The organism is Pseudoalteromonas sp. CnMc7-15, assembly GCF_022347925.1.
GTDB classification, from domain to species: Bacteria; Pseudomonadota; Gammaproteobacteria; order Enterobacterales; family Alteromonadaceae; genus Pseudoalteromonas; species Pseudoalteromonas ruthenica.
Window position 1 is genome coordinate 576715 of record NZ_JAKRFT010000001.1, and the last position, 57671, is coordinate 634385.

53 protein-coding genes, 6 tRNA genes and 1 pseudogene (2 of these 60 only partly in view) are annotated in these 57671 nt (G+C 47.4%); 18 read left to right on the forward strand and 42 right to left on the reverse strand.

The features are described from left to right. The 9 genes from mltG to yceD form a co-directional block, all read right to left on the reverse strand. Positions 1 to 265 carry the 5' portion of an endolytic transglycosylase MltG gene (mltG, locus tag MHM95_RS02595; RefSeq protein WP_239384140.1) on the reverse strand. 725 nt of this gene lie to the left of the window's left edge, so 265 of the gene's 990 nt are visible here — the first part of the coding sequence; the start codon lies at positions 263 to 265; its stop codon lies off the left edge, out of view. Beyond that, positions 265 to 1077 carry an aminodeoxychorismate lyase gene (pabC, locus tag MHM95_RS02600; RefSeq protein ID WP_239384141.1) on the reverse strand — a complete coding sequence of 271 codons (813 nt, stop codon included), beginning with the start codon at positions 1075 to 1077 and terminating at the stop codon, positions 265 to 267. Before pabC ends, mltG begins: the two co-directional genes overlap by 1 nt. Before the next feature lie 79 nt (positions 1078 to 1156). Further along, positions 1157 to 2395, reverse strand: coding sequence for a beta-ketoacyl-ACP synthase II (fabF, locus tag MHM95_RS02605; RefSeq protein ID WP_045978427.1), 1239 nt, complete (start codon positions 2393 to 2395; stop codon positions 1157 to 1159). Between the two features lie 85 nt (positions 2396 to 2480). Beyond that, positions 2481 to 2717, reverse strand: coding sequence for an acyl carrier protein (gene acpP / locus MHM95_RS02610; RefSeq protein ID WP_022945956.1), 237 nt, complete (start codon positions 2715 to 2717; stop codon positions 2481 to 2483). Positions 2718 to 2959: 242 nt separating this feature from the next. After that, a complete protein-coding gene (fabG, locus tag MHM95_RS02615; protein ID WP_022945957.1) occupies positions 2960 to 3706 on the reverse strand; it encodes a 3-oxoacyl-ACP reductase FabG in 747 nt (248 codons plus the stop codon). A 12-nt stretch (positions 3707 to 3718) separates the two neighbouring features. Further along, positions 3719 to 4648, reverse strand: a complete 930-nt coding sequence (fabD, locus tag MHM95_RS02620; RefSeq protein ID WP_151172576.1) for an ACP S-malonyltransferase — start codon at positions 4646 to 4648, stop codon at positions 3719 to 3721. 79 nt (positions 4649 to 4727) lie between these two features. After that, positions 4728 to 5762 carry a phosphate acyltransferase PlsX gene (plsX, locus tag MHM95_RS02625; protein ID WP_022945959.1) on the reverse strand — a complete coding sequence of 345 codons (1035 nt, stop codon included), beginning with the start codon at positions 5760 to 5762 and terminating at the stop codon, positions 4728 to 4730. Positions 5763 to 5773: 11 nt separating this feature from the next. Then, positions 5774 to 5944 carry a 50S ribosomal protein L32 gene (gene rpmF, locus MHM95_RS02630; RefSeq protein ID WP_045978428.1) on the reverse strand — a complete coding sequence of 57 codons (171 nt, stop codon included), beginning with the start codon at positions 5942 to 5944 and terminating at the stop codon, positions 5774 to 5776. A 10-nt stretch (positions 5945 to 5954) separates the two neighbouring features. Continuing rightward, positions 5955 to 6479, reverse strand: a complete 525-nt coding sequence (gene yceD / locus MHM95_RS02635; RefSeq protein ID WP_022945961.1) for a 23S rRNA accumulation protein YceD — start codon at positions 6477 to 6479, stop codon at positions 5955 to 5957. A gap of 120 nt (positions 6480 to 6599) precedes the next feature. Between yceD and MHM95_RS02640 the strand changes: the two genes are divergently transcribed. Continuing rightward, positions 6600 to 7187 (forward strand): Maf family protein, encoded by a 588-nt coding sequence (locus MHM95_RS02640; protein WP_045978429.1) that lies wholly within the window; start codon positions 6600 to 6602, stop codon positions 7185 to 7187. Here the strand turns inward: MHM95_RS02640 and MHM95_RS02645 are convergent. Together MHM95_RS02645 and rluC are read right to left on the reverse strand one after the other, a co-directional pair. Beyond that, on the reverse strand, positions 7176 to 7826 hold the full coding sequence (locus tag MHM95_RS02645) for an HAD-IA family hydrolase (protein WP_022945963.1): 651 nt from the start codon (positions 7824 to 7826) through the stop codon (positions 7176 to 7178). The two genes, MHM95_RS02640 and MHM95_RS02645, sit on opposite strands and share 12 nt — an antisense overlap. Beyond that, positions 7819 to 8775, reverse strand: a complete 957-nt coding sequence (gene rluC / locus MHM95_RS02650; RefSeq protein ID WP_045978430.1) for a 23S rRNA pseudouridine(955/2504/2580) synthase RluC — start codon at positions 8773 to 8775, stop codon at positions 7819 to 7821. Before rluC ends, MHM95_RS02645 begins: the two co-directional genes overlap by 8 nt. A gap of 637 nt (positions 8776 to 9412) precedes the next feature. On the opposite strand from rluC, the gene rne reads away from it, so the two are divergent. Further along, the gene (gene rne / locus MHM95_RS02655) at positions 9413 to 12637 is read left to right on the forward strand and encodes a ribonuclease E (protein WP_239384143.1); all 3225 of its coding nucleotides are present in this window, start codon (positions 9413 to 9415) and stop codon (positions 12635 to 12637) included. 101 nt (positions 12638 to 12738) lie between these two features. Here rne and yejK read toward each other — a convergent pair whose 3' ends face one another. Beyond that, on the reverse strand, positions 12739 to 13749 hold the full coding sequence (gene yejK, locus MHM95_RS02660) for a nucleoid-associated protein YejK (protein ID WP_022945967.1): 1011 nt from the start codon (positions 13747 to 13749) through the stop codon (positions 12739 to 12741). Positions 13750 to 13811: 62 nt separating this feature from the next. Here yejK and MHM95_RS02665 point away from each other — a divergent pair, with 62 nt between their 5' ends. From MHM95_RS02665 to MHM95_RS02690, 6 genes are all read left to right on the forward strand, one after another. Then, a complete protein-coding gene (locus tag MHM95_RS02665; RefSeq protein ID WP_022945968.1) occupies positions 13812 to 14024 on the forward strand; it encodes a DUF1414 domain-containing protein in 213 nt (70 codons plus the stop codon). A gap of 4 nt (positions 14025 to 14028) precedes the next feature. Continuing rightward, positions 14029 to 15519: a DUF3413 domain-containing protein gene (locus MHM95_RS02670; RefSeq protein WP_022945969.1), complete on the forward strand. Its 1491-nt coding sequence runs from the start codon at positions 14029 to 14031 to the stop codon at positions 15517 to 15519. Positions 15520 to 15634: 115 nt separating this feature from the next. Next, complete coding sequence (locus MHM95_RS02675; protein ID WP_239384145.1) at positions 15635 to 16117, forward strand: DUF4124 domain-containing protein; 483 nt, start codon at positions 15635 to 15637, stop codon at positions 16115 to 16117. Positions 16118 to 16182: 65 nt separating this feature from the next. Then, entirely contained in the window at positions 16183 to 17889 is a 1707-nt protein-coding gene (aceK, locus tag MHM95_RS02680) for a bifunctional isocitrate dehydrogenase kinase/phosphatase (RefSeq protein ID WP_235418874.1), read from the forward strand. Between the two features lie 61 nt (positions 17890 to 17950). After that, positions 17951 to 18889, forward strand: coding sequence for a LysR family transcriptional regulator (locus MHM95_RS02685; protein WP_022945972.1), 939 nt, complete (start codon positions 17951 to 17953; stop codon positions 18887 to 18889). 14 nt (positions 18890 to 18903) lie between these two features. Continuing rightward, positions 18904 to 19188, forward strand: coding sequence for a hypothetical protein (locus tag MHM95_RS02690; RefSeq protein ID WP_235418873.1), 285 nt, complete (start codon positions 18904 to 18906; stop codon positions 19186 to 19188). A 1008-nt stretch (positions 19189 to 20196) separates the two neighbouring features. Here the strand turns inward: MHM95_RS02690 and MHM95_RS02695 are convergent. The 17 genes from MHM95_RS02695 to aspS all read right to left on the reverse strand — a co-directional run bounded on the left by MHM95_RS02695 (position 20197) and on the right by aspS (position 32183). Further along, positions 20197 to 20287: transfer RNA gene (locus MHM95_RS02695), tRNA-Ser, on the reverse strand. 102 nt (positions 20288 to 20389) lie between these two features. Next, positions 20390 to 21433 (reverse strand): quinolinate synthase NadA, encoded by a 1044-nt coding sequence (nadA, locus tag MHM95_RS02700; RefSeq protein WP_235419144.1) that lies wholly within the window; start codon positions 21431 to 21433, stop codon positions 20390 to 20392. Between the two features lie 142 nt (positions 21434 to 21575). Next, positions 21576 to 21651, reverse strand: a tRNA-Lys gene (locus tag MHM95_RS02705). Positions 21652 to 21834: 183 nt separating this feature from the next. After that, positions 21835 to 21910 (reverse strand) — tRNA-Lys (locus tag MHM95_RS02710). Positions 21911 to 21952: 42 nt separating this feature from the next. Then, positions 21953 to 22028 (reverse strand) — tRNA-Lys (locus tag MHM95_RS02715). 42 nt (positions 22029 to 22070) lie between these two features. After that, positions 22071 to 22146, reverse strand: a tRNA-Lys gene (locus tag MHM95_RS02720). 48 nt (positions 22147 to 22194) lie between these two features. Beyond that, positions 22195 to 22270, reverse strand: a tRNA-Lys gene (locus MHM95_RS02725). 186 nt (positions 22271 to 22456) lie between these two features. After that, positions 22457 to 23242 (reverse strand): tol-pal system protein YbgF, encoded by a 786-nt coding sequence (gene ybgF / locus MHM95_RS02730; RefSeq protein WP_239384146.1) that lies wholly within the window; start codon positions 23240 to 23242, stop codon positions 22457 to 22459. Positions 23243 to 23259: 17 nt separating this feature from the next. Beyond that, a complete protein-coding gene (pal, locus tag MHM95_RS02735) occupies positions 23260 to 23793 on the reverse strand; it encodes a peptidoglycan-associated lipoprotein Pal (RefSeq protein ID WP_022945134.1) in 534 nt (177 codons plus the stop codon). Between the two features lie 122 nt (positions 23794 to 23915). Further along, positions 23916 to 25271, reverse strand: a complete 1356-nt coding sequence (gene tolB / locus MHM95_RS02740) for a Tol-Pal system beta propeller repeat protein TolB (RefSeq protein WP_045978438.1) — start codon at positions 25269 to 25271, stop codon at positions 23916 to 23918. A gap of 9 nt (positions 25272 to 25280) precedes the next feature. Continuing rightward, complete coding sequence (gene tolA, locus MHM95_RS02745; protein WP_239384147.1) at positions 25281 to 26213, reverse strand: cell envelope integrity protein TolA; 933 nt, start codon at positions 26211 to 26213, stop codon at positions 25281 to 25283. Between the two features lies 1 nt (position 26214). Next, positions 26215 to 26640 carry a protein TolR gene (gene tolR / locus MHM95_RS02750; RefSeq protein ID WP_022945137.1) on the reverse strand — a complete coding sequence of 142 codons (426 nt, stop codon included), beginning with the start codon at positions 26638 to 26640 and terminating at the stop codon, positions 26215 to 26217. Then, complete coding sequence (gene tolQ, locus MHM95_RS02755; RefSeq protein WP_022945138.1) at positions 26627 to 27328, reverse strand: protein TolQ; 702 nt, start codon at positions 27326 to 27328, stop codon at positions 26627 to 26629. The genes tolR and tolQ overlap by 14 nt, the downstream gene beginning before the upstream one ends. 799 nt (positions 27329 to 28127) lie before the next feature. Beyond that, the gene (gene ruvB, locus MHM95_RS02760) at positions 28128 to 29135 is read right to left on the reverse strand and encodes a Holliday junction branch migration DNA helicase RuvB (RefSeq protein WP_022945140.1); all 1008 of its coding nucleotides are present in this window, start codon (positions 29133 to 29135) and stop codon (positions 28128 to 28130) included. A 13-nt stretch (positions 29136 to 29148) separates the two neighbouring features. After that, a complete protein-coding gene (gene ruvA, locus MHM95_RS02765) occupies positions 29149 to 29769 on the reverse strand; it encodes a Holliday junction branch migration protein RuvA (protein ID WP_239384148.1) in 621 nt (206 codons plus the stop codon). Positions 29770 to 29771: 2 nt separating this feature from the next. After that, the gene (gene ruvC, locus MHM95_RS02770) at positions 29772 to 30293 is read right to left on the reverse strand and encodes a crossover junction endodeoxyribonuclease RuvC (protein WP_022945142.1); all 522 of its coding nucleotides are present in this window, start codon (positions 30291 to 30293) and stop codon (positions 29772 to 29774) included. Between the two features lie 111 nt (positions 30294 to 30404). Beyond that, entirely contained in the window at positions 30405 to 32183 is a 1779-nt protein-coding gene (gene aspS / locus MHM95_RS02775; protein ID WP_045978441.1) for an aspartate--tRNA ligase, read from the reverse strand. A gap of 186 nt (positions 32184 to 32369) precedes the next feature. Here aspS and MHM95_RS02780 point away from each other — a divergent pair, with 186 nt between their 5' ends. Continuing rightward, positions 32370 to 33227 (forward strand): DUF72 domain-containing protein, encoded by an 858-nt coding sequence (locus MHM95_RS02780; protein ID WP_151173693.1) that lies wholly within the window; start codon positions 32370 to 32372, stop codon positions 33225 to 33227. Positions 33228 to 33312: 85 nt separating this feature from the next. On the opposite strand, the gene MHM95_RS02785 is transcribed toward MHM95_RS02780, so the two are convergent. After that, complete coding sequence (locus MHM95_RS02785; protein ID WP_022945145.1) at positions 33313 to 34002, reverse strand: DUF3334 family protein; 690 nt, start codon at positions 34000 to 34002, stop codon at positions 33313 to 33315. A 223-nt stretch (positions 34003 to 34225) separates the two neighbouring features. Here MHM95_RS02785 and cmoA point away from each other — a divergent pair, with 223 nt between their 5' ends. The 5 genes from cmoA (at position 34226) to MHM95_RS02810 (ending at position 38471) form a co-directional block, all read left to right on the forward strand. Further along, the gene (cmoA, locus tag MHM95_RS02790) at positions 34226 to 34951 is read left to right on the forward strand and encodes a carboxy-S-adenosyl-L-methionine synthase CmoA (RefSeq protein WP_239384150.1); all 726 of its coding nucleotides are present in this window, start codon (positions 34226 to 34228) and stop codon (positions 34949 to 34951) included. Between the two features lie 11 nt (positions 34952 to 34962). After that, entirely contained in the window at positions 34963 to 35931 is a 969-nt protein-coding gene (gene cmoB, locus MHM95_RS02795; RefSeq protein ID WP_239384151.1) for a tRNA 5-methoxyuridine(34)/uridine 5-oxyacetic acid(34) synthase CmoB, read from the forward strand. 98 nt (positions 35932 to 36029) lie between these two features. After that, entirely contained in the window at positions 36030 to 37082 is a 1053-nt protein-coding gene (gene purM / locus MHM95_RS02800; RefSeq protein ID WP_022945148.1) for a phosphoribosylformylglycinamidine cyclo-ligase, read from the forward strand. Then, complete coding sequence (gene purN, locus MHM95_RS02805; RefSeq protein ID WP_152440894.1) at positions 37082 to 37741, forward strand: phosphoribosylglycinamide formyltransferase; 660 nt, start codon at positions 37082 to 37084, stop codon at positions 37739 to 37741. The genes purM and purN overlap by 1 nt, the downstream gene beginning before the upstream one ends. After that, positions 37674 to 38471: a DUF3108 domain-containing protein gene (locus tag MHM95_RS02810; protein ID WP_081604421.1), complete on the forward strand. Its 798-nt coding sequence runs from the start codon at positions 37674 to 37676 to the stop codon at positions 38469 to 38471. The genes purN and MHM95_RS02810 overlap by 68 nt, the downstream gene beginning before the upstream one ends. Before the next feature lie 37 nt (positions 38472 to 38508). Here MHM95_RS02810 and MHM95_RS02815 read toward each other — a convergent pair whose 3' ends face one another. The 4 genes from MHM95_RS02815 to MHM95_RS02830 all read right to left on the reverse strand — a co-directional run bounded on the left by MHM95_RS02815 (position 38509) and on the right by MHM95_RS02830 (position 40829). Next, positions 38509 to 39123, reverse strand: coding sequence for a hypothetical protein (locus MHM95_RS02815; RefSeq protein WP_239384153.1), 615 nt, complete (start codon positions 39121 to 39123; stop codon positions 38509 to 38511). Next, entirely contained in the window at positions 39116 to 39754 is a 639-nt protein-coding gene (locus MHM95_RS02820) for an RNA polymerase sigma factor (protein WP_239384155.1), read from the reverse strand. Before MHM95_RS02820 ends, MHM95_RS02815 begins: the two co-directional genes overlap by 8 nt. 41 nt (positions 39755 to 39795) lie before the next feature. Then, complete coding sequence (locus MHM95_RS02825; protein ID WP_239384157.1) at positions 39796 to 40431, reverse strand: energy transducer TonB; 636 nt, start codon at positions 40429 to 40431, stop codon at positions 39796 to 39798. Positions 40432 to 40508: 77 nt separating this feature from the next. Beyond that, complete coding sequence (locus MHM95_RS02830) at positions 40509 to 40829, reverse strand: cupin domain-containing protein (protein WP_138509006.1); 321 nt, start codon at positions 40827 to 40829, stop codon at positions 40509 to 40511. Between the two features lie 112 nt (positions 40830 to 40941). Between MHM95_RS02830 and MHM95_RS02835 the strand changes: the two are divergent. Continuing rightward, a pseudogene (locus MHM95_RS02835) lies at positions 40942 to 41100 on the forward strand (DUF6435 family protein); the annotation flags it as partial. A 392-nt stretch (positions 41101 to 41492) separates the two neighbouring features. On the opposite strand, the gene MHM95_RS02840 reads toward MHM95_RS02835, so the two are convergent. The 6 genes from MHM95_RS02840 to norR all read right to left on the reverse strand — a co-directional run bounded on the left by MHM95_RS02840 (position 41493) and on the right by norR (position 53499). Then, on the reverse strand, positions 41493 to 44969 hold the full coding sequence (locus tag MHM95_RS02840) for an ATP-binding protein (protein ID WP_239384158.1): 3477 nt from the start codon (positions 44967 to 44969) through the stop codon (positions 41493 to 41495). Between the two features lie 13 nt (positions 44970 to 44982). After that, a complete protein-coding gene (locus tag MHM95_RS18845; RefSeq protein WP_239384159.1) occupies positions 44983 to 47274 on the reverse strand; it encodes an ATP-binding protein in 2292 nt (763 codons plus the stop codon). A 9-nt stretch (positions 47275 to 47283) separates the two neighbouring features. Then, entirely contained in the window at positions 47284 to 48552 is a 1269-nt protein-coding gene (locus MHM95_RS02850) for an extracellular solute-binding protein (protein ID WP_239384160.1), read from the reverse strand. An 85-nt stretch (positions 48553 to 48637) separates the two neighbouring features. After that, positions 48638 to 49555 (reverse strand): diguanylate cyclase, encoded by a 918-nt coding sequence (locus MHM95_RS02855; RefSeq protein ID WP_239384161.1) that lies wholly within the window; start codon positions 49553 to 49555, stop codon positions 48638 to 48640. Then, positions 49546 to 51657, reverse strand: coding sequence for an EAL domain-containing protein (locus tag MHM95_RS02860; RefSeq protein WP_239384163.1), 2112 nt, complete (start codon positions 51655 to 51657; stop codon positions 49546 to 49548). Before MHM95_RS02860 ends, MHM95_RS02855 begins: the two co-directional genes overlap by 10 nt. A gap of 207 nt (positions 51658 to 51864) precedes the next feature. After that, the gene (gene norR, locus MHM95_RS02865; protein ID WP_239384164.1) at positions 51865 to 53499 is read right to left on the reverse strand and encodes a nitric oxide reductase transcriptional regulator NorR; all 1635 of its coding nucleotides are present in this window, start codon (positions 53497 to 53499) and stop codon (positions 51865 to 51867) included. 174 nt (positions 53500 to 53673) lie between these two features. On the opposite strand from norR, the gene MHM95_RS02870 reads away from it, so the two are divergent. Genes MHM95_RS02870 through hmpA form a run of 3 tightly spaced genes read left to right on the forward strand, consistent with a single transcriptional unit; the run spans position 53674 to position 56340 of the window. Next, complete coding sequence (locus tag MHM95_RS02870) at positions 53674 to 53946, forward strand: hypothetical protein (RefSeq protein ID WP_239384166.1); 273 nt, start codon at positions 53674 to 53676, stop codon at positions 53944 to 53946. Next, positions 53947 to 55143, forward strand: a complete 1197-nt coding sequence (locus MHM95_RS02875) for an NnrS family protein (protein ID WP_239384167.1) — start codon at positions 53947 to 53949, stop codon at positions 55141 to 55143. 15 nt (positions 55144 to 55158) lie between these two features. Further along, a complete protein-coding gene (hmpA, locus tag MHM95_RS02880) occupies positions 55159 to 56340 on the forward strand; it encodes an NO-inducible flavohemoprotein (RefSeq protein ID WP_239384168.1) in 1182 nt (393 codons plus the stop codon). Positions 56341 to 56758: 418 nt separating this feature from the next. Here the strand turns inward: hmpA and MHM95_RS02885 are convergent, their stop codons facing one another. Together MHM95_RS02885 and MHM95_RS02890 are read right to left on the reverse strand one after the other, a co-directional pair. Then, positions 56759 to 57445: a DUF4336 domain-containing protein gene (locus MHM95_RS02885; protein WP_235418859.1), complete on the reverse strand. Its 687-nt coding sequence runs from the start codon at positions 57443 to 57445 to the stop codon at positions 56759 to 56761. 117 nt (positions 57446 to 57562) lie between these two features. Next, positions 57563 to 57671, reverse strand: partial view of a hypothetical protein gene (locus tag MHM95_RS02890; RefSeq protein WP_053910757.1) — the 3' portion only. Its footprint extends 299 nt past the window's final position; only the last 109 of its 408 coding nucleotides appear in the window; the start codon falls outside the window, past its right edge; its stop codon occupies positions 57563 to 57565.

Sequence of the window (57671 nt, forward strand, 5' to 3'; positions counted from 1 at the left end):
CTGGATTGAGCTGATAAAGTCCAGCTTTAAGATCAGTTAACGTGGGGTCAAGCTTGGCTAATACTTGGAATCGCCAGCAGCTATCAAGCCATTGCTTTTGCTGCCACTGGCGGCACAGTTGATTGAACCCGGTGCCACTGTGTACCTCCACCAACTGAGATTCAGGTAAATGCAGTGGTGCCACCATAGCTTGTTTAATTTGATAGTAACCCGTTGCCGTCGCAACAATGGCTAACAACAACACCGATATGACCACCCGTAACATTAACCCAATCCCTTATTATTCAGTGCTTTGGTGAGCACGCTTTTACTAATATCTACATTGTAGTCGTGATGCGCCAAGCGCTTTATAGGGATCACTCCCATCAAACTATTGCAACAATACAAGGCATCCACACTGAAGAGTGTGGCCAAGTTTACACGTTGCTCGCACACAGCTAAATGTTGGCTTAAATGCGTTAAATACACCCCTTTTACTCCCGCTTGGTCGAGTTTTGGAGTAAACCACTGGCCTTGTTGATACAGCAACAAATTAGCGCTGGAAGTCTCAATAACATTATCGGTTGTATCAAGTACTAGCATATCATCACTGGGTGCTTTTGCGGCTTCTTGCTTCACCAATACTTGCTCCAAACGATTAAGCGTTTTCAACCCTGCTAACAGCGGTTGCTGTGCTAAACGGGTCTGCGCAATCGACAAGCTCAAGCCGGTCTCTGCCAATGTTTGATACTGAGTGGGGTACGGCATTAATCGCACAATACGCTGGATGTGGGCATCTGTTGGAGGAGCATAACCACGCCCGCCACTGCCGCGTGTGTACACTATTTTAAGAACATAATCATCGCTTGGAGCCATTGCTATTAAAGCATCTACGTCTCCTTCGAGCGCAGCTATGTCTAATTCAGGGAAACCTAAGCGAGTTGCACACTGTTGCAACCGAGCAATATGCAAAGGCCACAGTTCAACCTGACGCTGGCTGACTTTAGCGGTGGTAAAAAAACCATCACCATAATTCAACCCACGATCATTGATACTCAAAGAAGTGGCCACTTGGCCGTTTATTATTGTTTTATCCATATAAAAAAGCTCGGTCATAACCGAGCTTATAGTACCAGTATCGCCCTAGTGCGGTCTACGCCGTAACTAGGGATTCACTTTATACTTTTTTGAATAACAATGAACCGTTAGTACCACCAAAGCCAAACGAGTTACACAGCGCATAATCAAGTTTTGCATCTCGCGCAGTATGGGCAATGTAATCAAGATCACAGCCCTCGTCCGGGTTATCCAAATTAATGGTCGGTGACACCTGCTGGTCGCGCAGCGATAGGATAGTAATGATTGATTCAACAGAACCCGCCGCACCTAGAAGGTGCCCCATCATTGACTTTGAAGAGCCGACCATGACTTTATTGGCGGCATCCCCAAAGACATTTTTCACGGCTTGGGTCTCTGCCTTATCACCTGCAGGAGTCGACGTTCCGTGCGCATTGATATAACCCACTTGTTCTGGGTTCACGGCTGCATCTTTTATAGCATTGGCCATTGATAAACCGGCGCCGGCACCATCCGCTGGCGGCGAAGTCATATGGAAAGCGTCGCCGCTCATACCAAAACCGACGAGCTCAGCATAAATATTAGCGCCTCGCGCTTTAGCATGCTCATACTCTTCAAGCACAATCACACCTGCACCATCAGAGAGTACAAAACCATCGCGGTCTTTATCCCACGGACGTGACGCCGCTTGCGGGTCGTCGTTGCGAGTGGAGAGCGCTCGTGCGGCGCTAAAGCCGCCCATACCCATTGGCGTAGATGCTTTTTCAGCACCACCGGCAAGCATGGCATCGGCATCGCCATAGGCAATCATACGCGCTGCATGACCAATATTGTGCAAACCGGTCGTACAGGCAGTAACAATTGAGATATTCGGTCCACGCAGACCTTTCATAATTGAAAGATGGCCAGAGATCATATTAATAATGGTCGATGGCACATAAAAAGGCGACAGTTTACGTGGGCCTACATTTAGCAGCTTTTCGTGGTTTTCTTCAATCAGAGACAAGCCACCAATACCAGAACCTACAGCTACACCAACGCGATCAGCATTTTGTTCGGTGATTTCTAAGCCAGAATCGTCCAACGCCTGAAGGCCTGCAGCGATACCATATTGGATAAATAAATCCATTTTCTTGGTATCTTTTTTTGCCATGTAATCAGTGGCATCAAAATCTTTAATTAAACCGGCGAACTTGGTGCCAAAATCTGTTGTATCAAAATGGGTGATAGGGCCTATGCCACTTTGTCCATTTAATAAGCCTTGCCAGGTAGACGCTACATCGTTACCCAGCGGCGTTAGCATACCTAAGCCAGTCACTACGACTCGACGTTTAGCCACGGTGTCCTCCAAAAGGGAATATGTGATGGGAGTCTCAGATAGACTAAGGGCAGCTGAATGCTGCCCTTAAATAGAAATGCGTTGATTACTCAGCGTGAGCTGTAACGTAATCGATAGCTGCTTGAACTGTAGTGATCTTCTCAGCTTCTTCGTCTGGGATCTCAGTATCGAATTCTTCTTCTAGCGCCATTACTAGCTCAACAGTATCAAGAGAGTCCGCACCTAGATCGTCAACGAAAGACGCTTCAAGCTTTACTTCTTCTTCTTTAACACCTAGCTGCTCAACGATGATTTTCTTTACGCGTTCTTGGATGTCGCTCATTCTTCTTTCCTTTATTTAAACGCTATTGCGTTATTTTTCAGATTGCGGCGTAGTTTACGCAGCATATTTGTCTGATTCAAGGATTTGCCCAGAGTTTTTTGGCTGGTCAAACCTCTAAGATTCAAAAGTTGCCCTTTTATCGCCCATTTTCACAGCGATTTCAAGTATGTTTAAAGCAAGATCACAAAAACTTCAACGTTTTGAGCCGAGTTTTTGCGACCTTTTTACGGCTGTTTTAGCCTTTACACCATGTACATTGCGCCATTTACATGCAAAGTTTCACCAGAAACGTATGCGCCCGCATCAGAGGCTAAATAACAAACCGCAGCGGCAATCTCAGACGGGTGTCCCAAACGTCCTGCCGGTACATTGGCAAGCGTAGCCGCTTTTTGCTCATCAGTCAGCTCATCAGTCATATCTGTTTGAATAAAACCTGGAGCCACAACGTTTACGGTAATACCGCGCGAAGCCACTTCACGGGCCAAGGATTTTGAAAAACCGATAACACCCGCTTTGGCAGCGGCATAGTTTGCTTGCCCAGCATTACCCATGGTGCCAACAACCGAGCCGATGTTAATAATACGCCCTGACTTTTTCTTCATCATTGGCCGCAACACCGCTTTCGATAAACGATAAATAGCCGACAAGTTGGTGTCGATAATGTCCTGCCACTCATCGTCTTTCATGCGCATTAAGAGGTTATCGCGGGTGATACCGGCATTATTAACAAGCACATCAAGATCGCCGAAATCAGCTTTAATGGCCGCTAACGTGTCAGCAATAGAATCACTGTCCGTAACATTCAGCTTGTAGCCTTTACCGTTTTCACCTAAGTATGCAGAAATTTTCTCTGCACCGTTGTCGCTGGTCGCGGTGCCGGCAACCGTTGCGCCCTGCTCTACTAATAGTTCAGCGACCGCTTTACCGATACCTCGGCTGGCGCCCGTTACTAATACAACTTTGCCCTCTAAGGAAAATAAATTTGCCATCATTGTTCTCTTTTATTTCGCTGCATCAATGCTGGCGATGTCATTCACTGCACTGCATGCAACTGATTTATCAATTCGTTTCACCAGCCCTGTAAGTACTTTACCTGGGCCAAATTCATACGCTTGTGTCACGCCCTGCTTTGCAATAGCTTGCATGGTTTCAGTCCAACGTACAGGCGAATACAGTTGGCGGACCAAGGCATCTTTGATTGCTTCAATGTCTTGCTCGGCACTGACATCAACATTATTAATGACACTGTATTTAGGTGCCTGCAACGCCAACGCATCTAAATCAGCCTTTAATTGCTCTGCCGCTGGCTTCATCAACTCACAATGCGACGGCACACTCACAGCAAGTGGCAATGCACGTTTCGCTCCGGCCTCCTTACAGGCTTCACTGGCGCGCTCTACCGCCTCTTTGTTACCGGCAATCACCACTTGGCCTGGTGAGTTATAATTCACCGGTGCAACCACTTGACCTTGTGCGCTCTGGGCACACGCTTTGGCAATTGCATCATCATCTAAACCAATAATCGCAGCCATTGAGCCGACGCCAGCAGGAACCGCCTGCTGCATATATTGGCCGCGTTTTTCTACGAGTTTCACGCCATCGGCCAGGCTTAATACCCCAGCACACACCAGCGCTGAATACTCGCCTAGACTGTGCCCAGCAAGCACCAACTCGTGCCCTTGATCTGTTTGCTGTTGCCAATGGCGGAAAATAGCCACTGATGCACACAGTAGTGCTGGTTGCGTACGATGGGTTTCGTTTAGCTTGTCTTGTGGACCATTAAGTACCAAGTCAGCCAAATCATAGCCAAGGGCATCAGACGCTTCACGGAAGGTCTCTTGCACAGTGCTCGACTCAGCCAATAGCTCAGTTAACATACCAACGCTCTGGGAGCCTTGACCTGGAAATAAAATTGCGATTTTTTCAGACATATGCTGCTCTTTTCGTTTGTTTTAGCGATGTTCGCGAATATTGGCAGGCAGTTAATGAGGAGGGAGGTTGGCGCAGCGCTTAACTCGCGTCTTGCATGGGTTCATGCTCTGCAAAGGCCGTTTGTATCTTCTCTGGCAACTGTCGTTGCACTTCCCTTACAGCCTCATTAATTGCCGCAAGAAATGCACTCGCTGAGGCATTTCCGTGACTTTTAACCACTATACCGCGCAATCCTACCAAAGATGCACCGTTATACTGGTCGGGGTTCACCTTTTTATATATTTTTTTTATGACAGGCATAAGAATTAGCGCCAAACCGCGATAAAGCAAATGCTTTTTCAATGCACGCGTCATCTTGTGCATAATCAATTTAGCGATGCCCTCACAGGTTTTGAGTGCCACGTTACCGACAAAGCCCTCACACACGATCACATCTGACTTGCCGCTAAAAATATCACTGCCCTCGCTGTAACCAGTGTAATTAAGCGCGGGGTTCTTTTGCATCATCTGCGCCGCTTCTTTAATGCCTTCATGACCTTTAATATCTTCCGAACCGATATTAAGCAAGCTCACACGGGGGTGCTCGATATCTTGTGACTCGCGAGCAACCACCGATCCCATGATGCCAAATTGATACAAAGTATGGGCATCACAGTGAACGTTAGCGCCTAAATCAAGTAAATAAACCGGTTTTTTGGTCTCAGTGGGCACCGATGAGATCAGCGCTGGGCGTTTAATACCAGGCAGCATTTTCAGCACATAATGGGCCATAGCAAATAATGCGCCGGTATTCCCAGAACTAACACAAGCCTGCGCTTTACCTTGCTTGACTAAATCTAGGGCAATACGCATCGATGCGTCTTTTTTGTTACGCAGCGCAGAAGCTGGCTCGTCAGCATTGGTGACAATTTGCGTGCAGTGCTGAATTTTTAATCGTGGATGTTGCAGTGCATCGAGCTGAGAAAGTTGCTCTTGTAATAACTGCTCATTACCGCAGAGGATCAGGGTAAGTGTTGGATGTAGATGAACCGCTTCAACTGCGGCGGGGATAGATGAACGGGGGCCGTAATCGCCCCCCATCATATCTAACGCAATGGTTAGACTGCGTTGCATAAAGCAATCTCTTACTTAGAAACTACTTTAACGCCTTTGTAGTAGCCGTCTGCAGTGACGTGGTGACGACGGTGAGTTTCACCAGTCACTTTATCAACTGTTAGAGCTGGACCACTGATCGCATCGTGTGAACGACGCATACCACGTCTTGCACGAGACTTTTTGCTTTTTTGTACCGCCATTAGCCTTCTCCTAAGAATCTTTCTTAAGTTGTTTCAAAATTTCAAATGGATTTGGTTTTTCATCTTCTGCCTCGATCTCTCCAAAGCTTTTCGCTTCTTCAGAGTATCGACAAGATGCTTCGTCATGCATAGGCACGATAGGAATAGCCAATATCAACTCATCTTCCACTAATTTCCGAAGGTTGACTTCGCCGTTCTCATCTAGCTCCACGACATCATAGTAATCCGGAAGATCACCAGACTCTGCACCTATGCCAACTGGCGTATAAGCAAAGTGTTGATCCAAATCCAACCTAAACTCTTCATTGCAACGCTGACAGGTTAGTGTCACCGTGGTCTTAATCGACCCCGACAGCACCGTTAAACCTTGCTCGTCATGTTTGCAATGAACATGTACCGCTATCTCACCACTTGAGTCCAGCACAACTTGCTCGAATCGAGAAAGTTCTTCAAGCCGAATCACGCCGTCATATTCTAACTTGCGTGTTGCGGCCCTGCCCGGGTCAAGGGTGACGGGAATCTTCACCTTTTGCATAGGGGCTGCATCATATAGATAGTTGCTAGTAGAGTCAAAATAAAATTCGACTTTCCTTTTGTTTTTCGCCCGATTGCGCCGTATTCTAAGGCCGATGTTTAACAAATCGATGATCGGGCCATGAAATTAGCTTTTATCTTAGCCTCTAGTTCGCCATTTCGGCAGCAATTATTAAAAAAAATTATCCCTGAATTCACTCATTTTTCCCCAGATATTGATGAAACACCTGAACACAATGAAGCCCCTGAAGTATTAGTGCGTCGCCTCGCCCTCGCCAAAGCCAATGCCGCGCACCAACACTATAACAAAGGCATCGTAATAGGCTCTGATCAGGTCGCTGTGCATCAAGGTGACATTTTAGGAAAACCGCATACGGTTGCTCGAGCTCAGCAACAACTGGCGCGCTTTAGTGGCGATGAAGTCACCTTTTTAACTTCGCTGGCATTGCTTGATTTAGAAACGGATAAGACCCAGGTGGTTGTCGAACCTTTTACGGTGCAGTTTCGCACCCTAAGCGAGCAGCAAATTGCCAATTACATTGCTAAAGAGCAACCGCTCAATTGCGCAGGCAGCTTTAAAAGCGAAGGCTTAGGAGTTTGTTTATTTGCCCGCATGCAAGGTAATGACGCTAATAGCCTAATAGGGCTGCCGCTGTTGCAACTCAACACCATGCTACTGAATTGGCAAATTGACCCGCTAGCGCTGTAATAACGTACGCAACTCGCTGAAATGATCGACGGTTGCAACGGGGGAAAACTGTTGCAACTGCGCGGCATTATGCACCCCGAAGGTGACTCCCACGGCATCGACCTTGGCATTGGCCGCCAGTTGCATATCAATTTGCGTATCCCCAATCATCAGTGCTTTATCAGCACTGACATCACACATTGTTAAAATTTGCTCGAGCATATCGGGGTGTGGTTTTGAATGAGCCTCACAACTGGTGCGCGTATACTCAAAGTAATCAGTCAACTGAGACTCAGCGAGTAAACGGTCTAACCCCTTGCGGCTTTTACCCGTTGCCACTGCCAGCCGATAACCCTGGCTCTTAAGCGCTGCAAGGGTCGTTTCAACCTCAGCAAAAAGCGGCGTTGGCGTATTATCTTCATACACATAATGATGTTTGTAGCGCGCCACCAGGTCGGTGTGGAGTTGACTGTGCTCGGGAAATAACGTGGCAATCGCGGTTTCTAAGCTCAACCCGATAATATTCTTAGCGGCCTCATCGGTGGGTTCTGGCACGCTAAAATGACGCGCAGCGCCTTGCAGGGTGGCAACAATTTTGCCTACCGAGTCCATCACCGTGCCGTCCCAATCAAAAATAATAAGCTCTTTGCTATTAAGCACGACGTAACTTCTCCAAGCAATGCGTTAATGCCTTGTCTAACGGTGCTTCAAGTGCCAAAGTGGTTTCCGTTTTAGGATGAATAAAACGCAGCTCGCGAGCGTGCAAGAACAAGCGGTTCAGGCCTGATTCGCGCATCGCGGTATCGAATACTTGCTCGCCATATTTATCATCACAGGCAATGGGGTGGCCTTTGCACTGGGTGTGCACGCGGATTTGGTGAGTCCGCCCGGTCACTGGCGATGCCTGTACCAAGGAGCACTGTTCAAAACGCTCGAGCACGCGAAAACGAGTATGGGACGCTTTACCCCGTTCATGGTCAACCCGCACCACTCGCTCACCGGATTGCAGAGTGTTTTTATTGAGCGGCTCAGTCACATTGCGCACCTTAGCATCCCATTGTCCGGCAACCAGCGCCCAATAGTTTTTCTCCATGGTTTTTTCTCGCAGTTGCTCATGCAAGCCTTTTAACACCGCGCGTTTTTTAGCAATCAATAAACACCCGGAAGTGTCACGGTCTAAGCGGTGCACCAATTCCAGGCTCTTCTCCTGCGGTCGCAGCGCTCGTAACGCCTCTATCAAGCCAAAACTTAAGCCACTACCACCATGCACCGCCATACCTGCGGGTTTATTGATGACAATAAGGTACTTATCTTCGAATAAAATAGCGTCTTCAAGCTTGCTCACTTTATCAAGATTAGTAGGTACCTGCTGCTCTGGACGCTCGGCAATTTTTATCGGCGGAATGCGCACCGTATCGCCGCTTTGCAGCTTATACACCGGCTTCACCCGCTTTTTGTTCACCCGCACTTCGCCTTTGCGTAAAATACGGTATACCGCGCTTTTGGGCACCCCTTTTAGTTTGGTAATCAAAAAGTTGTCGATGCGCTGTCCGCTATAGTCTTCATCGACGGTTACAAAGCTTACCTGAGTGCCTATGGAGTCTTTCATTGCCTAATCACTGATTTGAGTCATAATTTAGTTGCTAACGCAGCGGTTTTAATGGGATAATCCAAGCACGTAAAACCACCGTTAAGCGGTAGTTGTTTACGTTGCCATTGGCTTAGGCCAAACTTGCGTGAAACACATTCTGGGAAAGCGATCATACAGATTCGAGCTCGTATTTCCACAGCTTTTATCACCCAGAACCCACGTGACGGCAGTAGCAAGCAATGCGCGTAATAGATTGCTTCGCTGGCTGCGACCGCAAGTGGCAAGCGCCCAAAAGGGCAAGCGGAAACGAACAATAAAACGATGGGTTTTTGCTTTGATTAAGCACATGCTTAGGGCAAATACCACTAATGTAGACAATGAACATAATGCTATCGACCACCGTGAAGGTGTATCGGTAAAAACGACACAGTCATCTTGTTGAAGATAAACTGCACTGCGTAAAGTCCACGCATTGAGCGTGGCAAATAAGGCCCTATTGGCTGCTATTTTTATCGCCAGTTGCAACACAAGGTGAAACTAGAACGTTAAGCTTTTGCGTTAAAAGCCCAGTCGTGAGACTGCACCGAAGACAAAAATAAGAGCGCCGAAAGACCTAAGTGGTCGGGCACTATGCACAGAATTTAAGAGTAACAATATGAAACGTATGCTAATCAATGCGACGCAGCAAGAAGAAATGCGCGTTGCACTGGTTGATGGCCAGCGCCTGTATGATTTAGATATCGAAAGCCCTGGACACGAACAAAAAAAAGCCAATATTTACAAGGGTAAAATTACCCGTATCGAACCTTCACTTGAAGCCGCTTTTGTTGATTATGGCGCCGAACGCCACGGTTTCTTACCTCTAAAAGAAATCGCTCGTACTTACTTCCCTAGCGGTTATACCTTCAACGGTCGCCCAAACATCAAAGACGTGATCAAAGAAGGTCAAGAAGTCATTGTTCAGGTTGATAAGGAAGAACGTGGTCAAAAAGGCGCGGCTCTGACTACCTTTATTAGTGTTGCTGGTAGCTACCTTGTACTGATGCCGAATAACCCTCGCGCCGGCGGTATTTCTCGTCGCATTGAAGGTGAAGAGCGTGCCGAATTAAAAGACGCACTTAGCCGCTTAGATTTGCCTAAAGGCATGGGGTTGATTGTCCGCACCGCTGGTGTTGGTAAATCATTCGAAGAGCTTGACTATGACCTTAAGGCCCTGCTGGTTCACTGGCAAGCAATCAAAGAAGCAGCCGATAGCGATAAAGCCCCTTTCTTGATTCACCAAGAAAGCAACGTGATTTTCCGCGCTATTCGTGATTACTTACGCCGTGATATTGGTGAAATCTTAATTGATAAGCCAAAGGTATTCGAAGAAGCCAAAGCGCATATTGAGCGCTTCCGCCCTGACTTCATGAGCCGTGTAAAGTTGTATCAAAACGATGTGCCTTTGTTCACTCATTACCAAATCGAAAGCCAAATTGAGTCAGCGTTCCAGCGTGAAGTACGCTTACCATCAGGTGGTTCAATCGTTATTGACCCAACTGAAGCCCTGACTTCTATTGATATCAACTCGTCAAAGGCAACCAAAGGCAGTGATATCGAAGAAACGGCCTTAAACACCAACTTAGAAGCGGCCGATGAAATCGCCCGTCAACTGCGCCTGCGTGATCTTGGTGGCCTGATCGTAATCGACTTTATCGATATGACTCCTCCACGTCACCAACGTGAAGTAGAAAACCGCTTAAAAGATGCTGCACGCCAAGACCGTGCCCGCGTGCAAATCGGTAAGATTTCACGTTTTGGTCTGTTGGAAATGTCGCGTCAACGTTTGCGCCCTTCTCTTGGTGAGGCGAGCCAAGGCACCTGCCCACGCTGCAGTGGCCAAGGCACAATCCGCTCAAACGAATCCATTGCGCTTTCAATTTTGCGCTTGATTGAAGAAGAAGCAATCAAAGACAACACCTCGCAAGTGAATGCCCAGGTCCCTGTAGCCGTCGGTGCTTACCTGTTAAATGAAAAACGCCGCAGCGTACAACGAATCGAAAAACGTCATAACTGTGATGTAGTGATCATTCCAAACCAACACATGGAAACACCTCACTATGAAGTAGTGCGTTTACGTAAAGATGAAACCTTAGAAGCGGCTAGCTACGAGCAGATTGCTGAGCCTGAGGCGGAAGCAGTCGAGTACTCACGCGCACCTGTCGCACCGAAGCGCGAAGAGCCTGTGCTTAAGGGTGTGGTTATGCCGAAGGACCCGGCGCCAGTGAGCGCCCCTAAAGCGCAATCCAAAGCCACAGAAGAGCCAGGTTTACTAAGCCGTATCGGGCAATGGTTGAAGAGCTTGTTTAGTGATGAGCAAGAGCAGCCAGAGCAAGATAAACAACGTAAACAACAGAGCAATAACGAGCGTCGTGGCGGTGGTGATCGTCGCCGCAACAACCAGCGTCGTCGTAATAACCAATCGCGCAATAAGCCAAAAGGTCCGCGCACGCAAAACGCCGAGGTTGCTGAGCAAGATAAAGATAAGGCTGAAGAAAGCAATAATCGAAACGAGCGCGGTGGTAATCGCAATAAGCGTCGTCGTGGCGGTCAAAACCGTCGTCGCGATAACCGTAACGACAACACCACCACCAACGAGCAAGAAAATAAAGATGTTGCGAACACTGCCAAGGACGCGCAAAGCGACGAGCAACAGCAAGCGAAGCCAAAGCAGCGTCGCCAACGCCGCAACCTGCGTAAAAAGGTACGGGTAGAAAACACTCAGAACAACACTGCTAGCGAAGAGAAGCCAGTAGCTGCTGTTGAAAACCCTGAGCAGCAAGCAGCTGTGGCTCAGCCAGAAAAGGCACTTGAGAAGGCGGATAAGCCAACCAAGCCAACACAAGGTAAAGAGCAAAAGCAGCAAAATACTGCGGACAAGCACAATGATGTGGCTGCAAAGAAAGCATCGCTTGACGAAGCACCGCAAACCATTGACGAACAAGCGCAGAGCAATGAGCAAGGTGAAGGTGAAAAAGAGGGTCGTACCCGTACTCGCCGCTCACCACGTCACTTACGCGCTGCGGGTCAACGCCGCCGTCGTGATAAGCAAGAAGGTGACAGTGATTCACCGGCATTTGTACCCGTCGCAGATCAAGCCATGGCTGAGCAGTCGCAACAACCAAGCGATGACACACCAGAGCAAGTGAACGACGATACAAAAACGACTGCAGCCACTGACAACGCAGCAGCAGAGACAGCGCCAACTAACGGTACGCAAGAGACCGCTGAGCAGGCCCCGGCTATAGAAGCTGAAGCAGCTCCGGTTGCGGCCGTGCAAGAAGAGACCGCTCCTGCCGCTGAGCAAATCATTGATACTGATGAGCCAGCAGCCGAGGGACAGCCTGAGCAAAGCGTTGCTGAGGTAGAATCTGGAGAACCTGCGCAGCAGCCTGAGACTGAAGTCGCTGAAGCATCCGCATCTAGCGAAGCGAAACAGCCTGAGAGCGAACCGCAAGCGTCATTAGAGCCAGAAGATAAGCCGTCAGTTGAACCTGCACCCGCAGCCGTTGTTAAGCAAGAAACGGCTGAGCCTTCAGCTGAGCCTGCACCTGAGCCACAGCGAGCGGTAACACCCGCTATAAGCAAAGCTTTAGGTCATGCCAGTGCGCCTGCGACACAACCGCAAGCGGTGGCATTGGTGGCTGCTTCTGAAGTGCCGAAAGCCATGCCAAGCGAAGCACGTATGACGCTACAAAGCAGCACATTGAAGCCTGGTTCGGTTGCACCGGTAGGCCATGCTTATGCCGATGCAGCAACGCCGAAGACAGTGTCGACAGACACCAAGGTGGCACATGCTACACACCAAGATGAGCATCAAGCACAGACAGTCAACGACTAAGGCGCTTGTACCATCATAAAAAAAGCCGCTGTTTTCACAGCGGCTTTTTTGTATCTCTATAACGCTCAGTTACCAGTGGACGTTAACCCCACTGTATAGTACTAAGACTCATCACCGAGCTGATCGAGTTGGTCTTTTAAATTTGGCGGCACGCCCTTGATTGTCAAGGTGTCGTTGACTGGATCATAAATCACTCGCTCGCCTAGATGCTTGCGCTCAAACCCCACGCTCACGCCGCCACCCATGCCCGAGAGTTTAACCATGCCGGTTACGGTCTTTTTATCCACCGGGAAAGATTCAGCCAAATCATAGCTTTGCTGCTCGTAAAAGCTGTTAAAGCTTTGCTCATCATCTTTGCTGATAGCGCGTCCTATGTCTTCAATGTTGGCATCTTCACCACTACTGATTCTGTCGCTACAGTAGTCAAACACCTCGCGGCGGCGCTCATCCTTTTCTTCTTTATCTAGCTCTTGCTCGCTTAAGTAATCTTCTACGGCGCTAAGCATAGAGCGACTTTGCTGCTTCGGATCAATGCCCTCTTCGCACCCTAAAAAGTCTAAAAAGAAGTCGGCCACTTTGCGCCCAGCGCGACCTTTAATAAAGGAGATATAGCGATTATCCTCGGGCTGTGTATCCCACGCGGCAAGGTCAATACGCGCTGCCAATTGCATGCGGGTAATATCTAAATGGCGAGACGCCGCCAAATCAAGCTCGGAGGTAATAGTATAATGCTCTTTAATATTAATAAGCGCGATTAAAATATAGTCACTGGCGACATATTGATAATGGCAAAAAACTAAATAACCACTTTCATTGAAAGCGTATTTATCGAGCTCTTCTTTTAGCACACTCGCCGCTTGCTCGGTAACCTGCCAAAATCCCAACTCGTTATTTCGATAACTTTGCATACTGCTGGCAACCACACTGCTTTTCTCAGGGCTGAAGGCGCAAAAGCCTTTTCCAGGTTTGCCGTTATAAGCATGGTGGAGCTGTTCAATAAACACGTTTACACGATCATTAATTGGCATTTCGTCGTTGCGCAAATGAATTTGGGTACTGTCGTCTTCTTTGTCGACGTAGTGCACAACCAGCTTTTTAACCTCAGTGCTCATCTTTGTTTTTCACTCCTGCGGTGTTAAAATACAAGAATATATAATCAGTATGAAATCCACCGATGCCAGCGTTATCTAAATATACTAATGAAGAAGTAGAACAACTTGTCGACCAGCTAGTTGCTGTCCTTGCCGAAAAGAAGGCGCCGGTAGATTTAAGCCTGATGTGTTTGGGCAATACTATCACGCATATTATTAAAGAGCATGTGCCCGAAGCAAAAAGGGCCTCAGTTGCACAAAACTTTGCCAACGCCCTTGCCGACTCGGTAAAGTAAGGAAATGAACTTATCTGCGCAAAATCAATTCGCCTCAAAAGCGAGTCAGCTTCTTGCTTGGGGCCATTGGTTTACCTTGGCGAATATTGGTCTTGCGCTGGTTATTAGCCTTGCCTACCTCTTTGCTGATGCCGCCCCAACAACAGCTATTGGCAGTGTTTATATGGTGGTTACGTGGCTCAGCCACACCGCCTTTATTACCTTTTTAGCCTTTGTGCTGACTATTTTCCCACTGTCACTTATCTTCCCCTATCCCAGACATATTCGCGGTATGGCCTCGGTACTTGCCACGGCAGGTATGACGCTACTGGCGGTCGATGCGTTTGTGTATTACAACCTCGGATATCATCTAAATTACAGTGCACTGGGGGAGATCTTATCGTTATTTTGGCGCAACGTAACCAACACGCCCGCGTTGTCAACCTTGCTGGTGAGCGCCCTAATTTTGATGATACTCGCCTATCAGTTGCTGATAAGTAATTATGCTTGGCATCACCTAGCGCAGTTAAAACGACTTCGTTTTGGCCGATATATCTCCGCTTCGTTGGTGCTGTGTTTTGCGCTAAGCCACAGTATTCATATTTGGGCGGACGCTGCACTCGAGTTTGATATTACTAAACAAGACAATATGTTACCCCTGTCTTATCCGACAACAGCCAAGTCGCTACTGGCAAAAAACGACTTATTAGATCTTGAGCAATATGAGCAAGCACGCCAGGTCAATGTTAATGGTCCAACTGTTAGTTTTGTCATGCCCGCAACCTTACCGAGCTGTGAACTTGACGCCGATGCGCCGCAAGTCGATATTCGGGTGTTCTCGTCCACCCAGCAACTAGCCGAGTTTGTTGCTGCAAACCCTGCGCTACAACCTGCAGCAAAGCTATTACACCCGGTTGCCAAGCAAGATGCATTGTTCAATTTAGTGTATGGGCTGCCTAGCTACTACCGTCAGAGTCTCACTAAAGACAGTATTGACCCTCTGTGGCGTCGCACACCCATCACCTTCGATACCAATATCGATGCCTACCGTTTTATCCACAGCGATCCGTCGCCTCGAGTGCGGATCGATCAGGATAATACCGCACCACTAGATGGCCAGCGTAAGGTGTTTGCCTTTGCTTTGGAGGCTGAGCACCCTTCTCGTATCACCGCTATTTCACAGCTATGGAGCAATGACCCTCAGCTACAACAGAGTACGCTGATTGCCCAGCCACAAGATATTATCGCCACAGTGTTGAGCGAATATTGGGGCTGCGATGAGTTAGCTCGCGCCGCCCTTATCGCTAACAGCCTGACTCACACTGACGCCATGGCGAATATCAATTACTCGCAGGGCGTATTTATTGCCATGCGTAAAGACCGCATTACGCTGCTCAACAGCGACGGTAGTTATAAACACATTTCCGCCACCGAGGGCTTTGGCGTTGATCAACAGCTTGATATTCCCTTCCTTATTCAAGGCTTAAAGCAGCTGAAGAAATTCAACGCTCAGTAGGTACTGCTGAGCGTGACTGATTGAACCTTTTTCATACCTTAGTATTGGTTTAGTGACATTCATTTTTAGTTCATCTATATTAAAAAATGAATGAGGTCTGATCAGAGGTATCAAAGTGACAAAGAAAAGAGTTATTGCCACTGCCTTGGCAATGTGTGCGGCCGTCGCTACACAGGCTACGGCTAATACCGTTTACTATAAATGCGAGACAAAAAATGGCACGACGTTTAGCCAGCTTCCCTGTGATGAGCAGGCACAAGAGCATGAAGTACGTCACTCCAATGTCGAAATTAAGCCGCTTGATAACAACTTTTCAAAGCAACTTACCGAGCTACAGCTAGAACAGCGCCGAGATAATATCGAACTGCAGTTACGTTCAACTAAACACCGGCTGGTTATTTTAAAACGTGAACGTAGCGCTAAAACACTTGCCGAAGAACAGCGTTTAGAGCGCTTAATGTCTGATGATGAGCGCAAAGCCCTGAAAAAAGAAGTTAATGCTAACATCAAAGGGATTGAGCAGCGCTACAACGAACGCATTAAGCAAACGGAAAAGCGTTTGGCGCAATTAGAAAAGTCGTTAAAAAAATATCAATAAGGCTTGCACCATAGCTTGCCCTTGGCATAGTCTAGTTTAGAGCTTCTACTCTAAGAGGGATCCCAGTGCAAGCACAGGCCGTAGCGCAACGCATTCTTGATGGCTTTCACCATCACTATCAGTTGTTTCAATCAATAACAGCTCAAGCTCCTGCGGCTTTTGCTGAGCGCGATTGGAGCCAAATGCGCGCCATCGCCAGTAAGCGTATTAGTTACTACGACAAACGCGTGAATGAGACTGTAGCGCAGCTTCGCGATTGCGTCGGTGACCCGGCTGAGCAGGCCAGTTTATGGACCCAAACCAAAGAATGTTACCGCGCTTTCCTCACTTTTCACCCTCAAGCAGAGCTGGCCGAAACCTTTTATAACTCGGTATTTTGTCGCTTGTTCCATCGCAAGTATTACCATAATAACTTTATCTTTGTGCAAGCCACGCTTGCCGATGCTCCCGCGCTCCCAGTGGAAGCCGAATATCGTAGTTATTTTCCAGTCACCGAGGGGCTTAAGCCGACTATTCGCAAAATCATTACGCAATTTGAGTTTGGCTGTGCGTTTGCCAATCTCGATAGAGACATTCGTCTATTAGTGAAAGCCTTTATCAAACAAGCGCCCGAGACCCATGTGCAAAGTTATCAAATGCGCTTTGATATTTTACAAGCGCCCTTTTATCGCGGCCAGGCCGCCTATATTGTCGGTCGTGTGGTTTCGCAAACAGGCACGCAACCCTTTGTCATCGCCGTGCTTCATGATGGTAACAAGGGCCTGTATATTGATGCCTTGCTGACTCGGTCGTCGCAAATGCGGGTCATTTTTGGCTTTGCCCGTGCTTATTTTATGGTGCAAACTCATGCTCCTTCGGCGCTGGTACACTTTCTCAATCAGTTGATGCCCGGTAAAACCAAAGCCGAGCTCTACAATGCCATTGGCTTTCATAAGCAAGGTAAGACAGAATTCTACCGCGAGTTACTCGAGCATATGGGTCACGCTCATGAGCAGTTTGAATTGGCCGCCGGCACCCCCGGCATGGTGATGATGGTATTTACCCTGCCCTCGTTTCCCTATGTGTTTAAAGTGATCCGTGATCGCTTTGGCTCAAGCAAGCCCTTTGGCCGTAAAACAGTGCTCGAGCGCTACCAGTTGGTTAAGCGCCATGACCGTGTTGGCCGCATGGCGGACACCTTGGAATATTCAGATGTTGCTTTACCTTTGAGCTGCTTTAGCGCGCCACTGCTTGAGGTGTTTAAGGCGAGTATCGCCAACTCTATTCGTATTGAAGGCGATATGCTCATCATCAAGCATTTGTATATTGAGCGCCGTATGACGCCGTTGAACTTATACTTGCAGGAAGTGGATGGTACTAAAGCCGCACAAGCCATTGATGAATACGGCCAAGCACTCAAAGATATGATTGCCGCCAATATCTTTCCCGGTGATATGTTATTAAAAAACTTTGGCGTGACGAAACATCGCCGCGTGGTATTTTATGACTATGACGAAGTGCAGTACCTCACCGATATGCAGTTTCGCGAGCTTGGCCATGACGATGCCTGCGGCGAAGAAAGCACTTTGTCGGTCGCACCTAACGATGTGTTCCCCGAGCAGCTAAGCACCTTTGTATTACCCAACCCGGTGCACAAACAAGCACTACTGGCCACTCACCCTGAGCTTCTCGACCCCGCCTACTGGCGCCAAGCACAAGCTAAAATCACTCAAGGTGAGTATAAACAGGTTTATCCCTACCCACAGTGCCAACGCTTTATACATCATTGGTAGTGTGTTTTCTTAGCCACCTTTAAGCTACACTAGGCATAAATAATAAAAATGGCAGCAAGTAATGAATATAAATAAGATTGATTTAAACCTACTCGTCTATCTTGATACTTTGCTTCGCGAATGCAATGTCACAAAGGCCGCGAATCAGTTGAGTATTACTCAGCCGGCAATGAGTAATGGTTTAAAACGCTTACGAAATTTGCTTAATGATCCGCTGCTGGTGCGCACCAGTGAGGGCATGGTTCCCACTGAGCGCGCACTGGAGCTGCAACCCGTGATCCGTGGCGTGCTCATGACGTTAGAGGAAACGCTTGCACCGAATCGCGACTTTGAGCCGCAAAGCAGTAAGCGTGTGTTTCGCATGATGGCCAGTGACTACGCCGCCAGTACTTTGGCTCCACGATTACTGAGTAAGTTACATGAGGAAGCCCCGGATACCACTTTGGATATTCTTACGCCCAGTGATGTGACTTTTCATGATGTTGAAAATGGCAAGGTTGATATGGCGCTTAACCGTTTTGAAAAACTGCCTCAGTCGTTTCATCATAAACGTATCTGGAAGGACAGTTTCTCGTGTTTGGTCAAATCAGACAACCCGATTTTAAATAACTTTAACCTCGACAGTTATCTTCATGCCCGCCATATTTGGGTCAGCAAAACCGGTTTTGGTGTGGGCGTGGGCATGGACCCAGAGGATGTGCAAAAACTCGGGTGGGTGGACGAAGCCTTAGCACATTTTGGTAAGCATCGAAATATCGCCACCTTTACCCGTAATTACCACGTCGCTATTCATTTGGCCAAGGAGCAAAATCTCATTGCCACCTTGCCCTCCAAAGCCGCAAAAATTTACAAAGACGATCCCGGGCTTACCATTTTAGAGCCGCCTTTCCCCATTGCGCCTTTTGAGTTGGATATGATTTGGTCGCCGCTATTACACCGCGACGTTAGCCACGTATGGTTACGGCAAAAAATAGCTGAAGTCGCTGATGAACTAGCTTAATCGAAGAGACTACGATGCAATACCTTAAATCAGTCGTTGTAGCCACGCTGTGTATCATCTCTAGCGCCTGCGTTGTGATGCCCAGCGATACCCCTTATGTAGAGCGTAAGTGTGAACTCTCGTCAGACAAGAAGACTTTGCGCATTGTTAACGTAGCTGAAGAGACGAACACTTATTATTCCCTCTCTGGGATATTACTCACGCCGATACTTCTGCCCGCCACCGCCATTCTCTCTGGTGGCTATGTCGCCGTTAATAACGTATATCACCTCGGTGAGCAGCAAATAAAGTGTAAGTAGGGAATAGTAACGCAAGCATTTCTGTCGGTTGGGTCTTTAGCCTGACAATCGCAAGGCCAATGCCTTGCCTACAAACAACCCCCTTGTAGGTCGGGCTTTAGCCTGACAACCGCAAGGCAAACGCCTTGCCTACAACACACTCGTGTGGGTCTGGCTTTAGCCTGACAACCGCAAGGCAACAGCTTGTCTACAACACAATCCCCTGTTGGTCTGGCTTTAGCCTGACAATCACAAGGCCAACGCCTTGCCTACAAGCAAGTTTCTGTGGGTCTGGCTTTAGCCTGACAAATGCAAGGCCAACGCCTTGCCTACAACACACTCCTGTAGGTCGGGCTTGAGCCGGACAATCGCAAGGCCAACGCCTTGCCTACAACACACTCCAGTGGGTCGGGCTTTAGCCTGACAATCACAAGGCCAACGCCTTGTCTACAACACACTCCTGTAGGTCGGGCTTTAGCCTGACAAATGCAAGCCTATGCCTTGCCTACAAACAATCCCCTGTTGTGGGTCAGGCTTTAGCCTGACAACCGCAAGGCCATTGCCTTGCCTACAACACACCCCTGTGGGTCGGGCTTCAGCCTGACAACCGCAAGCCAATGCCTTGCCTACAAACAACCCCCTTGTAGGTCGGGCTTTAGCCTGACAACCGCAAGGCCATTGCCTTGCCTACAAACAAGTTTCTGTAGGTCGGGCTTGAACCTTACAACCGCAAGGCCATTGCGTTGCTCACAACACACTCCTGTAGGTCAGGCTTGAGCCTGACAACCGCAAGGCCAATGCCTTGCCTACAAATAACCCCCTTGTAGGTCGGGCTTTAGCCTGACAATAGCAAGGCCAATGCCTTGCCTACAACACACTCCTGTAGGTCGGGCTTGAGCCTGACTAAACTCTGTGTAAGGCTAAAAGCCTTACCTACAAAGTGGAGGTTGATGGATGGGAATAAGCTTGCGACCGGGCATTGAAACAAAAAAGCCCAGCATTATGCTGGGCTTTTTTTTACTAAATTAATGGCGGAGAGGGAGGGATTCGAACCCTCGATACGCTATTAACGTATACACGAGTTCCAGTCGTGCGCCTTCAGCCACTCAGCCACCTCTCCGCACTTTTCGCTGCCTTGGCAGCGCCGCATATACTATGCAATCACTGCCGGGGTTGCAAGGTGTTTTTAACAAAACCAAATCAACTGGTTAGTAAAACACCGTTAGCGTGTCATGGCGGCGGTGAAGTCTAGCATGCGATTAAGCGAGCGCAGTGCGCCTTGGCGCAGCTCCATATCCACAAACACCTCTTTGCCTTGCGGATCGATGAGCGCTTCCTCAATGGCTTTGAGGCCGTTCATGGCCATCCACGGGCAGTGAGCACAGCTTTTACACGTTGCGCCTTCACCTGCAGTCGGTGCTTCAAAAAACTCTTTCTCTGGGCACAGCTGCTGCATTTTATAGAAAATACCGCGATCGGTGGCAACAATAAACTTCTTGTTGTCCATGGTTTGTGCCGCTTTGATAAGCTGACTCGTGGAGCCTACGGCATCAGCAAGTTCAACTATCTCAGCAGGTGACTCAGGGTGCACCAAAACCGCTGCATCAGGGTGCAGCGCTTTCATATCTTTGAGCGCTTTAGTCTTAAACTCATCATGAACAATACATGCACCATTCCACATGATCATATCAGCGCCGGTCTGATTTTGAATGTAGCTACCGAGGTGCTTATCTGGGCCCCAAATGATCTTCTCGCCCTCGCTGTCTAGATGCTCAACGATTTCTAACGCACAAGATGAAGTGACGATCCAGTCAGCGCGCGCTTTCACAGCCGTTGAAGTATTCGCATACACGACTACTTTACGGTCAGGGTGCTGATCGCAAAAGCGGCTAAATTCATCGATTGGGCAACCCACATCTAATGAGCAAGTTGCCTCTAGGGTGGGCATGACCACGGTTTTTTCTGGAGTTAAGATCTTCGCTGTCTCACCCATAAAACGCACACCCGCTACGATGATCATATCAGCGTTCTCTTGACGCGCGCCGAAGCGAGCCATCTCCAACGAGTCTGCCACGCAGCCGCCGGTCTCCTCTGCTAGGGCCTGGATCTCTGGATCGGTATAATAATGCGCCACTAACACTGCATTTTTTTCTTGCAGTAATTGTTTAATGCGCGCCTTGTGCTGCTGTTTCTGCTCATCAGAAAGAGGAGCTGGCTTAGGAGGAAAAATATAATCCTCCGGCATGATATTCTCGCTGATACCCATACTGGTCAAACTACATCTACATTGCAAAAGTATTGCCGTAATTATACGAAACTATGACGCTAAAAAGAAGCAAAGGTCTGCGCTACGACTAGATTCTTGTGCGCTTAATTATAAGAAGTTGGGTAATAATGAGAAAAGGCGATGGTGGGTCATGATGGATTCGAACCATCGACCAATGGATTAAAAGTCCACTGCTCTACCAACTGAGCTAATGACCCATACCGAGTTTTAATGCCATTATTCATCCTGAAGCGGTGTTCCGGCTCGTCGTCCTGACTCGCTTTCACAGACCATCGAAATAATATTTCGATTTTGACTGTTCAACCAACTGAGCTAATGACTCATAACTGGTGTCTTTCAATATTTGAAAGTGCGCTACGTATGTAGCTGATGATGTAAAGTGGTGGGTCATGATGGATTCGAACCATCGACCAATGGATTAAAAGTCCACTGCTCTACCAACTGAGCTAATGACCCATCATTGCGACTAAATCGCTTGATAGTAGGCGTTATATAAAGTGGTGGGTCATGATGGATTCGAACCATCGACCAATGGATTAAAAGTCCACTGCTCTACCAACTGAGCTAATGACCCATCATTGCGACTAAATCGCTTGATAGTAGGCTTTATATAAAATGGTGGGTCATGATGGATTCGAACCATCGACCAATGGATTAAAAGTCCACTGCTCTACCAACTGAGCTAATGACCCAACACCTTGCTTGCTTCTTGAGCAGGCAATGCCTGGATAACGAAAAAATGGTGGGTCATGATGGATTCGAACCATCGACCAATGGATTAAAAGTCCACTGCTCTACCAACTGAGCTAATGACCCATTTCGTCGTTATTTGCGCAGCGTTATCCCCGAGGGGTTATCGTCTGCTGCGGGCGCTTATAATACTTATTTAAAAACCAAGTGCAATACAAATGCTCGGTTTTTTTTAGTTTTTCCGCTTAGTTGCCTAATTTTAGACCGCTTTAAACTGCCTGCGGTCTAAAAGCAAACACTTAGCAAAATCTGCTACAACTTACTAACACGCTCGGTCGCTAATTTAGCGGCTGTGGTGTTAGGGTACTCAGCAATCACTTTATTAAACAATTGCTTCGCTTTGGCGAGTTGACCTTGCTGTTGCTCTAAGGTACCCAACTTAAGCATCGCATCGGCACGCTTATTAGAATCAGTATATTGATTCACCACTGTTTCGAAGTGGCCCTTGGCGCCGCTCGTATCACCTTTAATCGTCAAAAGTTGACCTAACCAATAATGTGCGTTCGGCACATATACTGACTCTGGATAGGTTTGCAGAAATGCTTGAAACTCAGGAATAGCTGCGTCGTAGCGCTTATCCTGCATGATCAGCTTAACCGCTTTGTCATACGCTTCATTTTCCGACAGGTTGCTACTCATCGGCGCGGCACTGTTGGCAGCGCTATCACTGGTGGTCGCGGCACTGGACGTACTGTAACCATCATCATAGCTTGGCTGTTGCTGCTGCGAATAAGCGGCGCTAACACGGTTTTCTATTTCTTGATATAGCTCGCGTTGACGTTGCAGCACCTTTTCTAGCTTGTAGCTGTGCTCTTCGGTGACGCCACGCAACTGACTCAATTCATCTTGCAACAGATCCAGTTGCTGTTGTAGATCGGCTTGAAGCAAATTGCGAGTTTGCATCATTTGCTCTAAGCGGCTTAAACGTTTTTCGACACTTGATTCACTGGCAGAGGCCTCTGAAACAGGAGCGGGAGCAGCCCAAACTTGGGTGCTCCCGCTCATGAGTAAGGCTGCCAAAATAATTTTCGGCTTCATTGTTACTCTTTTAAATTTTAGTATACCAAGACTGCACGGCGGTTTTTGGCGAACGCTTCTTCGTTACGCGCTTTAACCATCGGCTTCTCTTCACCGTAGCTAACAACAGACATTTGGTTAGGGTTAACACCTAGGCTCTGTAGGTATTTTTCTACAGACTGACCACGGCTTTCACCTAGTGCAATGTTGTACTCTGGCGTACCACGCTCATCTGCATGACCTTCGATAAGTACTTTTACAGAAGGGTTCTGCGTTAGGAACTGAGCGTGAGCTTGTAGCAATTCAGCATACTTGCTCTGAATGGTTGCCTTGTCAAAATCGAAGTAAATGATTTGCTGTTGACGAAGCGCTTCATACTTTTCGCGCAGCTTCTCTTCTGCTGTTTTCTCGCGTTTTACTGTTTCCACTTCAACTGTATCAGTTGTTTGGGTTTCAACTTGATTTGTCTCGTTGGCTTGGCCTTCATCTTGGCTAGATGAAGAACTACATGCCGCTAGCGTCATAACTGGCACTGCAATAAGCAGACCTTTAACTATTTTTTTAAGTTGCATTGAGTAGATTCCTATTATCAAAAAGTGAAACCAGCACCTGATTTTCAATTTGTCTTAATATAGTAAGCAATTTACATAAAATTCAAGTTTATGCGTCCAAAGCTGACTATACCCTGAGCGAATTATAAAAACGGTGACCAAGCTGGCGCTTTTACTTGTCCATCAAGTACGGGTAAACGCGCTTTAAAACGACCATCCATTGAAACCAAAGCCAATACATTTTTGTTGTTATGCATCGTGCTGTAAATAATCATGGAGCCGTTGGGCGCCACGCTCGGCGACTCATCCAAACGTGTACGTGTAAGTACTTGGAAGTTGCCTGATTCAAGATCCTTCTTAGCAATGTGATAACGGCCCAGCGTCCGATTTACCATCACTAAGTGCTTGCCATCGGGCGTAACTGAGCCATTTAAATTCATATCACCGTCGAACGTCATGCGTTTCACTCGGCCTGAATCTAAATTTAACTTATAAATCTGGGCATTACCACCCCTTTCCGAGGTAAACAGGAGCTCTTTACCGTTTGGATGCCAAGTTGGCTCGGTATCGATACTACGGTGGCGAGTTAAACGACGCTCTTGCTTTGTTTGTAAGTCGTACAAATAAAGCTCAGTAGCACCGGTGCGGTCTTTTGATAGCACCATAGCTAATTTCGTGCCATCAGGTGAAAATTGCGGGGCACCGTTGATACCTGGGTGGCTGGTGACTAACTGTCGCTGGCCTGTGTAAATATCTTGGATGTAGATCTGACTTTGACGATTTTCAAAGGTGACATAAGCCAGTTTATTGCCATCAGGTGACCATGAGGGTGACATCAGTGGCTCTTTAGAGCGCAGTAGTACCTGCTCGTTATAGCCATCGTAATCCGCCACAACAAGCTGATAAGGCTTATCATCTTGGTCACGTACAATCACGTAGGCGATTTTAGTTAGAAATGCGCCGCGCTCGCCCGTTAACGCCTCGTATACGACATCGCTAATGCGGTGACCGTAACGGCGGAAGTTTTGCGCCGTGATGACTGTTTCCCGAGCGTCAAGTACATGGTCTTGGCTTTTGATTAACTTACCGTTGTTGAGAATGCGTGTCTCGCCACCGGTTATTTGCCCACGGAGCACGTCGATTAGCTCGTAACTGACCAGGTATCGGCCGCCATTTTGTTGCTGTACACGACCAACAACAATGGCTTCCACCCCTTCTTGAACCCAGGCACTGTAGTCCACATCAGCATCAGTACTTGGGCGCTGTGGCATGTTAATGCTGGCGATTGGCTTAAACTTACCACTGCGACGCAAGTCAGCGGCGACCACTTCACTGATGCGCATCGGCATTTCACCGGTGCCTTCGTAGGCAAACGGCACCACAGCGATAGGTCGGGCACTGTCGACCCCTTCAGTAATAACAATTTCCAACGCCGCATTAGCCCATAGACTGACGCTAGCTAGCATGGAAATAAACAGGTATCGGCACATCTTTACCATGGTGTTCCCCTAAAACTCTGGTTTAACCGTTAAGTTAATATCTTTTAATTTTTCAAATACATCACGATCTTTGGAGACCGGTAAGGTATCAGCACGGCGCACTGCACGAACCGCAGCTTCACAGACTTGCTGGTCGCCACCAAGTGAACTGACACTGGTGACCAAGCCGTTGAATGCCAATTTAATGTTTAATCGGCATTCTTTACCACGGTAGCTCTGATCTAATAGCAAGTTTTGCTGAATGCGTTGGGCGATAAGAGCGCGGTATTTGTCCACTTCCGACATCACTTGCTGTCGACGCGCTTTCGAGCGTGCCGCTTGCTCGGCAGCCAATTGCTCTTGCAGCAGTTGCTCAGCCAGCGCTTTTTGTCTTGCTTCTTCAGCTTTGCGGGCAGCTTCTTGCTCTTTGCGTTTACGCTCAGCTTCGGCCTTGCGCGCCGCTTCTTCTTCCTTGCGACGTTTTTCGGCAGCCGCTTTAGCCGCTTGCTCTGCCTTTTCTTTTTCCTGCTGGGCTTTACGTGCTTTTTCGCGCTCTTTACGCTCTTGCTCTCGAGCACGTTTAGCTTCGGCCTCAGCCTGTTTACGTTCACGCTCTTTGGCTTGACGCTGCCGCTCTAACTTTTTGATCTGCTCGGCTTCGGCCTCACGCTGTTTGCGGGCAGCGGCGGCACGATCTTCCAACTCTTTAATACGCTGTTGCTCGGCACGCTTTTTGGCTTCCTCTTTCTGCTTAAGATCAGCGAGACGTTGCTCGACCTGTTTTTGATCAACAGACACGGCGCTAACTGCTTGCTCTGGCGTATCTTCATTACTCGGTGTATTAAGAGTCACTTTCATGATTTCAGGTGCTGAATCACGAAATAAACCCACGCCCACCAAAACACCAATAAGCGCAAGGTGTAAAGCGAGGGAAATGAGAAGTGGCGTTTTATACTGCTGCATGCTAATCCTCAAACGACTCCGTCATTAAGCCTACCTCGGGTACCCCGGCGTTTTTCAAAAAGTCCATTAATAGCAGTACTTCTTGATAACTGACGCGGCCTGATCCTTTAATCATCACCGGAGTATCGGGGTTTTGCTCTAACTTGAGTTTGATGACAGCGGCGACATCCACCGCTTCCATCGGTGCTTCGGGGTCAGTACCAACACTCACATAGTACTTACCATCGGCGTCAATAGAGGCAATAATCGGCGGTGCATCTTTAGTTTCCACCAGCTCGGATTTTTCCATCTTTGGCAAATCAACTTTGACCCCGTGGGTGATAAGTGGTGCTGTGGCCATAAAAATTATCAGCAGCACCAACATCACGTCGATGTAAGGAACAACGTTGATCTCTGCGACCGGACGACGTTTCTTACGCTGATACATTCGACTTTACCTCTTGGGTGATCGCTTGGCGATGAAGAATATTAGAAAACTCTTCCATGAAGTTAGCGTAATGCGACTCTATTTTCTCAACTTTATTGGCAAAGCGGTTGTACGCAATAACCGCAGGGATGGCTGCAAACAAGCCCATTGCAGTAGCAATCAAGGCCTCGGCGATACCCGGAGCGACCATTTGCAGTGTTGCTTGCTTTACTTCACCGAGGGCGATAAAGGCAGTCATGATCCCCCACACGGTACCAAACAAGCCAATGTAGGGGCTGATTGAACCTATGGTTGCAAGAAAGGACAAGCTTGTTTCAAGTTTTTCAATCTCACGAGAAAGTGCCACACGCATCGCACGATGTGCGCCTTCGGTGACCATACCCGCAGAATGAACATTATTCTTTTTGTGTCGTGCAAATTCTTTGAAGCCTGAGGTAAATAACGCTTCTAGTCCTTCACTTTTATTGCCACGCGCCGAAATCTCACTGTAGAGCTTCGACAAATCAACACCTGACCAAAAACGCGATTCGAACTTCTTGGCGCTACTAAGCGCATGGCCCAAGGTTTTACGACGCTGAATGATGATGGCCCACGATATTACCGACAGAGCTACTAAGGTAAGCATCACCAGCTGTACTAAAAAGCTGGCTTTTAAAATAAGATCAATAAAATTTAATCCAGAATCCACGTCTTTTCTCCTGAGGCGCAGTTTACAACTTCCACGTGTCTTTGAGCACGACACAATGGGCACTAGTGTAACCAGTCGTTGTAGCGCTGACAATGGCCTTGCCACGAATTGCTACAAACCCAAGTTAAACACCTAATTAATGATGCGATGTAAAAAAGTACACGCCATTATTGGCGCTTTAAAACCCTAACAAAAGTTCAAATTAATTGCGTTTTATGCACTTTGTGCGCATAAGCTTTCATTTGCCAAAATATCTACACGTTAGAAACTAGTAAATCTAATAGAACAAAAAAAGCACACAAATAATATTTCCCTTTAATATCAATATTAAGAAAACATAACCCCATACTTTACGATGAAAATTACCATCTTAAAAAACTATTCAATATTAGATTTTCTTATCCGGAAAATATAATTTTTCTAGTTTGATTAGGGCCCATTTAGTCCGTAATATTCACCCTGTACTGAGCTAGCGCAACCAATTGAGCTCTTATGCACAGTTCAAGAGGTGGTTTCTGATTCCCCACCTCGGCCATTGATTGATTAACTTTAGCGTTGCTCATTCACTTGGCTTATTTGGATTTACTTCCTTCAACTTGTTGTTTTGCCCGCTTTGTTAGCGGGCTTTTTTTTGCCTGCAATAAGATACCAAGCACAGCTTAATCTGTTGTGAATTACTCTGCTTTTAATAAGCTTTATGAGGCGAGCAGCTTGATAGCGTCGACCTAGACTTGGGTGTATTAGGAAGAGAATGAGGCAGGTTGGGCCGAGCCAAAACGCTCGGCATGGTGTGCCAAGGTTAGTCTGTTGTTTTACTGAGACCAAAATGCGCATAGGCATGATCTGATACAATGCGTCCTCGCGGCGTACGCTGGATAAAGCCTTGCTGTATTAGATAGGGTTCAATCACATCTTCTATGGTTTCTTTTTCCTCGCCGATGGCTGCTGCGAGATTATCCAGCCCCACCGGCCCGCCCATAAACTTTTCTATAATCGCTAACAAGTATTTACGGTCCATATAATCAAAACCGCTTTTGTCTACATCGACCATATCGAGCGCTTGTGCGGCAATATCAATGCATACACGACCATCACCTTTAACTTCAGCAAAATCTCGCACTCGACGCAGTAGTCGGTTAGCTATGCGGGGAGTCCCTCGCGAGCGCTTGGCGACTTCTAGAGCGCCCTGCTCGTCAACTGCTAAACCTAGATGATCGGCGGAGCGTTTGACAATGGCAGCGAGGTCGGCAACAGAATAAAACTCCAAACGTTGCACAATACCGAAACGATCGCGCAGCGGAGAGGTTAATGAGCCTGCACGGGTCGTAGCACCAATTAAAGTAAATGGCGGTAAATCAAGTTTAATCGAGCGCGCTGCGGGGCCTTCACCAATCATGATATCGAGTTGATAGTCTTCCATGGCTGGATAGAGTATTTCCTCAACATGCGGGCTCATGCGATGAATTTCGTCGATAAACAGCACATCATGAGCTTCTAAATTAGTCAGTAAGGCGGCGAGATCGCCGGCTTTTTCCAACACCGGGCCGGAAGTCGTTTTAATACTCACATCGAGTTCATTAGCAACAATATTGGCTAACGTGGTTTTACCTAACCCTGGGGGACCAAATATAAGGAGATGATCTAAGGCCTCGCTACGTGAGCGTGCGGCCTCGATAAAAATATCCATCTGCTGTTTAACATGAGGTTGGCCGTGATAGTCGGCCAATAACTTAGGCCGAATGGCTCTATCGACCACATCCTCATTACCCTGTACCTCTGGCTCAATCAGCCGATCCGCTTCTATCATGATGGTATCTCTGTTATAGCATCGCTTTGAGCGCTTGCTTAATCATTTCTTCGGAGGCCATGCCTGGCTTCGCGACTGCTTTTACCGACTTCACTGCCTGAGCATTTTTATAGCCCAGAGCTTCAAGTGCGGCAACCGCATCGTCTTGGGCATTACTCGCGACCAAAGTATCACCATTGGGCGCATCTATTGGTGCCGCGTCAGTGTGAGGGGTAAATAAGTCAGGACCCCAATCTTTAAGCCTGTCTTTCATTTCTAACACTAACCGCTCTGCGGTTTTTTTGCCAACGCCAGGAAGCTTTACTAAGGTGCTTGCATCGCCATGATGAACGCAATGGATAAATTGCTCTGCCGACATCCCCGATAAAATACCTAGGCCTAGTTTAGGCCCTACCCCATTGGCTTTTAATAATTCTCGAAACAGGGCGCGTTCGTTTTTGGTGTTAAACCCAAATAACAGCTGCGCATCTTCTCGTACCACAAAGTGGGTATACAAGGTGACCTGTTCGCCACACTCGGGAAGTGCATAAAAGCAACTCATGGGGAGGTTGATTTCATAGCCAATGCCCGCTGCTTCCACTAACACTTCAGGGGGCTGCTTCTCAACCAACAATCCTCTAATTCGTCCTATCATTGTTACCTCAAGCGTCCGCGCACGGTTTTACGTGCTTGACCGGACAGTTTTATTAAGTTTTGTTGTGAGTGACCATGGCACATGGCAATAGCCAAGGCGTCGGCGGCATCTGCTTGCGGCGTGGCTGGCAGCTTCAAAATATGCTTCACCATGTGTTGTACCTGTGCTTTTTCCGCAGAGCCTCGCCCAACCACAGCTTGTTTCACTTGCCGCGCGGAGTATTCTGACACGTCAATATCGGCCAAGGTAGCGGCGACAATGGCTGCGCCCCGAGCTTGCCCTAGCTTTAATGCCGAATCTGGATTGTGGGCCATAAACACTTGCTCTATGGCAAACGCGGTAGGGTTAAATTGCTCAATGAGTTGGCTGACGCCTTGGAAAATCATTTTTAAACGCAACGGGAAGGCGTTATCACCTAACTTAATACAGCCACTGCCCAAGTAATGGAACTTATGCCCTTGCTGCTGCACGACACCATAGCCGGTAAAGCGCGAGCCGGGGTCAATTCCCAAAATTATACTCACCCACTGACCTTATTATTATTCTCGCTTATGGAAATGGTAACTGTATGTATGACCAGTGTAAAGCTGAAGCATAAAAAAAGCGGCCTGAGCCGCTTCTTTTATCGCTATCGCTTATTCGCTTTGTTCACTCTCAGAGGCAGTCACTCCGATACCCAGCTCTTGCAGAGCGTCGGGATTTGCCACACTCGGGGCATCGGTCATCAAACAAGATGCTTGCGTCGTTTTCGGGAAGGCAATGACATCACGAATATTGTCTGTGCCACAAAGTAACATTACTAGGCGGTCAAGGCCGAACGCCAAGCCAGCGTGCGGCGGTGTACCATACTTCAATGCATCGAGTAGGAAACCGAACTTATCTTGTTGCTCTTGCTCATTGATCCCCAATACTCGGAACGCCGCTTGTTGCATCGCATTGTTGTGGATACGCACCGAACCACCACCGACTTCGTAACCATTAAGAACCATGTCGTAGGCATCAGAAAGCGTGCCGGCAGGGTTAGCTTCCAGCTCCTCTGGGCTGACATCTTTTGGCGCAGTAAATGGGTGGTGAACAGCGTGTAGATTACCTTCATCGTCTTCTTCAAACATCGGGAAGTCTACGACCCACAATGGTGCCCATTTAGTTAAATCAGTTAGCTCAAGGTCTAAACCAATCTTCAAGCGCAGCGCACCCATGGCTTCATTGACCACATTGCGTGAGTCGGCACCGAATAAAATGATATCGCCAGTTTGCGCATTGGTGCGTTCAAGTAAGGCGGTGATCACCTCTTCGTTCAAGAACTTAGCAATCGGTGATTGCACGCCTTCCACACCTGCGTCGCGGTCATTGACCTTCATCCAGGCTAAACCTTTAGCACCATAGATGCCGATAAACTTCGTGTATTCATCGATTTGCTTGCGTGATAACGACGCACCGCCTGGCACGCTAAGCACAGCTACGCGGCCTTTCTCATCATTGGCAGGGCCAGAGAACACTTTAAACTCAACGTCTTTAACCAGATCAGCAACGTCAATAAGCTCCATCGGGTTACGTAGGTCAGGCTTATCTGAACCAAAGCGACGCATGGCTTCGCTGTAGGCCATCACAGGGAACTCGCCCAAATCAACATTCAGCAACTCTTGCCACATATCACGGATCAGTTTTTCAGTGACACCACGAACTTGGTCTGAGCTCATAAATGAGGTTTCGATATCGATTTGCGTGAACTCTGGCTGGCGGTCGGCACGTAAATCTTCATCACGGAAACATTTAACGATTTGGTAGTAACGGTCAAAGCCAGACATCATCAACAATTGTTTAAACAGCTGCGGCGACTGCGGCAGCGCATAGAAGCTGCCATGATGCACACGGCTTGGCACAAGGTAGTCACGTGCTCCTTCAGGGGTCGCTTTGGTCAGTACCGGCGTTTCAATATCGAGGAAGTCATTGCTATCAAGGAAGCGGCGAACAAAACTTGTGGCTTTGGCACGCAACTTAATGCGGTCGCTCATCTCTAGGCGGCGAAGATCCAAGTAACGGTACTTTAGACGGCGCTCTTCGGAGTTTTGCTGGTTAAAATCCAGTGGTAGAGCGTCGCTGCGGTTAATAATCTCAAGGCCAGTACCCAGAATTTCCACTTCACCTGTGCTCATGTCTTTGTTGACTTGGCTGTCAGGGCGAGCGCGGACCACCCCTTTGACTTGTACACAGAATTCTTGACGAAGTTTATTCGCCACATCCATAAGCCCTTCAACTTCCGGGTCGAACACCACCTGCACCAAACCTTCGCGGTCACGCACATCGACGAAGATCAAACCACCTAAATCGCGGCGTTTGTTGATCCACCCACACAGAGTAACTTCTTGGTCGACATGACTTTTATTTAAGTGTCCGCAATATATAGAGCGCATAATATTCCTGTTTTAATTGTAAGCGCGCATTGGTTTAAGCACGCAGTGGCCAAATTAATTGCGTCAATTATATAAAAACGGCAGTCAATGTCACGAAGCAAACTCCGAGTTGCACACTTATTAAGCACCCAAGGCCATAAAGCTGTGCTAGCATAGCTGCCAATCACTATGAACCGTGCTCTAACCATGCTTTATCTAGGTTGTCCACAGTGGTCTAATACCGCGTGGAAAGGACAATTATTTGCCCAACACTGCCAACAATCACAGATGCTCGCCCGTTACAGCGAAGTATTTAATGCCGTAGAAGGAAACACCACTTTCTATGCCGACCCCAGCCCCGATGTGGTAAAGCGCTGGCTGCACAGCAGTGATGAGCACTTCCGCTTTACCTTTAAATTTCCAAAGCGTTTTAGCCACGACAGTGCCTTGCAAGCTCCAAAGCAAGAACTCACGCACTGGCTTAAACTAATGGCGCCCTTATTCAGCAAAGTAGGCAGCTTGATGTTGCAATTGCCAGCAAGCTTTACACCGACGCACCTACCCCGACTGCAACACTTTATTGCCCAACTACCCAAAGACTTGCACTACAGCGTGGAAGTGCGCCACCGCGATTTTTTTACCAAAGGTGACAGCGAGCGCGCACTGAACCGATTTTTACATCAACATAATATTGATCGTGTTTGTATGGACACCCGGGCGCTGTTTGCCGTCTCTCCCTATAGTGACGCCATTATTGACGCACAGCAGAAGAAACCTCATTTACCGGTGCATGCGGTGGCCTTGGGCGAGCGTCCAGTGGTGCGTTTTGTGATTGCTGCGCTAAGTGATGAGTATCAGCACTATTACCAGCCTTGGTTGGCAAAGATTAAACAGTGGTTAGATGAAGGCAAGTCACCCTATGTGTTTTTACACACCGCTGATAACGACGGAGCGCCTTTACTGGCACGCCAGTTTGCGCAGGATTTGCAGCGCTTTTGTGGCTATTATCACCGTGCCGTTGAGCCATTCCCGGGTGAAAAGCACCAACAGGAACAGCTCTTTTAGCACAGCTGCACTGGCCTATGTGCTGGCATCACACCAGTCACAGAGGGTCGCGAGTATTGTTAGCCTCACGCCGTGTATGGGGCTATTAAAGACCTAGGTTTTCCATAAAATCGTCATCGATATCCTGCTCAGCCTGCTGCTTTTTTGCTTTTTCTTCAGCTTGTTGCTTATCGGCATGGGCACTTTCAATGATGTCATCAGGGTCTACCGCATCGGTGATGTCAAAATCATGAAGCTTGATGAACTCCGTTTTATCCATCGCCAATTCGAGATAAAAAATATTTTGGTTCTGTGTGGTAAACGTCACACGGCGCGCCTGAGGCCTGTCCATAGTGGTATCCACAGAGATTTGCACTTGCTTGTTGATGGCCATCATTTTTGGCTGATTTTGGGTGATCGACGTGTGCAGTTGCTCCCTGACTTTATTAGTAAAGTCACCGACGATTTGGTTCATGAGCTCCCCTAGCACATTGGAAACATCATCAGAAAGGTGGCTCTTCGCTAACTCTTCCTCGGGCATGCCCATGTTACGCAAGTAGTCCGAATAGACTTCCATCGCCGCTTGCGCGGTAAAATTCGTCACCACCAACCCCGTAAAGCCACCATCGAATAACACGAAGCAGCCAATATCCGGGCGCATACAGGTGCGGGTTATTTTTTGCACCATGGCCGAATAGCTAATGTTATTGCCGCTGGCAGAAGACAACACCTCGGTCACCGAATGACATAACGTGGAAAGAATATCCTCGGTACTAATTACTTTGCTTTTTTTCATGCACTGTCTCACATCTTTATTTACTGGCATAAAACCATACTACAGCGGTTAACTTACTGAATAACCGAAAAACTAGCCAGTACTGTTTACATTTTTTGGCACCTTTTGTGACCCAGCGAAAGCGAATGCAGCCTATCGCGGCCGATTTGTGCTGCTAAAGCTCACCACAGCGCCAACAAATTTGATAAAATATTGTCATTGTTTCTATCTAGAGCTTAGCAAAGTGTCAGTGAAAGACAGTATTTATGCTGCTGAACAGCAAGTAAAAGATTTCACCTTCGATGCCAACGTCGTCGAGGTGTTCCCAGATATGATTGAACGCTCGGTACCAGGATATGCCACCATCGTTAGCACCCTTGGTAAATTGGCCGGCAAATACGCACAGCCACATACTCGGCTGTATGATTTAGGCTGCTCGCTAGGCGCCGTAACCCTTAGTATGCGCCGTAACCTCACCCAAAGTGGCTGTGAAATAGTCGCCATTGATAATTCTCAAGCCATGGTTGAACGTTGTCGCATGCATCTACAAGGCTTTCGCTCTGCTGTGCCCGTTGACGTGCTGCTTGGCGATATTCTTGACGCTAAACTTGAAAACGCCTCTGTCGTGGCGATGAACTTCACCATGCAATTTATTCCACCCGAGCAACGCCATGCCCTGCTAACGCGCATTTTTAACGCCCTAAAACCCGGAGGTGTGTTGCTGCTAAGTGAAAAACTCAAGGGTGAAAATGCCGATGTCGATGAGTTATTGGTTGACCTCCATCATGATTTCAAGCGCGCCAATGGCTACTCAGAGTTAGAGATAAGCCAAAAGCGCACCGCCATTGAAAATGTCATGCGCACCGACACCTTGAGCACCCATATTGAACGCTTGCAAGACGTCGGCTTTAGCCAAACCCAAGTGTGGTATCAGTGCTTTAACTTTTGCTCTATGGTCGCAATTAAATAAACGGAACAATTATGAATCAATGGTTTAATCAGTTTTATCAACACATTGCCTGCACCGATTTGAGCCACTGGCTAAATACCTTACCTGGGCAGTTGCAACATTGGCAGGACCAAGCTCGTCATGGCGATATGCCAAAATGGCAAAAAGTGCTGAACAACCTGCCTGAGTTAACGCCATCAAACATTGATGTTCGTACGAAGGTCGCGATAGGCCAAGCCGAAGACATTAGCGACGGCGAACGCAAACAGTTAACGCATTTACTAAAGCGCTTTATGCCGTGGCGTAAAGGCCCGTTTTCACTGTTTGGTATCGATATTGACACCGAATGGCGCAGCGACTGGAAATGGGATCGCGTGTTACCCCATATCAGCGATTTATCACATCGTAAGGTCCTAGATATTGGCTGCGGTTCAGGCTACCACCTGTGGCGTATGCGTGGTGAAGGCGCCGAACTCGTGGTGGGCATCGACCCCAGTGACTTGTTTTTGTGCCAATTCCAAGCCATTAAACAGTATCATCCAGATCCTGCCGTGCATTTACTACCTCTGGGCGTTGAACAACTGCCAGCATTAAAAGCCTTCGATACAGTATTTTCCATGGGGGTGCTTTATCATCGGCGCTCCCCTATCGATTTCTTAGCACAGCTGCGAGCGCAACTGCGCCCGGGAGGTGAACTGGTGTTAGAGACCTTAGTCGTGGAAGGCGATATTCACACGGTACTGATGCCGGAAGACCGCTACGCAAAGATGCGCAACGTGTGGTACATCCCAAGCACCGACGCATTGCAGCTGTGGTTGCGACGCGTCGGCTTTAAAGATATTCGCGTTGTTGACACCGATCAGACGTCATTGGCAGAGCAACGGCGTACGTCGTGGATGGAAAATGAGTCGCTGGCCGACTTCCTTGACCCGAATGATGTAAACAAAACCATCGAAGGGTATCCAGCGCCACTTCGCGCCGTGCTGGTTGCCACAGCCTAACAAGGACATTCGTCCTCCTTTTTCTAGCCTCCAAGGGGCATTTGCTGTAAAATGCCCGGCGTTTCTAAGCAACCCCTAAATTTATTTGAGGAAAACCTGTGAGCGAACAAAAACAGTCTCTTAGCTACAAAGACGCTGGCGTCGATATTGACGCTGGTAACGCCCTCGTTGAGCGCATTAAAGGCGTTGTTAAAAAGACTAAACGCCCTGAAGTGATGGGCGGAATTGGTGGCTTTGGCGCGCTCTGCCAGCTCCCCACTGGCTACAAAGAGCCTGTTCTTGTTGCTGGTACTGATGGCGTTGGCACTAAGCTGCGCCTCGCTATCGACCTAAAAAAGCACGATACGGTAGGGATTGACCTTGTGGCAATGTGTGTCAACGACTTGATTGTCCAAGGTGCGGAGCCATTATTTTTCCTAGATTACTACGCCACTGGAAAGTTAGATGTTGATACCGCCGCCGATGTGGTCACCGGTATTGGCGCAGGCTGTGAGCTTTCAGGTTGTGCCCTTATAGGTGGTGAAACTGCAGAAATGCCAGGGATGTACGAAGGTGATGACTACGACATGGCTGGCTTTTGCGTTGGTGTGGTGGAAAAACAAGGCATTATCGATGGCACCAAAGTCGCAGCTGGCGATCAACTCATTGCGTTAGCCTCAAGTGGTCCTCATTCCAATGGCTATTCACTGATCCGCAAGGTACTTGAAGTGTCGGGCGCAGATACCAGCAGCGAATTTGCGGGCAAACCTCTTGCCGAGCATCTACTGGAACCTACCCGCATCTATGTTAAGCCGGTACTGGAGCTACTTAAACAAGTTGATGTGCATGCGCTTTCACACATCACTGGTGGCGGCTTCTGGGAAAATATCCCCCGTGTATTACCACAATCAGCTAAAGCCGTGATTAAAGGCGATAGCTGGCAGTGGCCTGCGGTATTTAACTGGCTACAAGAAAACGGCAATATCGAAACACACGAAATGTACCGCACCTTTAACTGTGGTGTCGGTATGGTTATTGCCGTGCCAGCCGATAAATTAGAGCAAAGCTTAAGCATCCTGAAAGACGCAGGTGAAGACGCATGGCACATCGGTGAAATTCAAGATGCCGGCGCCGATGAAGAGCAAGTAGAAATTCTAGGTGGAAGTAAGTAATGGCCCATGCCCGACTCGTAGTATTGATTTCGGGCAGCGGCTCAAACTTGCAAGCGATTATTGACGCCTGTGCAGCGGGAAATGTTCCCGCTGAAGTATGCGCGGTGATCAGCAACAAAGCCGACGCCTATGGCCTAGAACGCGCTCGCAATAGCGGGATCCGCGCCGAAGTACTAGACCATAAAGCTTTTGCCTCTCGCGATGAATACGATGTGGCTCTGGGTGAGCTTATTGATAGTTTTTCACCAGACTGTGTTGTATTAGCTGGATTTATGCGTATTCTAACCCCTAGCTTAGTGCAAAAATTTAAAGGAAAAATGTTGAACATTCATCCTTCATTGTTGCCTAAGTATCAAGGGCTGAACACCCACCAGCGCGCACTAGATGCAAACGATAAAGTGCATGGCGTTAGCGTTCACTTTGTTACCGAGGAGCTCGATGGCGGACCTGTGATTGTCCAAGCCCAAGTGCCCATTGAAAATGGTGACACAGCACAAACGCTGGCACAAAAAGTCCATGCACAAGAACATATAATCTATCCGTTGGTAGTAAAGTGGTTCAGCGAACAACGACTGACGATGGAAGATAACTATGCAGTGCTCGATAACAACCCCCTTCCTAGCCAAGGTGCCGACCTTAACGCGTACTTGGACAGCTAATATTTTATTGGTCGCAGCGTTAGGCTGCGGCTCTTTCGCCGCTGATGCACAGCCGCAATCTCAAGCCAGCGATGCAACCTCTGCCCTTACTGAATACAGCGCGGAGTACCATGTCACTCGCCAAGGTGAACGCCACGGTAAAGCCAGGCGCGCCCTCACGCGTATTGACGATAGCCACTACCAACTGAGTTACCGCAGCGATATAGAGTGGATGATTTTTTCCGACGAACGTGAAGAAACCAGTCGCTTTCAGTTTACCGATGGCGAAGTAACGCCTATTTACTACACCATGGAGCGCACCGGTACAGGCCCTGATAAAGAGTACAAGATCAGCTTCGATCACAGCAATCAACAAGTATTCAGTAACGAGTCTAAATACGCGCTCGATTGCCCTTGGAAAGCAGATTATCAAGATGTACTGTCTTACCAAATAGCCCTGCGCAAAGCATTAGCCGAAGGACAAGAGCGATTTGCCTACCCCATAGTGGATAAAAAAGGTAATAGTCGCGAATATGCTTTTGAGGTTGTCGGCACTGAAACCATCACCTTGCCTATTGGCAATGTCGAAACAGTTAAGGTAAAGCGCCTTTACGATAACGATAAGCGCCAAGCAATCGCTTGGTTTGCACCAAAAATGAATTACATGATGGTGCGTATGTACAAGGGCAAAGATGGTGTCGAACAATTCCAGGTTGAATTGGCCAAATATGTTCCCTACACCCCGCTATAAAAATGTCGGCAAGTAGCATCGCTGCTTGCCACGCTCGCTACCCACATGATTGACTCGGTGCGCCACGCACGGCAACGAGTTGGCCTTGAGTATTAAACTCTAACTGCATAAGCATATCCTTTTCAGGCACCCTCGCCGGCGTTTTTAAACGCGCCAATAATGGGGCACTCAACGCAAGCAGTACTTGCTCTTGGCAATCAGCAAGTAGCCAATCATCATCAAGGTGCACAACACGCGCTATACGCTGGTACTCACCCTCAATTGCCGCACCATAAGCAAGTTGTTGGCGCTGTAACTGCGCGCTTAATTGACGCTCAGCATCTTCAATGTTGCGAATTTCCCTTGGCACCACCGCACTCACACGCACGCGCTGCTCACTGCCTTGCAAGTCATAGATTTCAATACGCTGATAAGACGCCAAGGTGTAAGTACTCGGTGCCGGCCCATGATACTGCTGCCAGCTTATCGCTACGAGCACAAACACAGCGGCACAAGCCATGAGCCACTGTGTTCGCATCCACCATGCTTGTTTGATGTGCCTTGATTTAAACAAGGTGTGGTGCAACTGCTTCTTTTCAGTATCAGTTAATCGCTGCTCTCGCTTTTGCCGCTGATGCGCTTGGTGTAAACGCTCGTCACTTAACTTAGTCATTCTTTGCTCCTGCTTGCAGTACTATCGCCAGCTTTTCTCTGGCATAGCGTAAACGGGTTTTGACACTCTCTTTGGCGGTGTGAGTAATGGTCGCGATTTCACCCAAGCTGAACCCCTCGAGTTGGAGCATCAGCGCCTCTTTTTGATGAAAGGGCAGCTGCTGCATGGCCGCTGATAACTGGGCTAGTTCGGCATCAGCAATAAGTCTATCAACCTGCTGATGGTCTATATTCAAGGTGATAGCTATTTCATCAGTGTCGACATCTAACGTCACTTTGACCCGACGGGCATAATCAATTACGCGATTTCGAGCAACACGAAACAGCCACGCTTTAAAACTGCCGTGACCTTGATCTTGATAGCGCTGCGGATGCGAGAGCCACATTAGCCATATTTCCTGCAGCATATCTAATGCCAGTTGCCGACGGGTGTGCGTATCGTCAATCACACTGCCTAGTTGCGCTTGCACGAAGTAAACTAAATCGTCGCTCAAGCGCGATATTAACGCGTGTTTCGCCGCTTTGCTCTGAGCATCCCCCTTGAGTGCTTGATGCACTAACTGCTCATCGCTCAACGGCTCATTTTGTTGTAACTTTGGCTTTAAAAACCAAGCCGCTGCGGCTTTTATCATAACGACTCCTTGGTGCGGCAACCGCAGTTGCCGCTCTCCCTTTATTGCTGCAAATTAAAGTCTAACCTTACTTGTTGATTGCGCTGTACTTGCGCACCACCGTTATCAAGCATGGGGTTAAACTTCCACTTGCGCAGTGCTTTTAAGGCATGGCGGTCGAAAATACGTTTGGGTTCGCTGTCGATAACCTCGGCGTTCATTACCGCCCCCGTTGCGGAGATATCATATCTTAATACCACAAACCCTTCGATACCCTCGCGCGCTGCCTGCGGTGGATATTGAGGTGGTACTCTTACCAAAGGTCTTGCCGCGCCTTGTGCCGCACTTGGAAAAGCATCAAGTTGAGTCGAGGGTGCGGGTACATCAGGAGTAACCGCTATTGTCCCCGGGCCCTCAAAGACAGGCTCAGCCGCTACTTGTGGACGCTGCTGCGGTCGCGGTGGTACTTTGGGCGGCACCGGTTTCGCTTTCTCAATGACCTTGGTTGGCTCTTTGGGCTGGAGGATCTCGACGATGGGATACTCCTTCGGTGCATCAGGCACTCTGGCAGGGCCATCGAGTAAAGACACCATAAATAAGAAAATAGCGAAGGTCACCGCACTACCAAGAAATACACACGCCAATATTTTTGCGCTGGGAGCGAAGAGCTGGTTATGAAAAGTTTGCGTTTGTTGCATAGTAATCCCCTTTTGAAAACACACCCATTTAAACGGGCTTAGCAACAAAACGCCGGGGGAAACAAAAAGGGGTGAATTTATTTTTCTTTTTCTGCGTTAAACCAAAACTCAATCTCATCGGTCTGCACTTCGAAGTGCGCCTCATGCTCAACATGAGCCGGTACGCAATACCACTGCCCTGCACCAACGCGCTGCGTTTTACCCTTCATCGTCAGTATTAATTCTCCTTTTATGATCACCCCATGGTTGTCTGTGTCATGGGTGTGCGCTGCAATGGTGGTACCTGCGGGGTATGAAGCAAATAACACGTCGCAGCCCTGCGCTTTTAATTGGTAGGCATCAAAACGGCCATCATAGAGCGCCAGTTCACGTATTTTATCTGGGTAACTTCCGGGCATTCGTGCTCCTTAATGGTGTGAAAAATATTGCCACTGATGAAAAATATAGATGATTTGAAACTCTTTGGGTTTAGACCTCGTAAAAGTGTGGACAATAAGAAGGAGTCAGCCGATGTTCTCATGGTTTAAATCGAATCCCAGCAAAAAACTTGAACACCAACACGCGCAGAAACTCGAACAAGCCATGCATGCCCAGCGCAACGGCAACATTCGCGGTTATTCACAATTAACCCACGAGGCCGATGAAATCTATAAAAAGATTAAAGAGCTAGGGTCTGTTGATCTTTGCTGTTCTATTTTTGTTCTGTTTGAGCGTGCTTTTATCGCGGCGCTCGATGTGTGGCCTAGTAATCTAAGCGAATATCGAGCAACAATGAGAAAAGTGCGCTCAAAAGAACCGTTCGCCAGCGCTTGATTGGCTTTTCTACTGTGTTATCGGCTGGCTCACATAGAATAACTATGCCACGCAGCCTCTGCCTTGTATAAAACCCAATCAAACTGCTGCAAAAACGAACTTGAAAGGTCAACAGACCCTAGAAACAGCGCAAAACAGCTAAAAAAGAGATACCAGCACCGAACTATATGCAGGCTGGCCATTGCGGCCTTCAATTTATAGCAGGTGCATTTGCCGCTGCATGGGCTCAAGCCACTTAACAGCAATATCTAGTCAGACACTTCTAAATGATGCTCAATATCTGCAATAAGCTCAGGTAGGCTATTATCGATTTCCTGCACTTGGGCCTGCACTTCTAGATTTCCTTTGCCAGCGTGCTGTTCAACTTCATCTAGCAGCTGGTGTAGCCTTGTTGCACTAATTTCGCCACATAAGCCTTTCAACGAGTGCGCCACTTGACGCACCTGTTCATGATTTTCATCGCTAAGGTTTTGGTGCAGTTGAACCAGTTTTTGCGGCGCGGTTTTGATAAACAATCGGCATATTTTGTTCAGCAACACCTCTTTATTTAATAGCCGAGAAAGCGCCGCGTTTCTATCCCAGAGAGGCTGTTCGGAGTCTTGCGTATGACTCAGTTGCTCACCTGCCTGGGGCTGAGAATAATTGTCATAATTTGATAACCCCCAGTGCAGGACTTTTTCCAATGCCTCATCAGGGTTGATAGGCTTACTAATATAATCGCTCATGCCCGCTGTTAAGCACTTCTCTCGCTCACCCATCATGGCATTTGCCGTCATCGCAATGATGGGAATATCGGTAAACTCAGAACCGGCGACACCCGCACGAATTTGCTCGCTAGTTTGGTAACCGTCGAGAACAGGCATCTGACAATCCATCAACACACAGTTAATGGCTTTGCCCTCGCGAGCACTGTTTTGCAACATATCAATGGCTTGTTTGCCGTTATACGCTTTTTCAAGCTCTACTGGCAAAGTATTTAATACGCCGCACGCCACTTCAACATTAATTTCATTATCATCAACTATCAACACTCGACAACCACTAATGCGCTGCATTAACTCCTCAGAGATATCTTCAGCGCGCTCATTAGCGTCATTGTGCCCCGATATTAACGGTACGACCTCTTTTGCGCCTATGAGCCTTAACAAGTCACTGTGAGTCAAAGGCTTACTGATTGTAACAACATCAACACTGAGGCTTTTTGGCGATCCCGTACCCGGCTGCTGTAGCAATACAAGTTGAGCTTGCGGGCAGTCTTGCTGCCATTTGGTGACCAACTTACTTAGCTCCTCAGCACTGTAAGCCACACCATCAATAAAGATAAAGTCGTACTCTGCACCACCTGGTGCTTGTTCTATATCATTGTCAACAAGCCCTCCTTCACCTTCAATCAAGTGACATATATGCGTTTGCGTGTATTTATTCGGGCTTATCACAGCGCTGCGTTTTTGGTCGAAATGAGTTATTTTCTGAGTCATCCTCACACTTTCCAGGAGCAAGGAGATATAAAAGCTAAACGTGCTGCCTTCACCTTCTTGGCTGCTTACACTTATATCACCAGCCATTAATTGGCATAATTGCTTGCAAATAGATAACCCAAGGCCCGTTCCCCCATAGCGTGCGGCAATATTGCCATCGGCTTGGCTGAATGCCTTGAATAACTGCGATTGTGCCTGCTCATTAATCCCTATACCACTATCTTCCACACTAACCTGTAAACGATATGATTGGCCATCAATGACATCACCTGTAGCAATGACACGAATATACCCTTGTTCCGTGAATTTAATGGCGTTACTGATAAGGTTATTCACTATTTGCGTAAAGCGAAGAGGATCGGCCACTACCTGCGTGCAGCACAGCTGCTGGGTATCAATAAACACTTCCAACCCCTTGTCATAGGCACGAGCAGCACAGGACTCAACCAAGCTTTCCAGTAGCGACACGGGGTCAAAAGGTTTGGCATTTAAATCGAGCTTTCCGGCTTCTATTTTTGATAAATCTAAAATATCGTTTATCAGCAGCCTTAAGTTAGACGCGCTTAGCTCCATCATATCGGTTAATTTCTTAGCCTTCTCGGGCAGTGGCTCGCGCTTTAAAATGTTGAGCGTGCCAATCACACCGTTAAGAGGGGTACGTAGTTCGTGACTGATATTAGAAATAAATGCGCTTTTGATATCACTATTCTTTAGGGCTTCATCTTTAGCTTGCGCGAGAGCTTGGGTACGCTGTCGGACCTTGGCCTCTAATTCAGAATTTAGGCGTTTGACTTTCAGCTCTGCCGCTTTTTCTTTACTGATATCGCGAATAATGAGCGCGATACCTATTAAATCTTGAGATTCAGATACGACGGGGCTAACAGAAACGGCCAAACATAAAGCACGCTCGTCAATAGTCACTTCACACTGATCTTTTATCTGTGTTTCCGATGTTTGCAAATCAGTAATGTACTTTTTCACTGGTAGTGTTTGTAACAGCGATAGCTGCTCGTAATGTTTACCAACTCCAGCTTGGCTAGTAACAAACAACAACTGCTCAGCAGCATGATTTATACTCGTTATTTGCCCCTTTAAATCAATACCGACTATGGCATCAATCGAGCCCTCCACAATCGCTGAGGACTCACGACGCGCATCCGCAAGCAGTTGACTGCGAATGGCACTGCGATGAAAAGTAACAATTAAAACTGAAGAGAGCAGCACAACCACGGTTAAAAATGAATAAGTTAAAAGCCGCTTCTCATTTATAATCCCGTTAATATAGGTTTCAGGAGTGAGTACATTAAAGTTAACAAACCCATACTTATTGTTAGGCCGAGTTTGTACTTTTTCAGAATAGATATACACGCCCTGTTGCTCTGAAAAGCGTTGCTCTGCAAAGTATGTATTTTCATACTCAATAGGCCTGCTATATAGCGACGACCAGGTTATATCTGGAGCTAAATCACGTGTGAATTGATACTGCTCAATGGGGTGGTAAATAACATCCCCCTCAGAGCTGGTGATCACTAGATGTGAATAATCAAACGTGGTTTCTACTAGTTGTGAGATAAGCTGGTTGGCATTGACATTCATAATCAAAAACGCGAACCGCTTGCCTTGCTCACTGTAAATAGGTATTGCAAAACGCAACATAGGTTTATAAGGGAAGGATATATCACCAAATTCACGATTTAACGATAACGGCGACATGTAAATTTGGTTTAACCCCAGCTGGGAGCTGGGTAAGAAATATCCTTCACCCGCTTTATTCTGTAAAGAATAGTCCGGCACGGCTTCCACTGCAGCGCCACGACGCTGCACACGCACCAACTCATTGCCTTCGGCATTTATTGCGATGACCCGCAGCTGCTCTACAGCAAGGTTGTTCTCCATAAAACCGATAAAAATGGTTTCGAGACGTTCTTTCCATTGCGTGTACGTGGTGCCATCATAAGCATCAACGCCGTTGTTAAAATGTGCTCGAGGCAACCCGGCTATTGGCGGCGTAGAATGTAAAAAACGCAGGTCGGCCTTATAGTTAGCAACGGATTTGGTTACCACTTCTTTGAGTCGCTCCGCAGTTTCCTCCAGGTCTACACGTATCTGCTTTAATGTATTTTGTTTTACATTCCCTTCAAATATGAACACTGTGGCAGTGGTAATTAGTACAAATAATAAGGTCGCTGCCCATATGAAGGCACCGGACTTTAGTTTTCTTGAACTGCTGTGCTTCGCTTTGCTCATGTTTACTTCCCTGCTAATTATTTATATCACAGAGCGGTTCACTGTCAGTGCACCACTTGCGCAAGACCGCAGCCAATTGTTCATACTCAATAGGTTTAGTAAGAAAATCATCCATCCCCGCATCAAAGCAACGTTGTCGGTCTGCCGATAGCACATTGGCCGTTAGCGCAACCACTGGGACCGAACCGTAATTGGGCAACGCTTTAATTACTCGCGTCGCCTGCGGGCCATCAAGTACTGGCATTTGCATGTCCATAAAGATAATGTCATAAGATCCAGCCTCACACATGGCAATCGCCTGCTCCCCATCGCTTGCCATACTGATAGCCGATATCCCGAATTCATTAAGTAGCGCCTCTGTCACCACTTGATTAATTTCATTATCCTCGGCAACCAGCACGCTCAGTGTTGAGAGGTCTTGCTCGTGGATATTCTGTTCTTGCAAGCTTACCTCGGTCTGTTGCTTGTGCGCACTCACTTGAGTGCTGAGCTCAAAGTAAAAATGCGTACCTTGGCCAAGCTCACTTTCCACCTTTAAAGCGCTTCCCATTAGCGCCAATAGTTTGCTGGTAATGGTGAGTCCCAGGCCCGTACCGCCAAAGCGCCGAGTAATGGATGTATCAGCTTGAGAAAAGGCTTCAAAAAGCGAAGAGATATGCTCTGGTGCTATGCCAATACCTGTATCTGAGATACTAAATAGCAATGTTAGATCATCGCCTTTTTGCTGGCTTATGGTCACGTTCAAAGCCACACTGCCTTTTTCGGTGAATTTCACGGCATTGCCCAACAAATTCATGAGTACTTGCTTTAATCGGGTCTCGTCTGCGTCAAAAATAAGCTCATTGTCGCTCTGTGTTGCGCTAATAAATAACTGAACACCTTTGGCCTCAGTTTGCTCAGCAAAAAGGTGACGGAGTTCCTCAAGAAGGGAAGTAAGCTCGACAGGCTGATATTCTGATTCAATTTTCCCAGCCTCAATTTTACTTAAATCGAGGATATCGTTAATAATTACCAGCAAACTAGTGCCAGAAGAACGAATCATACCCAACATGCGTTTTTGTTCTGGGCTTAATGCCGTGTTACTAAGCTGCCTTGCCATACCGAGAATACCATTCATAGGCGTGCGAATTTCATGGCTCATATTGGCTAAAAACTCTGACTTCACCTTGCTCGTACGCTCAGCGGCCTGCTTAGCAACAATTAAGTCTTTACTGAGTTCGCGAAAACGGTTAGCAGCGCCAGCTAAGACGCCAATTTCATCTTTGCGTTCAGTGTCAGTAATCGGTGCAGATAAATCTCCTTGTAAAAAACAACGAAAACTATTGGTCAGTCTGCGCACCGCTTTGGCAATATGAAAGTGGAAAAACAGCGCCAGAACGACAATATAAAGTGCAGCCGACATCCCCAAGAAATTAAGGATCTGAGTCGTATTCGAAACACTGGACTCTGCCGTATGCTTGATTTGCTGCAGTCTTTCAAGTGATTGCTCTCTTAATGTATCCGCTAGGGCGCTAAATTCAATGGCATCTCCTGCCATCACTACATTAACTAAGGTGAAATAATTACGGTTGGCCTGCACACTTTTATTAAATGCGCTCTGATACGCTTTTACCAATGGCACGATTGAGCCTACTAACTCTGGATACTTGTCCACTAACTGCGCACTGAGGCTTGGCTCGAAAGCTAAAATCGTCTTAATAATTTGTCTGACTTCTTGGCGCTTAGCATAATCTTTTTTTGTTAAAAATAGTCGAGCGTTATAGTGCAAACGGTGCCAAGAGTTAATTGTCTCGGTGAGCGCTAGACGCTCGTCGGTATTAGTGGCTAATTCTTTAAGGCCCTCTAGACGGTCAATGGCACCTTGATAAATTTTTGGTAAATCCTCATCAATCAGTGAACTGCGGATGGTGTAGCGTTTAGTCAACACCTTGAGGTTGTTACCATAGCGCTCGACCAAATCGTTCATTGCATCAATATAGGTTTGCTCGCTAGGCGCCACACTGGTGTCATTGAGGGTATCAAGGCGCTGCTGAATACTGCGGTAGTTTTGCTCTATTTTTTCAAATACGGTGATACTCCCAGAGGCCCCATATACCGAAATATCGCGCTGCATTTCAACAATGTCTTTATTAATACGCAAAATACCGATAGCGTGATTGCTAATTTCGGTAATATCATCAACAGAGCGTTCTATACTCTGCAGCCTGCGGTCCATTACAAGGTAACTGGCAACCAATGTAACCACCACCAGCGTCAATGCTAAAGTAATTTTTGCGGCAACGGAGCGAGATATGAATTCAATCACCACCTATCCTTACGCATTGAGTAATTCATACCATTTATCAAGACTATAGTCGTAATTTGGCATCACCGTATTCCACACCGCAACATTAGAAAAACGTTTTGTGTAACTGCCACCGTTACGTATTTGCCCAGCCCGGACCGATACCTTGCCATCAGTGCCACGCAAATCCATACTGGCTTCATGACCCTCATACCAATATTGCCACTCTGCTTTGGACATCAATGGCTGACTACGCTGGGGGTTAGAAATATAGTAGCCTTGGCGTGCAATAAAGGCCCCTGGGTAACCTGATAACCACCAATTCATATATTCATACGCTGCGTCTTTGACAGCTCCAGTGGTGTGTGCTGATAAACACATGACCCCATGCCATGCCCGGTAGCCTTCCTTAGGCGCTGCATAGACCACAGGGATCCCCTGCCCTCGGCAGGCGCTCACTCCCGGTGAAAACATGCTTTGTATATGCACACGGTTCGTTTTCATAAAATCGACCGACTGGGGTACGGAGGTCCAAAAGCCAGAGAAATGACCTTGGCGCTTTTTAGCAAGCAAAATACTGAACAGCTTATCAATTTCAGCAATGGACATATTACCCATGTCTTTAAATGTCATGAGCCCCTGACCCTGTACTGCCAAAGCAGCATCGAAAATACCAATGGTTGGTGCATTCACAAGCGCCACTTTACCTTTGTTTTGCTCATCCAAGAGCCATGACCAAGACTCTGTTTCATAAGCCCGGCCTTTAGCAATGTGCTGAGTGTTATAGCCAAAGGAGTCAACATTGTGCACGTAAGGCATAAAGCTAACTTTGTCTGTGGCCTGCGGCCCTAATTGGCCATCATCCTGCACATACAAGATTTTATTGGGCGCATCCCCCGCCCCCACTCGCGCGTTTTTGGTCAGTTGCCCCGTTTTTGTTAGGTTATTAATTTCATCCCAGTAAGTTAACCTATCAACGTCAATGGGCTGTATCGCGCCTGCTTGCCATAAAATATTAATAGAGTCCGACCACTGCTCGTATACATCAAATGAGCTTGGGTCTGCCGCTGCTTTTTGTAACAGTGCCGCACTGCCCATAGGGGCAAACACTAAGTGAATACCCAACTCGCGCATCGCCCGTTGGCGTAGCTCTTCTTGTAAGGTCACATGTGTGCCCATGACCCTGAGGGTGACTTTTTTCTTTGCGAAGACATAGGGCGCTTTGAGAGCAAGCGTTGATACCGCTGCTCCCTGACCTAGGGTACGTAAAAATCGCCGACGTGTGGGAGAGTAGCTCATTAACCGGACTCCTGTCGTTAAGTTTGCTACAAAGTGTAGACTAAGCCCTTAAATTAGAAAAAATTTTCTTCTTGCTTGGCAGTACTTAATCTAGACACTGATACCGATTTCGACCCGCTCGTTTAGCCTCGTAAAGGGCTTGATCTGCATCTGCTATCAGTGTTTCAAGGGCTACTTCAGCGCTCTGATTACTGGTTGTAGCACCAATACTAACGGTCACCTGCGCAAACGGCGAATAGTCATGTTTAAGATTAGCTGCGCTTAAATTATTCATTATTTGCTTGCAAATAAATTCGCAACCACTTGCATCCGTATAGGGCATGATCACTAGGAACTCCTCACCGCCAAAGCGTACCGCCACATCATGGGGTCTGCGCAGGCTCTGATGCAACACCTGCGCAACTTGCTTAAGGCATTCATCGCCTTGAGGGTGACCATAGTGGTCGTTGTATTGCTTAAAGTGGTCAATATCGACCATCAGTACACTAAAAGGTTTACACTCACGTATAGATTGACGCAATGAGTTCACGACTTCCTCATCTAAGTAGTGGCGATTGTAAAGTCCTGTCAAAGAGTCTTTATAAGTGAGCTTAATGAGAGCTTCCAGTCTCAGTTTATTTTCAAGGTGATTTTGCGTTCGGTGAATTAGCGTTGAGGCCGCAACGGGTTTTCCGATAAAATCACTGGCTCCCGCCTCCCAGCATGCATTTTGCGATTGGGTGTCATAGGTGCCAGTCACAAAGACCACGGGCACTTGTTCAAGCAAAGCGCTTTGTTTTAGTTCTTTACAAACCTCTAAGCCACTAATATGGGGCATATTGACGTCGAGTAGAATTAAATCGGGTACCTCAGCAGCGCAGTGCGCTAAAACTTGGGAGCTATCACTCAATGTGGTGACATCAAAGTACTCTTCTAACATTGCCTCTAAGGTTAGCCGTGCAATATCATCATCGTCGACCACCAGCACTTTACACTGGGAAAGCGGTTTCATATCTAGGTGCATAGCGTTCCTGCTGCTTGTTGCTCTAATAATTGTGACAATGACACAGATACCATAGGTTTAGCCAGTAAATACCCTTGGCCAATGCCGCACCCCAAAGAACGGAGCTTTTTGGCTTGCGGTTCGGTTTCAATGCCCTCTGCGACAATTTCCAAGCCTAGCGAATTTGCTAGGTCTATGATAGCCGTCACAATATCTAACGCTTGGGGCTCTGCCAGCATATCTCGCACAAAAGATTGGTCTATTTTCAATACATTCAGGGGGAAAAGCCTGAGATAAGAGAGGCTTGAGTAGCCGGTACCAAAGTCATCAAGAGCAATGCTCACACCCATATCGGCAATAGATTGTAGTTGAGTGACCGTTTGCTCGTAACTGTCTATAAGGGCAGATTCAGTAACCTCGAGCTCTAAATATCGACTCGGCAGCTGAGTTTTCTCAAGTATAGCGGCAACGGTATCGACCAGCGCAGAGTCAGAAAACTGCTTTGCCGATATATTAACCGCTACCTTCTGTGCATGCCCAGCATCGAGCCATGCTTTGGCGTCACGGCAGCATTGCTCTAGAACCTGTTCACCAAGACGATAAATCAAGCCTGAATCTTCAGCATATTCAATAAACTGAGCTGGTGATATTAACTTGCCATCTGCGCCTCTTAATCGCACTAACCCCTCTGCTCCAATGATGTCATTGGTATTTAGGTCAAATTTAGGCTGATAGTGAACTTCTAACGCGTTTTGCTCCAGTGCTTCGCGAAGCGTATAGCCGACAGCTAAACGTTGATTCATTTCGTGTTGTAAATCATCGCTGAAATAACAATAACTATTCGCCCCTGCTTGTTTCGCCTTATACATAGCTGAGTCGGCATGACGAAGCATTTCTTCAACACTGGAAGCATCGTCTGGATAGACGCTGATACCCACACTGGCACTCAAGTTGTGTTGCTCGCCCCCCAGCCGAAAAGGCTTAGCGATGACATCTAGCAACTGGCTAATTAACGCCTCCAACCCGAACGAGTTTTGCTCTTGCGGCACCACCAATGCAAACTCATCGCCGCCGACACGGGCAACAGTAATATCACTACAGGCAAAGCGGTCAAGACTGTGGCCAACATGCGCGATAATTTCATCGCCAATGTGATGGCCCATGGCGTCGTTTATATACTTAAAGTTATCTAAATCTAGCAGCATTAAACTTACTTTACGGTTGCCAGCTGAGGCTCTGGCAATGCCTTGTGTAAGCCGGTCATGCAACAGTACTCGATTAGGCAGTGCGGTGAGCTGATCATGATGAGCGAGGTAGGTCATTTGCACTGACATAGCGAGGGTTTCACTCACGTCTTGAAACACCATCACGGCACCACGCTTCTGGCGTTGCTCGTCAAGGATTGGCGCAGCACTGTCCTCCACGCGATACTCCAGCCCTTGTTTACTGACCAGTTGAGTATTTATTGCCATGGCCACAGGCCTATTTTCTTTTAATGCCACGGTCAAAGGATTAATAGACGCTTCTTTCGTTGAGGCATCCCTTAGCTTCATCACCTCTTCAATATGTCGTCCCTTAGCAGCGGTTTGCGACCAACCGGTCAAACGTTGTGCGACCGGGTTCAGGTAAGTGATAAAGGCATGCTCATCGGTCGAAATTACGCCATCCGCGATAGAGTCTAGGGTAATGCGCAGATGCTCTTTTTCTGCCGCAAGTAACCTTTGTGTCTTTTCCAATGCTCGCTCTTGTGCACGCACTTTGGCATGGTTCTCTACTCGCATACGGCATAACGTAAGATTCAAAGGCTTGGAGATAAAGTCGATGGCACCCAGCGCGAGTGCGCGCTCTTCGATTTCCGGGTCGTTGTGCGCAGTGATAACTATAATGCGCAGCGCACAAAGTGAGGGCTGGCATTGAATTTGGCCCAGTAAGTCAAAACCACTAATTGTGGGCATTTCTAAATCGAGCAACAAAATATCTGGCTTAAAATCGGCAATAAGCGCCATCGCTCCACTGCTCTCGTTACATGATTGAACTTCACCTACCCCTGCCAATGCATGCTCCAACTGAAGGGTATTAATAGGCTCATCATCAATCACGAGAACTTTACTTAAATCGGTCATTTACACTCTCACAACAAACAAGACGCTCAATAAAGATAGCGTTAAACATTTTGAAAAGCGATACCACAAAACGAGTTTAGTCATGGGCGCAACGTCTACTTTATTGCTTAATTATGCTGTCACACTAAGCTAATCTCTTCGAAACAGCGCTTTCTTTAATGAGCATTTAAGTAGTGACAGATCTTTAGCAGGGAACCCCGAAGTCAATCATCGCCTTTTTCTAAACACGACTTTCTCAACGTGTATTTGCAAACGCTTAGCCAGACGAATTAAGTTGGCGCGATCAACACCTAAATGCTTGGCTGTTCGGCTCCAGTTGCCTTGATGAGCCTGTAAGGCATGTTTGACTATCCGGCGTTGGTAATCATCCACAGCCTGGCGCAAATTAATCGGTTCCTCTGTCGTCATGGTATCAGGCGTTATATCTGATAGAAGTGGCGTTTGCGTGTTTTCCTCGGTGTTTAGCGAGTCTGATTTTCTTTGCGTTGTCTCATGCAGTTCATCACAGTCGCCGAGCGTCACAGTCACTAGGCTATCATGGCGGCTGTGTATCGGTACTTTGGCACAGGCCTTTAATGCTGCGCGGTTCAATAAGTGCTCAAACTCGCGAACATTGCCCGGCCAAGTATACTGGGCGAGTCTGCCTAAAAGCGCTGGGGAAATTTTCAGCTGGCTTACACCGAGTTTTCGCCTTGCACGCTCGATAAAGAAACCAGCCAATAGTGGGATGTCTGCCATACGCTCACGTAGAGGCGGCACTTTTAGTGGGTATACGTTGAGGCGGTGATACAAGTCGCTACGAAAGCGCCCGCTTTCTACTTCGGTTTTTAAATCACGATTGGTGGCGGCAATAACACGCACATCCACCTTTACCACTTCATCTTGGCCAACAGGTTGAACTTCATTACTTTGTAACGCCCGTAACAGCTTACTTTGCGCAGCTAAGGGTAACTCCCCCACCTCATCTAAAAACAAAGTGCCACCGCTAGCAATGACAAACTTACCCGCTCGCTTGCGCTCAGCCCCGGTAAACGCACCTTTAACATGACCAAATAATTCGCTCTCTACCAAGTTCTCTGGCAGCGCCGCGCAATTGACATAAATAAGCGCTTGGTCACCCCGGCTTGATTGCTGATGCACACTGTGCGCCACCAGCTCTTTACCTGTGCCGCTTTCGCCTTCAATAAGTACCGAGTAATTGGATGGGGCCACCAAGGAAATTTCATTTTTAAGTTTATCAATGCACGGGCTTTGGCCAATGATTTCCGCCGGACAGCCTGAAGCACTGGGTACGCTCAGAGCACGCAATACTTCTTGTGAATGGCTGACATTGGCCTCGAGCAAATCAACAGTCAGTGCCGTATGTAAGCTCACCGAGGCCATGGATGCAATTAACGCCAATGAGCGTTCTGAAAGTGAATCAAACACCCCTGGAGATAGACTATCCAACGTTAATACACCAAGTAGCTGATTTTGGAAATACAGCGGGATCCCCATACATGCATGCACAGGTAAGTCGCCCTCCATGGCCGTGAGTAAGCCATCATATGGGTCAGCCAGTTCACACTCTGCGGGGAAACGCGTGGCTGTTAATGACTGACAAATCGCAACAAACCGAGGGTGCTCAGCAATAACAAAGCGACGCCCAAGTATTTCATGGCTCAGCCCTTGATGAGCCAGAGGCTGTAAATAGTCGCCTTTATGAGCCAGTAACATGATGGCATCGCAGGTGATCACTTTACGAATGGCACTGAGCAATTCATCAAAGCGCTGTTGGCTGGCGACGCTCTGCGCGAGGGTGATGGATAATTCCAAAAGTTGGTTGTCGGTAAGGCGGTTCATATACGCGGCCCGAAATCATTTTAACTCTATTGTAGTCATTAAGACACGCATAACAAGTATGTCTTAATGACACAAAAACAATCCAATTCATTAGATACCTTATATTTATCAACAAGTTAAAAAGATGGCACTAGTTTTGATATAGCTCCAATAGATTCATTTGTAGGAGCGCCTATGTACTCGCAGTTTGTTCTTCCCGCTAATCATGCACTCGAGGGGGCACAGTTAAGCTTTCAAAAATGCATTATTGCTGCTAACTGGAGCATGGTGTTGTCACTTGGCCTCGTTATTTGCAGCCTATTAATGAGCTTTTATTTCGACTCGTATTTACCTATCTCCATGCAGATAACTGCCCATATCGGCACCATAGTGTTCGCGGCAATCTTTAAGTTGGCATATGTGGTGCGTTGTGCCGGCGTTTATGGCTTGGGCTACAGGGTGTTTTAAATGCAAATACAAGAACCCCACACACCCGACAATAAACAAAATGGCTTTCACCATCCGTTTTGGCAATTAGCGTTTCGCTCATTTTTCTTAACTGGCGCGCTATTTGCGGCGACAGCTATTGCCTTATGGGCAGCGATGCTGGCCGGGCTCATCACTTTACCGCAACCAATATTGCCAGCCGTGCTGTGGCACAGTCATGAAATGATCTTTGGTTTTGCAGCGCTCATCGCCGTTGGTTTTATAATGACGGCGGTGCAAACATGGACAGGATTGCCCAGTATAACGGGCCTCCCCGTGGCAGCTTTACTGTTACTTTGGGTGTGTATTCGTATACTGGTATTTACTAACACGCACACCACTATTATCGCCGCGTTAATTATGTCGTTTTTATGGTGGGCCGCCATAGTGTTCACCTTTACGCGTCTCGTTTTCAGCGCGCGCAATGTACGCAACTACCTTTTCGTGCCCATGCTCATGGTACTGGCGACACTAAACGCAGCCACCTTGGTGCTCGCGCTCATGGGTGAGCATTTAATCGCGTTGCACCTTATCCGCTCAGCTGTATTGCTGTTTACGCTTCTCATTGGGGTCGTTGGCGGCCGGGTGATCCCTTTTTTTACGGCTCGCGGTGCAAATATTGATGCCCAAACACCGATGATATGGGCAGAGAAAATACAGCTGCCACTCACGGTCACTTGCCTGGTTGTGTTTATCACCAGTCACTTCGAATTATTGCCCTTTTCTCCAGCCATATTGTTGATAGGCACAGGGTGCGTGCACCTTATTCGTATGAAACCGTGGTCTAGCTTAAGTACCTTCACCATTCCTTTGCTGTGGTCGCTGCATAGCGCATACGCCTTTATGGGGCTCGGGCTTATTGCGCTGGGTCTGAGTTACTACATCGACACATTACTCTTTAGCAACGCCCTGCACCTAATCACCCTCGAAGCCATTGGTTTGATGATCCTGGCGATGATAAGTCGCGTCTCGTTAGGGCACACAGGGCGCAAACTCAACGTTAAACCCCAGATCACAGCCGCTTTTATATGCTTGGTTGGGGCTACATTGCTGCGCTTTACTCTGACGTTGACTGGCCATGCATTTGTAGGCTGGGCCTTGAGCGCCGCGCTTTGGGTTGCTTCATTCACGATTTTCTTTTTCACCTACTGGCCGGTGCTCAGTGCACCGCGCCAATAACCTTGCGGAGTATGCATGTTATCTTCACACCACATCAATACGGTTAAATCAACGCTGCCCTTAATAAGTGCAGCAGGGACGACAGTGACCGATCATTTTTATCAACGGATGTTTGCCCATAACCCTGAATTAAAAGACGTATTTAACTTAAGTAATCAACATTCAGGGCGCCAGAAAGTGGCACTATTTGAAGCTATAATGGCCTATGCTAACAACCTTGATAATATCGCTGTACTCAAGCATGCCGTTGAGCGTATTGCTAACAAGCATGTGAGCTTTAACATACAGCCTGATGATTACCACATCGTTGGCCATCACTTAATTGAAACCATGCGCGAGCTGCTAGGTGACCGCTTTAGTTGGGAGGTTGAGCAGGCTTGGCGCGCTGCCTATACGGTGTTGGCACAACTGTTTACTCAGCGTGAGCAGACACTTTATACAGCTCGCGAGCAAGCTAGCGGTGGCTGGCGCGGCAAGCGCGCCTTTAGCTTGACTCACAAGGTAAAAGAATCACAGCTGGTCACCAGCTTTACGTTCGAGCCCGTTGATCAGCAAAAAGTGATGGACTTCAAACCCGGGCAATACATTGCTATCGAGCTTAAGCCCTCTACTTCGGCCCACACCGAAATCCGCCAATACTCGCTATCGAGCACAGCAAATGGCAAAAGTTACCGCATTTCGGTCAAGCGTGAGGTGGGGGAACATACAGGAGTCATGTCGAACTTCCTACATGATCATCTTAAACTTGGCGACATCGTTGACTTACATGCGCCAACGGGAGATTTTTTCTGGCAAGACCGACAAGCCCCTGTGGTTTTAATTTCTGCAGGCGTAGGCGTAACGCCCATGCAAGCCATGTTAGAAACCCTAGCCGCACGTAATTACCCCTTCCCTGTAACCTATCTCCATGCCTGCGAAACCCGTGCTCAACACTCGTTCGCTCAGCGCACCGCAACGCTATGCGCTGATCACCACTGGCAACATGCGACCTGGTATAACCACGAGCCAGGCGACATGGTAAATACATTTAACGGCTTCATGAACTTCTGTGCTATCACACTGCCCATCGACGATGGTGATTTTTACGTATGTGGCCCGCTGGCCTTTATGAAGTTTGTAAAAACCCACTTAATCGCCCTGGGGGTGAGCGCTCATCGTATACACTACGAAGTGTTTGGCCCCCACGCTGAGCTTTAACTGATTTGGTCACATAATGGGCTATTGATATTGAAACAGCTGGCTAGAGGACAGAGCCGGCTGTACTTTTTCAGTGAGCTTGTTTGAAGTATAAGTTGACATAAATTTGAAGTAAAAGCTGACAAAAAGTCCTTTATTTTCTTGATATTGACCCTCGCATGTCCATTTTGTGCATTTTCAGTCGTTCGGCTAGTGCATCATACAACCAATTAAATAATCAGACATTCAAACCAACTCATTTTTGGACAGAGACGCGTTAGAGTATTCATTCGGTAACGCCGCATTAAGGGGTGAACAACGCAAACCACCCGACCTAAACCATTGTGCCATAAACATTGAAGCTGAACTTTGAACCAAGACCGGCAAGCGTTGAGAATCCCTCTTAAATGCTTTGTTATGTGATTTTCTCAAAGGTTTCTCATACTAACCATTTGAAAGACTTTTGTAAGAATTTGTCTGCATTTTCAGTGACGATTTCACCGTGAGCCATGACCAATATTTGCGGGTTCCAAGACAACAACCTATTGACGTGTTTCCGCGCGTCCGCTTTACCAAACATGAAGCTTAAACGCCAATCCAAAGGCATTTTCCCTTTAGGGGCAAGTATACCAACACCTTTGGCCACAACCCGTTGCCAGTAGTTAAAGTCTTTACCTGAAAAGTTCTCAACCAAGTCAGTAACTATTAACGTACTTGAACTGCTATGGTAAAAAACACACTCTTCCATTAACGGAGAACCAGAAAATAGTTCTTGTTCAATGTCAGGCTCCCAAGCATAACTTTGCGAGTTATTAAGAGATGCATGAAAAGAGATATCGCTACGCTTTTTAATCACCTCGCTTGTCCCAAGGACTTCTGCGTTTGGATACGCCGCAATCCATTCAGATAAGAACAAGTGGTGTAAATGATTGGGGGCAATTAAATATTTAACAGAACCGAGACTGTCAATTTGCTCCGTAATTGACTCAGACAATTTAATTGGACTATGAACCCATAGATCTCCACTAGAAAGTCTAACAACCGTCATTCGAGTGGAAAAAGGTAACCCTAAGAACTGAACAGGTTCACCATCAAATATCCATATTTCATGCGCTAATTTTTCCATGTTACTCCAATCACATAACGCCGCCATATGGGGCGCATAAATGCTTGGCTAAACTTAGCGAAGAATGAGCGCAAGCCAAGCGTTTTGCGTCCAATTGCCATAATGGCCTTGTTATATTTACTTTATTTGCACACTCGTTGGTTCTTCATTTCTTAGTTCTGACAAATTTTTATCGAAGTCTTTTGATACTTTAGAATACCAATACTCGAGTAATTTAGAATTACAG

Excerpts from the sequence above, each read along its gene's own strand:
- pabC (WP_239384141.1), bottom strand. The coding sequence starts at position 1,077 with ATGGATAAAACAATAATAAACGGCCAAGTGGCCACTTCTTTGAGTATC.
- acpP (WP_022945956.1), bottom strand. The coding sequence starts at position 2,717 with ATGAGCGACATCCAAGAACGCGTAAAGAAAATCATCGTTGAGCAGCTA.
- fabG (WP_022945957.1), bottom strand. The coding sequence starts at position 3,706 with ATGGCAAATTTATTTTCCTTAGAGGGCAAAGTTGTATTAGTAACGGGC.
- fabD (WP_151172576.1), bottom strand. The coding sequence starts at position 4,648 with ATGTCTGAAAAAATCGCAATTTTATTTCCAGGTCAAGGCTCCCAGAGC.
- plsX (WP_022945959.1), bottom strand. The coding sequence starts at position 5,762 with ATGCAACGCAGTCTAACCATTGCGTTAGATATGATGGGGGGCGATTAC.
- rpmF (WP_045978428.1), bottom strand. The coding sequence starts at position 5,944 with ATGGCGGTACAAAAAAGCAAAAAGTCTCGTGCAAGACGTGGTATGCGT.
- yceD (WP_022945961.1), bottom strand. The coding sequence starts at position 6,479 with ATGCAAAAGGTGAAGATTCCCGTCACCCTTGACCCGGGCAGGGCCGCA.
- MHM95_RS02640 (WP_045978429.1), top strand. The coding sequence starts at position 6,600 with ATGAAATTAGCTTTTATCTTAGCCTCTAGTTCGCCATTTCGGCAGCAA.
- rluC (WP_045978430.1), bottom strand. The coding sequence starts at position 8,775 with ATGAAAGACTCCATAGGCACTCAGGTAAGCTTTGTAACCGTCGATGAA.
- rne (WP_239384143.1), top strand. The coding sequence starts at position 9,413 with ATGAAACGTATGCTAATCAATGCGACGCAGCAAGAAGAAATGCGCGTT.
- yejK (WP_022945967.1), bottom strand. The coding sequence starts at position 13,749 with ATGAGCACTGAGGTTAAAAAGCTGGTTGTGCACTACGTCGACAAAGAA.
- MHM95_RS02665 (WP_022945968.1), top strand. The coding sequence starts at position 13,812 with ATGCCAGCGTTATCTAAATATACTAATGAAGAAGTAGAACAACTTGTC.
- MHM95_RS02670 (WP_022945969.1), top strand. The coding sequence starts at position 14,029 with ATGAACTTATCTGCGCAAAATCAATTCGCCTCAAAAGCGAGTCAGCTT.
- MHM95_RS02685 (WP_022945972.1), top strand. The coding sequence starts at position 17,951 with ATGAATATAAATAAGATTGATTTAAACCTACTCGTCTATCTTGATACT.
- MHM95_RS02690 (WP_235418873.1), top strand. The coding sequence starts at position 18,904 with ATGCAATACCTTAAATCAGTCGTTGTAGCCACGCTGTGTATCATCTCT.
- nadA (WP_235419144.1), bottom strand. The coding sequence starts at position 21,433 with ATGGGTATCAGCGAGAATATCATGCCGGAGGATTATATTTTTCCTCCT.
- ybgF (WP_239384146.1), bottom strand. The coding sequence starts at position 23,242 with ATGAAGCCGAAAATTATTTTGGCAGCCTTACTCATGAGCGGGAGCACC.
- pal (WP_022945134.1), bottom strand. The coding sequence starts at position 23,793 with ATGCAACTTAAAAAAATAGTTAAAGGTCTGCTTATTGCAGTGCCAGTT.
- tolB (WP_045978438.1), bottom strand. The coding sequence starts at position 25,271 with ATGGTAAAGATGTGCCGATACCTGTTTATTTCCATGCTAGCTAGCGTC.
- tolA (WP_239384147.1), bottom strand. The coding sequence starts at position 26,213 with ATGCAGCAGTATAAAACGCCACTTCTCATTTCCCTCGCTTTACACCTT.
- tolR (WP_022945137.1), bottom strand. The coding sequence starts at position 26,640 with ATGTATCAGCGTAAGAAACGTCGTCCGGTCGCAGAGATCAACGTTGTT.
- ruvB (WP_022945140.1), bottom strand. The coding sequence starts at position 29,135 with ATGATAGAAGCGGATCGGCTGATTGAGCCAGAGGTACAGGGTAATGAG.
- ruvA (WP_239384148.1), bottom strand. The coding sequence starts at position 29,769 with ATGATAGGACGAATTAGAGGATTGTTGGTTGAGAAGCAGCCCCCTGAA.
- aspS (WP_045978441.1), bottom strand. The coding sequence starts at position 32,183 with ATGCGCTCTATATATTGCGGACACTTAAATAAAAGTCATGTCGACCAA.
- MHM95_RS02780 (WP_151173693.1), top strand. The coding sequence starts at position 32,370 with ATGCTTTATCTAGGTTGTCCACAGTGGTCTAATACCGCGTGGAAAGGA.
- MHM95_RS02785 (WP_022945145.1), bottom strand. The coding sequence starts at position 34,002 with ATGAAAAAAAGCAAAGTAATTAGTACCGAGGATATTCTTTCCACGTTA.
- cmoB (WP_239384151.1), top strand. The coding sequence starts at position 34,963 with ATGAATCAATGGTTTAATCAGTTTTATCAACACATTGCCTGCACCGAT.
- purN (WP_152440894.1), top strand. The coding sequence starts at position 37,082 with ATGGCCCATGCCCGACTCGTAGTATTGATTTCGGGCAGCGGCTCAAAC.
- MHM95_RS02810 (WP_081604421.1), top strand. The coding sequence starts at position 37,674 with ATGCAGTGCTCGATAACAACCCCCTTCCTAGCCAAGGTGCCGACCTTA.
- MHM95_RS02815 (WP_239384153.1), bottom strand. The coding sequence starts at position 39,123 with ATGACTAAGTTAAGTGACGAGCGTTTACACCAAGCGCATCAGCGGCAA.
- MHM95_RS02820 (WP_239384155.1), bottom strand. The coding sequence starts at position 39,754 with ATGATAAAAGCCGCAGCGGCTTGGTTTTTAAAGCCAAAGTTACAACAA.
- MHM95_RS02825 (WP_239384157.1), bottom strand. The coding sequence starts at position 40,431 with ATGCAACAAACGCAAACTTTTCATAACCAGCTCTTCGCTCCCAGCGCA.
- MHM95_RS02830 (WP_138509006.1), bottom strand. The coding sequence starts at position 40,829 with ATGCCCGGAAGTTACCCAGATAAAATACGTGAACTGGCGCTCTATGAT.
- MHM95_RS02840 (WP_239384158.1), bottom strand. The coding sequence starts at position 44,969 with ATGAGCAAAGCGAAGCACAGCAGTTCAAGAAAACTAAAGTCCGGTGCC.
- MHM95_RS02850 (WP_239384160.1), bottom strand. The coding sequence starts at position 48,552 with ATGAGCTACTCTCCCACACGTCGGCGATTTTTACGTACCCTAGGTCAG.
- MHM95_RS02855 (WP_239384161.1), bottom strand. The coding sequence starts at position 49,555 with ATGCACCTAGATATGAAACCGCTTTCCCAGTGTAAAGTGCTGGTGGTC.
- MHM95_RS02860 (WP_239384163.1), bottom strand. The coding sequence starts at position 51,657 with ATGACCGATTTAAGTAAAGTTCTCGTGATTGATGATGAGCCTATTAAT.
- norR (WP_239384164.1), bottom strand. The coding sequence starts at position 53,499 with ATGAACCGCCTTACCGACAACCAACTTTTGGAATTATCCATCACCCTC.
- MHM95_RS02870 (WP_239384166.1), top strand. The coding sequence starts at position 53,674 with ATGTACTCGCAGTTTGTTCTTCCCGCTAATCATGCACTCGAGGGGGCA.
- MHM95_RS02875 (WP_239384167.1), top strand. The coding sequence starts at position 53,947 with ATGCAAATACAAGAACCCCACACACCCGACAATAAACAAAATGGCTTT.
- hmpA (WP_239384168.1), top strand. The coding sequence starts at position 55,159 with ATGTTATCTTCACACCACATCAATACGGTTAAATCAACGCTGCCCTTA.
- MHM95_RS02885 (WP_235418859.1), bottom strand. The coding sequence starts at position 57,445 with ATGGAAAAATTAGCGCATGAAATATGGATATTTGATGGTGAACCTGTT.